52 protein-coding genes and 6 pseudogenes (1 of these 58 running past the window's edge) are annotated in these 56,108 nt (G+C 70.9%); 40 read left to right on the top strand and 18 right to left on the bottom strand.

All coding sequences use genetic code 11. The features are described from left to right. Together ACFXPX_RS16330 and ACFXPX_RS16325 are read left to right on the top strand one after the other, a co-directional pair. Positions 1–344, top strand: a pseudogene (locus tag ACFXPX_RS16330) (MFS transporter); its annotated part reaches 811 nt to the left of the window's first position; the annotation flags it as partial. Positions 345–872: 528 nt separating this feature from the next. Further along, on the top strand, positions 873–1,775 hold the full coding sequence (locus ACFXPX_RS16325; protein WP_380641768.1) for a UTP--glucose-1-phosphate uridylyltransferase: 903 nt from the start codon (positions 873–875) through the stop codon (positions 1,773–1,775). A gap of 27 nt (positions 1,776–1,802) precedes the next feature. Here the strand turns inward: ACFXPX_RS16325 and ACFXPX_RS16320 are convergent, their stop codons facing one another. The 7 genes and pseudogenes from ACFXPX_RS16320 to ACFXPX_RS16290 form a co-directional block, all read right to left on the bottom strand. Next, entirely contained in the window at positions 1,803–2,306 is a 504-nt protein-coding gene (locus ACFXPX_RS16320; RefSeq protein ID WP_360237055.1) for a DinB family protein, read from the bottom strand. 36 nt (positions 2,307–2,342) lie between these two features. Beyond that, positions 2,343–3,029: pseudogene (locus ACFXPX_RS16315) on the bottom strand (NAD(P)-dependent oxidoreductase); the annotation flags it as partial. Between the two features lie 186 nt (positions 3,030–3,215). Further along, positions 3,216–3,341, bottom strand: a complete 126-nt coding sequence (locus ACFXPX_RS16310; protein ID WP_380641760.1) for a hypothetical protein — start codon at positions 3,339–3,341, stop codon at positions 3,216–3,218. Between the two features lie 228 nt (positions 3,342–3,569). Next, positions 3,570–5,909, bottom strand: coding sequence for an FUSC family protein (locus ACFXPX_RS16305; protein WP_380641757.1), 2,340 nt, complete (start codon positions 5,907–5,909; stop codon positions 3,570–3,572). 39 nt (positions 5,910–5,948) lie between these two features. Continuing rightward, positions 5,949–6,578 (bottom strand): cysteine hydrolase family protein, encoded by a 630-nt coding sequence (locus ACFXPX_RS16300; RefSeq protein ID WP_380526061.1) that lies wholly within the window; start codon positions 6,576–6,578, stop codon positions 5,949–5,951. Between the two features lie 283 nt (positions 6,579–6,861). Next, on the bottom strand, positions 6,862–7,539 hold the full coding sequence (locus ACFXPX_RS16295) for a response regulator (protein WP_380641754.1): 678 nt from the start codon (positions 7,537–7,539) through the stop codon (positions 6,862–6,864). Between the two features lie 11 nt (positions 7,540–7,550). Continuing rightward, entirely contained in the window at positions 7,551–8,762 is a 1,212-nt protein-coding gene (locus ACFXPX_RS16290; protein ID WP_380641751.1) for a sensor histidine kinase, read from the bottom strand. A 153-nt stretch (positions 8,763–8,915) separates the two neighbouring features. Between ACFXPX_RS16290 and ACFXPX_RS16285 the strand changes: the two genes are divergently transcribed. From ACFXPX_RS16285 to pcaC, 10 genes are all read left to right on the top strand, one after another. After that, positions 8,916–9,698, top strand: a complete 783-nt coding sequence (locus ACFXPX_RS16285; RefSeq protein ID WP_380641748.1) for an ABC transporter ATP-binding protein — start codon at positions 8,916–8,918, stop codon at positions 9,696–9,698. Between the two features lie 68 nt (positions 9,699–9,766). After that, positions 9,767–12,307 (top strand): ABC transporter permease, encoded by a 2,541-nt coding sequence (locus tag ACFXPX_RS16280; RefSeq protein WP_380641745.1) that lies wholly within the window; start codon positions 9,767–9,769, stop codon positions 12,305–12,307. A gap of 457 nt (positions 12,308–12,764) precedes the next feature. Next, positions 12,765–13,274 (top strand): DUF4863 family protein, encoded by a 510-nt coding sequence (locus ACFXPX_RS16275; RefSeq protein ID WP_380641742.1) that lies wholly within the window; start codon positions 12,765–12,767, stop codon positions 13,272–13,274. Between the two features lie 277 nt (positions 13,275–13,551). Then, positions 13,552–14,307 carry a CoA transferase subunit A gene (locus ACFXPX_RS16270; protein WP_380526049.1) on the top strand — a complete coding sequence of 252 codons (756 nt, stop codon included), beginning with the start codon at positions 13,552–13,554 and terminating at the stop codon, positions 14,305–14,307. After that, positions 14,307–14,960 carry a CoA transferase subunit B gene (locus ACFXPX_RS16265; RefSeq protein WP_380526047.1) on the top strand — a complete coding sequence of 218 codons (654 nt, stop codon included), beginning with the start codon at positions 14,307–14,309 and terminating at the stop codon, positions 14,958–14,960. The genes ACFXPX_RS16270 and ACFXPX_RS16265 overlap by 1 nt, the downstream gene beginning before the upstream one ends. 98 nt (positions 14,961–15,058) lie before the next feature. Beyond that, the gene (locus tag ACFXPX_RS16260) at positions 15,059–16,249 is read left to right on the top strand and encodes a thiolase family protein (RefSeq protein WP_380526045.1); all 1,191 of its coding nucleotides are present in this window, start codon (positions 15,059–15,061) and stop codon (positions 16,247–16,249) included. 31 nt (positions 16,250–16,280) lie between these two features. After that, complete coding sequence (gene pcaH / locus ACFXPX_RS16255) at positions 16,281–17,075, top strand: protocatechuate 3,4-dioxygenase subunit beta (RefSeq protein WP_380526043.1); 795 nt, start codon at positions 16,281–16,283, stop codon at positions 17,073–17,075. Further along, positions 17,072–17,668, top strand: coding sequence for a protocatechuate 3,4-dioxygenase subunit alpha (pcaG, locus tag ACFXPX_RS16250; RefSeq protein ID WP_380641739.1), 597 nt, complete (start codon positions 17,072–17,074; stop codon positions 17,666–17,668). Before pcaH ends, pcaG begins: the two co-directional genes overlap by 4 nt. Then, positions 17,655–19,076, top strand: a complete 1,422-nt coding sequence (gene pcaB, locus ACFXPX_RS16245) for a 3-carboxy-cis,cis-muconate cycloisomerase (protein ID WP_380526039.1) — start codon at positions 17,655–17,657, stop codon at positions 19,074–19,076. Before pcaG ends, pcaB begins: the two co-directional genes overlap by 14 nt. Positions 19,077–19,118: 42 nt before the next feature. Further along, positions 19,119–20,309: a 4-carboxymuconolactone decarboxylase gene (gene pcaC, locus ACFXPX_RS16240; protein ID WP_380526037.1), complete on the top strand. Its 1,191-nt coding sequence runs from the start codon at positions 19,119–19,121 to the stop codon at positions 20,307–20,309. A 104-nt stretch (positions 20,310–20,413) separates the two neighbouring features. Here pcaC and ACFXPX_RS16235 read toward each other — a convergent pair whose 3' ends face one another. Both ACFXPX_RS16235 and ACFXPX_RS16230 read right to left on the bottom strand, forming a co-directional pair. Next, positions 20,414–21,313 carry a SigB/SigF/SigG family RNA polymerase sigma factor gene (locus ACFXPX_RS16235; RefSeq protein ID WP_380526035.1) on the bottom strand — a complete coding sequence of 300 codons (900 nt, stop codon included), beginning with the start codon at positions 21,311–21,313 and terminating at the stop codon, positions 20,414–20,416. A gap of 252 nt (positions 21,314–21,565) precedes the next feature. Further along, entirely contained in the window at positions 21,566–24,979 is a 3,414-nt protein-coding gene (locus ACFXPX_RS16230; RefSeq protein WP_380641736.1) for a BTAD domain-containing putative transcriptional regulator, read from the bottom strand. 470 nt (positions 24,980–25,449) lie between these two features. On the opposite strand from ACFXPX_RS16230, the gene ACFXPX_RS16225 reads away from it, so the two are divergent. Both ACFXPX_RS16225 and ACFXPX_RS16220 read left to right on the top strand, forming a co-directional pair. After that, on the top strand, positions 25,450–25,722 hold the full coding sequence (locus tag ACFXPX_RS16225; RefSeq protein WP_380526032.1) for a hypothetical protein: 273 nt from the start codon (positions 25,450–25,452) through the stop codon (positions 25,720–25,722). A 1-nt stretch (position 25,723) separates the two neighbouring features. Further along, the gene (locus tag ACFXPX_RS16220; RefSeq protein ID WP_380526030.1) at positions 25,724–26,452 is read left to right on the top strand and encodes an alpha/beta fold hydrolase; all 729 of its coding nucleotides are present in this window, start codon (positions 25,724–25,726) and stop codon (positions 26,450–26,452) included. Between the two features lie 123 nt (positions 26,453–26,575). Here the strand turns inward: ACFXPX_RS16220 and ACFXPX_RS16215 are convergent, their stop codons facing one another. Then, positions 26,576–27,271 (bottom strand): TetR/AcrR family transcriptional regulator, encoded by a 696-nt coding sequence (locus ACFXPX_RS16215; protein WP_380641733.1) that lies wholly within the window; start codon positions 27,269–27,271, stop codon positions 26,576–26,578. A 235-nt stretch (positions 27,272–27,506) separates the two neighbouring features. On the opposite strand from ACFXPX_RS16215, the gene ACFXPX_RS16210 reads away from it, so the two are divergent. The 11 genes from ACFXPX_RS16210 to ACFXPX_RS16160 all read left to right on the top strand — a co-directional run bounded on the left by ACFXPX_RS16210 (position 27,507) and on the right by ACFXPX_RS16160 (position 38,732). Then, the gene (locus ACFXPX_RS16210) at positions 27,507–28,337 is read left to right on the top strand and encodes an alpha/beta fold hydrolase (protein WP_380526026.1); all 831 of its coding nucleotides are present in this window, start codon (positions 27,507–27,509) and stop codon (positions 28,335–28,337) included. Between the two features lie 167 nt (positions 28,338–28,504). Next, positions 28,505–29,962, top strand: coding sequence for a benzaldehyde dehydrogenase (locus tag ACFXPX_RS16205; RefSeq protein WP_380526024.1), 1,458 nt, complete (start codon positions 28,505–28,507; stop codon positions 29,960–29,962). 136 nt (positions 29,963–30,098) lie between these two features. After that, the gene (locus tag ACFXPX_RS16200) at positions 30,099–30,674 is read left to right on the top strand and encodes an NADPH-dependent FMN reductase (RefSeq protein WP_380526022.1); all 576 of its coding nucleotides are present in this window, start codon (positions 30,099–30,101) and stop codon (positions 30,672–30,674) included. Positions 30,675–30,747: 73 nt separating this feature from the next. Further along, on the top strand, positions 30,748–31,539 hold the full coding sequence (locus ACFXPX_RS16195; protein WP_380526021.1) for an alpha/beta hydrolase family protein: 792 nt from the start codon (positions 30,748–30,750) through the stop codon (positions 31,537–31,539). Between the two features lie 51 nt (positions 31,540–31,590). Further along, the gene (locus ACFXPX_RS16190; protein ID WP_380526019.1) at positions 31,591–32,094 is read left to right on the top strand and encodes an OsmC family protein; all 504 of its coding nucleotides are present in this window, start codon (positions 31,591–31,593) and stop codon (positions 32,092–32,094) included. Further along, positions 32,091–33,071 carry an alpha/beta hydrolase gene (locus ACFXPX_RS16185; protein ID WP_380526017.1) on the top strand — a complete coding sequence of 327 codons (981 nt, stop codon included), beginning with the start codon at positions 32,091–32,093 and terminating at the stop codon, positions 33,069–33,071. Before ACFXPX_RS16190 ends, ACFXPX_RS16185 begins: the two co-directional genes overlap by 4 nt. Further along, positions 33,068–33,751 carry a DsbA family protein gene (locus ACFXPX_RS16180; RefSeq protein ID WP_380526016.1) on the top strand — a complete coding sequence of 228 codons (684 nt, stop codon included), beginning with the start codon at positions 33,068–33,070 and terminating at the stop codon, positions 33,749–33,751. Before ACFXPX_RS16185 ends, ACFXPX_RS16180 begins: the two co-directional genes overlap by 4 nt. Positions 33,752–33,920: 169 nt before the next feature. Beyond that, positions 33,921–35,069, top strand: a complete 1,149-nt coding sequence (gene tal, locus ACFXPX_RS16175) for a transaldolase (protein ID WP_380641730.1) — start codon at positions 33,921–33,923, stop codon at positions 35,067–35,069. Next, a complete protein-coding gene (locus ACFXPX_RS16170; protein WP_380526012.1) occupies positions 35,062–36,405 on the top strand; it encodes a hypothetical protein in 1,344 nt (447 codons plus the stop codon). Before tal ends, ACFXPX_RS16170 begins: the two co-directional genes overlap by 8 nt. Positions 36,406–36,602: 197 nt before the next feature. Beyond that, positions 36,603–37,487, top strand: a complete 885-nt coding sequence (locus ACFXPX_RS16165; RefSeq protein WP_380526010.1) for a universal stress protein — start codon at positions 36,603–36,605, stop codon at positions 37,485–37,487. A 138-nt stretch (positions 37,488–37,625) separates the two neighbouring features. Further along, positions 37,626–38,732: an acyltransferase family protein gene (locus ACFXPX_RS16160; protein WP_380526008.1), complete on the top strand. Its 1,107-nt coding sequence runs from the start codon at positions 37,626–37,628 to the stop codon at positions 38,730–38,732. Positions 38,733–39,540: 808 nt separating this feature from the next. On the opposite strand, the gene ACFXPX_RS16155 is transcribed toward ACFXPX_RS16160, so the two are convergent. Further along, a complete protein-coding gene (locus tag ACFXPX_RS16155) occupies positions 39,541–40,533 on the bottom strand; it encodes an IS481 family transposase (protein WP_380641727.1) in 993 nt (330 codons plus the stop codon). A gap of 545 nt (positions 40,534–41,078) precedes the next feature. After that, positions 41,079–41,401: pseudogene (locus tag ACFXPX_RS16150) on the bottom strand (plasmid stabilization protein). A gap of 530 nt (positions 41,402–41,931) precedes the next feature. Here ACFXPX_RS16150 and ACFXPX_RS16145 point away from each other — a divergent pair. The 3 genes and pseudogenes from ACFXPX_RS16145 (at position 41,932) to ACFXPX_RS16135 (ending at position 42,952) form a co-directional block, all read left to right on the top strand. Further along, the gene (locus ACFXPX_RS16145) at positions 41,932–42,216 is read left to right on the top strand and encodes a hypothetical protein (protein ID WP_380532038.1); all 285 of its coding nucleotides are present in this window, start codon (positions 41,932–41,934) and stop codon (positions 42,214–42,216) included. An 8-nt stretch (positions 42,217–42,224) separates the two neighbouring features. Continuing rightward, a pseudogene (locus tag ACFXPX_RS16140) lies at positions 42,225–42,650 on the top strand (methyltransferase); the annotation flags it as partial. A gap of 41 nt (positions 42,651–42,691) precedes the next feature. After that, positions 42,692–42,952 carry a hypothetical protein gene (locus ACFXPX_RS16135; protein ID WP_380532081.1) on the top strand — a complete coding sequence of 87 codons (261 nt, stop codon included), beginning with the start codon at positions 42,692–42,694 and terminating at the stop codon, positions 42,950–42,952. 64 nt (positions 42,953–43,016) lie between these two features. On the opposite strand, the gene ACFXPX_RS16130 is transcribed toward ACFXPX_RS16135, so the two are convergent. Together ACFXPX_RS16130 and ACFXPX_RS16125 are read right to left on the bottom strand one after the other, a co-directional pair. Further along, positions 43,017–43,973, bottom strand: a complete 957-nt coding sequence (locus ACFXPX_RS16130; protein ID WP_380532041.1) for a TIGR03557 family F420-dependent LLM class oxidoreductase — start codon at positions 43,971–43,973, stop codon at positions 43,017–43,019. Positions 43,974–44,111: 138 nt separating this feature from the next. Beyond that, positions 44,112–46,262, bottom strand: a complete 2,151-nt coding sequence (locus tag ACFXPX_RS16125) for a catalase (RefSeq protein ID WP_380641724.1) — start codon at positions 46,260–46,262, stop codon at positions 44,112–44,114. Positions 46,263–46,592: 330 nt separating this feature from the next. Here ACFXPX_RS16125 and ACFXPX_RS16120 point away from each other — a divergent pair. The 5 genes and pseudogenes from ACFXPX_RS16120 to ACFXPX_RS16100 all read left to right on the top strand — a co-directional run. Next, positions 46,593–46,853 (top strand): annotated as a pseudogene (locus ACFXPX_RS16120) (STAS domain-containing protein); the annotation flags it as partial. A gap of 22 nt (positions 46,854–46,875) precedes the next feature. Continuing rightward, on the top strand, positions 46,876–47,001 hold the full coding sequence (locus tag ACFXPX_RS16115) for a hypothetical protein (protein WP_380641770.1): 126 nt from the start codon (positions 46,876–46,878) through the stop codon (positions 46,999–47,001). Positions 47,002–47,009: 8 nt separating this feature from the next. After that, positions 47,010–47,243, top strand: coding sequence for a DUF6296 family protein (locus ACFXPX_RS16110; protein WP_380532050.1), 234 nt, complete (start codon positions 47,010–47,012; stop codon positions 47,241–47,243). A gap of 150 nt (positions 47,244–47,393) precedes the next feature. Next, on the top strand, positions 47,394–47,561 hold the full coding sequence (locus tag ACFXPX_RS16105; RefSeq protein WP_380532053.1) for a hydrophobic protein: 168 nt from the start codon (positions 47,394–47,396) through the stop codon (positions 47,559–47,561). A 239-nt stretch (positions 47,562–47,800) separates the two neighbouring features. Further along, complete coding sequence (locus ACFXPX_RS16100) at positions 47,801–48,379, top strand: MgtC/SapB family protein (RefSeq protein ID WP_380641721.1); 579 nt, start codon at positions 47,801–47,803, stop codon at positions 48,377–48,379. A 139-nt stretch (positions 48,380–48,518) separates the two neighbouring features. Here ACFXPX_RS16100 and ACFXPX_RS16095 read toward each other — a convergent pair whose 3' ends face one another. Next, positions 48,519–48,689: a hypothetical protein gene (locus ACFXPX_RS16095; protein WP_380532059.1), complete on the bottom strand. Its 171-nt coding sequence runs from the start codon at positions 48,687–48,689 to the stop codon at positions 48,519–48,521. A gap of 730 nt (positions 48,690–49,419) precedes the next feature. Between ACFXPX_RS16095 and ACFXPX_RS16090 the strand changes: the two genes are divergently transcribed. From ACFXPX_RS16090 to ACFXPX_RS16060, 7 genes are all read left to right on the top strand, one after another. After that, positions 49,420–49,854: an Hsp20/alpha crystallin family protein gene (locus ACFXPX_RS16090; protein WP_380532062.1), complete on the top strand. Its 435-nt coding sequence runs from the start codon at positions 49,420–49,422 to the stop codon at positions 49,852–49,854. Positions 49,855–49,987: 133 nt separating this feature from the next. Continuing rightward, positions 49,988–50,320, top strand: a complete 333-nt coding sequence (locus ACFXPX_RS16085) for an STAS domain-containing protein (protein WP_380532065.1) — start codon at positions 49,988–49,990, stop codon at positions 50,318–50,320. Beyond that, positions 50,317–50,718, top strand: a complete 402-nt coding sequence (locus ACFXPX_RS16080; RefSeq protein ID WP_380641718.1) for a DUF2267 domain-containing protein — start codon at positions 50,317–50,319, stop codon at positions 50,716–50,718. The genes ACFXPX_RS16085 and ACFXPX_RS16080 overlap by 4 nt, the downstream gene beginning before the upstream one ends. Continuing rightward, on the top strand, positions 50,715–51,155 hold the full coding sequence (locus ACFXPX_RS16075) for a DUF2267 domain-containing protein (protein ID WP_380641715.1): 441 nt from the start codon (positions 50,715–50,717) through the stop codon (positions 51,153–51,155). Before ACFXPX_RS16080 ends, ACFXPX_RS16075 begins: the two co-directional genes overlap by 4 nt. A 118-nt stretch (positions 51,156–51,273) precedes the next feature. Beyond that, positions 51,274–51,477 (top strand): CsbD family protein, encoded by a 204-nt coding sequence (locus ACFXPX_RS16070; RefSeq protein WP_380641713.1) that lies wholly within the window; start codon positions 51,274–51,276, stop codon positions 51,475–51,477. 17 nt (positions 51,478–51,494) lie between these two features. Next, positions 51,495–51,659: a hypothetical protein gene (locus ACFXPX_RS16065; RefSeq protein ID WP_380532076.1), complete on the top strand. Its 165-nt coding sequence runs from the start codon at positions 51,495–51,497 to the stop codon at positions 51,657–51,659. Between the two features lie 155 nt (positions 51,660–51,814). After that, positions 51,815–53,386 carry a PP2C family protein-serine/threonine phosphatase gene (locus ACFXPX_RS16060; RefSeq protein WP_380641711.1) on the top strand — a complete coding sequence of 524 codons (1,572 nt, stop codon included), beginning with the start codon at positions 51,815–51,817 and terminating at the stop codon, positions 53,384–53,386. A gap of 389 nt (positions 53,387–53,775) precedes the next feature. Here the strand turns inward: ACFXPX_RS16060 and ACFXPX_RS16055 are convergent, their stop codons facing one another. From ACFXPX_RS16055 to ACFXPX_RS16045, 3 genes and pseudogenes are all read right to left on the bottom strand, one after another. Beyond that, positions 53,776–54,468, bottom strand: a complete 693-nt coding sequence (locus ACFXPX_RS16055; protein WP_380533118.1) for a hypothetical protein — start codon at positions 54,466–54,468, stop codon at positions 53,776–53,778. A 319-nt stretch (positions 54,469–54,787) separates the two neighbouring features. Continuing rightward, a complete protein-coding gene (locus ACFXPX_RS16050) occupies positions 54,788–55,045 on the bottom strand; it encodes a hypothetical protein (protein ID WP_380641709.1) in 258 nt (85 codons plus the stop codon). Between the two features lie 217 nt (positions 55,046–55,262). Beyond that, positions 55,263–56,108: pseudogene (locus ACFXPX_RS16045) on the bottom strand (molecular chaperone HtpG); the annotation flags it as partial.

Below are 56,108 nucleotides of genomic sequence, written 5' to 3'. Positions count from 1 at the left end.
TGGCCGGGACGGCGATGGCCGGTACCGGACTGCTGGTCACCCAGTACCTCCAGAGCGTGCTGGGCCGCTCGCCGTTCGCCTCGGCCGTGCTGTTCGCGCCGATGGGCCTGGCGGTGGCGGCCGGCACCCTGGCCGCGCCGCGGCTGCTCGGCCGGGTGCGGCCGACCACCGCGATCGCCGGCGGCCTGGCGCTCTCGGCGCTGGGCGCCCTGCTGCTGGTCGCCGTGGACGGGGGTGCGGGCTCGCTGCCGCTGGTGATGACCGGCATCGCGGTGCTGGCGCTCGGCACCGGGCCGCTGTTCGCCCTGGGCACCGGGCTGGTCCTCGACTCGGTGCCGCCGGAGCGGGCGGGCTCGGCGGCGGCGATGTCGGAGACCGGCAACTACCTCGGCGGCTCGCTCGGCTTCGCGGTGCTCGGCACCGTCGCCGCGGCGGTCTACCGCGAGCGCACGGGCGGCGGCCCCGACTCGCCGGCCGCCGCGGTCGAGGCGGCCCGGCACCTGCCCGCCGAGCAGGGCGCCGCACTGCTGCGCGGCGCGCGCTCGGCGTTCACGGCCGGGCTGCAGGTGAACGGGCTGATCGCCGCCGCACTGTTCGCCGGGCTCGCGCTGCTGGCCCTGGCGGTGCGGCCGGCGGTACGGCCGGCGGGGGGGAGTGGCCGGGGAGACGGCAGGGGAGGGGGCCGTGGAGGAGGCCATGGAGGAGGCCGGGGAAACGGCCTCTACCCGGCCCGGGTGAACGGCCGGTGCGGGGGCGGCGGTGGTGTCCGCCGCTTCCCGGCGGGCGGTAATGATCATGGAGTGATCCTTGGTAGCGTCGGTCGCGGTGCCGCTCAACTGCGGCTCAGCACCATCGACATGAGAGAGCATCACATGGCCCCCAGGACCATCCGCCGTGCCGTCATCCCCGCCGCCGGGCTGGGCTCCCGCCTGCTGCCGCTGACCAAGGCCACCCCGAAGGAGATGCTGCCGGTCGGCGACAAGCCGGTGATCGAGCACACCGTGCGCGAGCTGATCGAGAGCGGCATCACCGACATCACCATCGTCGTCAACGGCGACAAGGGCCTGATCCAGGAGCACTTCCGCCCCAACCCGGTGCTGGTCGAGCAACTGCGCCGGGACGGCAAGGCGGCGTTCGCGGACGCGGTCGAGGAGGTCGGGGAGCTGTCCCGCAAGGGGCACATCAGCTACCTCTACCAGCACGGCCCGTACGGCAACGGCACCCCGGTGCTCAACGCCGCCCGGCACTTCGGGGACGAGCCCTGCCTGGTGCTCTGGCCGGACGACGTGTTCGTCGCCGAGGTGCCCCGGGCGCAGCAGCTGATCCGGGCGTTCGAGCAGACCAACGCGCCGGTGCTGGCGCTGATGCCGATGGCGCCCGAGGACTCCTACCGCTACGGCGTCCCGGTGGTGAAGGAGGACCTCGGCGGCGGGTCGCTGCGGATCACCGGCCTGGTCGAGAAGCCCAAGCCGGCCGACGCCCCCTCCGGGTACGCCGCCATCGGCGGGTACGTCATCACCCCCGGCATCGTCGACGAACTGCGCGAACTCACCCGCCGCTGGCACGAGAAGCCCGAGGACGAGGTCTACCTGACCGACGCCATCAACGCCTACGCGGCCCGCCGCGCCGTCTACGGGCAGGTCATCGCCGGCACCTGGTACGACACCGGCAACCCCGCCGCCTACCTGCGGGCGCAGTTCGCGGCGGCCCTCGCCAACCCGGAGTACGGGCACGAACTGCGGGAGCTGGCGGCGGAGTTGGCCCCGGCCGAGTAGGCGGGCCGGGGCCGGGGCCGCTGTCGGTCAGCTCCGGTCGTGGTCCCCGGTGGCGCCGTCGGTGAGTTCGCGCAGGATGTCCAGGTGCCCGGCGTGCCGGGCGGTCTCGGTGGCCATGTGGATGAGCACCCAGCGCAGCGAGACCGTCCGGCCCGACCAGGAGGTGCCGGTGGACTCCAGGTCGAGCTCCTCGATCACCTCGTCGGCGGCGGCCCGGGCGCGGGCGTAGAAGGCCAGCACCTCCGCCGTCGACTCGTGCGGCTCGATCCGCATGTCGGAGCTCTCGTCCGCGTCGAGGTCGAACGGCAGCGGCCCGGTCTCCCGGCCGAAGGTCTCCCGGAACCAGCCGAGTTCGGCGCCGGCCAGGTGCTTGACCAGGCCCAGCAGGCTCGTCCCCGACGGCGTCATCGGCCGCCGCAACTGCTCGTCGTCCAGGCCCTGGACCTTCCACACCACCACGTCCCGGTGCCGGTCCAGGGCCGTGTGCAGGCTTTCCTTCTCGCCGCCGGTGAACGGCACGGTCTTGATCATGCGCGGGACGCTAGCAGACCCCTCCGCTCCCTTCGGTCAGGGCCCGGGGACGAGGGTGTTCTCGTTGGTGCGGCCGGCGGCGTAGTCGTCGATGTTGCGGGCGGTGGCGTCGATGATCTGGCCGACGGCGGTGTGGGTGAAGTAGGCCTGGTGGCTGGTGACCAGGACCTGGGGGAAGGTGACGAGGCGGGCGAGGACGTCGTCGGTGATGCCTTGGACGGAGCGGTCGGTGAAGAAGACGCCGGTCTCCTCCTCGTAGACGTCCAGGCCGACGCCGGAGAGGCGGCCGGCGCGCAGGGTCTCGACCAGGGCGGCGCTGTCGATCAGGCCGCCGCGGCTGGAGTTGACGAGGATGGCGTCGTCCTTCATGCGGGCCAGGGCGGCGGTGTCGATCAGGTGGTGGGTGGCCGGGAGCAGGGGGACGTGCAGGCTGACCAGGTCGGCGCGGGTGAGGAGTTCGGGCAACTCGGTGTAGTGCATGCCGAGTTCGCGGCAGGCCGGGTTCTCGGCGATGTCCCAGCCGAGGAGTTCGGTGCCGAAGCCGGCCGCGATCCGGGTGAAGCACTCGCCGATCTTGCCGGTGCCGATCACGCCGACGGTCATGCCGTGGACGTCCCGGCCGAGGAGGCCGTCGAGGCGGAAGTCGAACTCCCGGGTGCGGGTGGCGGCGCGGGTGAGGCGGCGGTTGACGGCGAGGGCGAGGGCCCAGGCGTGTTCGGCGACGTCGAGCAATGCCGTCCTGGGGGAGGTTGGGCCGGACGGTGGCACCGGGGACCTCGTCGAACGCCTTGCGTTCCTCCGCGCAGCGCCAGCCCTCGGAGTTGGGCTTCTGGGAGGCGGCGGAGCTGGTCGGGTGGGTGCAGGTGCGCCACGTGGTCTCGGGCAGGTGGGTGAGCGTGCGAGCCGGACTCAGGAGAACGGAGCGTCGGCCGCGGCGGGGAGGCCGGCGATGCGGCTGGCGAGATCTCCCTCCCCCGTTCCCCAGGTCGCGATCAGCTCGTGCCGGGTGGGGTCGACGCCGTAGCGGGGAATCAAGCCGTACCTCAGGATCCTCTCTGCGCGCCGCCTGGCGCCTCACCATTATGACTTGCCGCCAGAGCTGCATGTTCTGAGCGGCTTCGGTGCCTGGTATGCACGGGCGGTGGGGAGCTCGGTGGCGCCGCCGGTGTCCCCGGGCGCTATGGGGCCGCGTCCGGAGCGGACTGGGTCAGCTCCCGCGCGACACGGGTAGGGGCACGGGGAGGAGGATCCCCGACCTGTGGATTACTCAGGACGACCGACTTGTCGGAAGTCCTTGGGCCCGGGCGTTCGTGCCTCAGTGGCGGTGCGGACAGGTATCTGCCGGTCTGGGCAGCGGCTTGGTTCCGGGGAGACGGGCAGGTGAAGTGTCCGGGCCAGGTTCTGGATGCTCTCGTCCACGCGTTGCAGGTGTCGCAGGACCCGTCGCGTCGCGTTGATGTCTTCCGCGCGCGCCCCGGGCTCGCTCACTGCGAGCTGGGTGGGGATCCCGGGACCGCGTGCGACCAGAGATTCGTCCCCGTCTCGGAGGGCTGCCCCGCCGATCAGGATCGCGAGGTTGTGGTCAATCCTGCGGGCCTCGTCCACGAGGCGCGGATCGGTGCCGAGGTGGAGGCCGGCCGGTACCAGTCCGGCGGTGGCGGCCAGGCTGCGGGTGTGGAAGGCCGCCGTCTCCAGTTGGCCCAGGACGGTGAGCGCGGCGCGCCGGCGGGACCGCAGCGGGCTGATCGGCATGGTCAGCGGCTGCACCGACAGGCGCAGGCCGTCCAGGGCCGTATCCAGTGCGCGGGCCGGGTCGAGCAGGTCCCCGCCGGGCTCGCCGCTCAACTGGGCCAGCGATCGGGAGAGCACCGCTCGCAGCTGCTCCAGCACGTCGCGCAGCAGCTGGTCCGTGCGTTCGCGGGTGTGCACCGGCAGCAGGAGCTGAGCGGCGGTCAGTCCGCACGCGATTCCCAGCGCGGTCTCCTCGATCCGCACCACCAGCACGCCCGGGGTGAGGGTGTGGAGCAGCGTGTAGAGCATGCCGAGCATGGTGGTGACGAAGAAGGACATCAGGGTGTAGGACACCGTGATCGTGTAGTACATCCCGAACACGCTGAGGCCCGCCAGCGCGAAGGCCGGCCAAGGTGCGCCGCTTATCAGGGCGGCGAGGGCGAGTCCGGCGGCGACACCCGTCACCGTGCCGATCAGGCGCCGGTATCCCCTGACGAGGATCTCGCCGGTGGAGCCGGTGCCGATGAACACCACCCAGCAGGTGAAAACCGCCCAGTACCAGCGCTGGGGTGACAGCAGTTCGCCGCCGACGATGGCCAGTGCCGATCCGGTCGCGACCTGGAGTGCGGTCCTGGTGGTGGGGCGGAGGCGAGGGCCGTGCTGATCCTGTACGGCGTCCTTCGCCAGGTCGGATCCCACCGCCCGGAGCTCCTCACGAACCCGTGCTGTCCCGGGGGTGTTCTGGGCCGCCAGGGTTTGACCGTCGATGGCCGGGCGATAGCGAAGCAGGGCGTGGGCGAGGTCTCCGGCGGAGCGGAAGACGTCCTGCATCGCCGGGGATGCGTCGGGCATGTGCTCGTCACGGCGGTAGCCGAACAGCCGGTCGCGGACCTCGTCGGCATCGGGGCCGGCCGGCCGCAGCGGACCCGGACCGATCGCCGTGCGCAGCGCACGCAGCTCCGAGTTCAGTACGGGCAGCGTCGCCAGGTCCTGGGCGTCGGCGGGGAAACCGGCGGGTCGTGCCTTCGTCAGGTGTCGGGCCAGGGTGTCGACGTCGGCGCCGGGCCGCAGGACTCGCAGCACGAGGACGGCCAGCCGTTCCACGGCCGTTTCGGCTTCCGCCACGTGGCGCTGGATCGCGGTGGCGGTGTGCTCGTCGGTCGTGCGGGCCGCCAGCTGCTTCTGGATCATCAGTGCGCCCGTGTGCAGGCGGGCAGCCTGTCGGCGTAGGTCGTCGACCGCCCGCTGGGTGCGTGGCGCCAGCGGTCCGCCCTCGGTCACATCGATCAGCGAGTCGAGCACCAGCACGAGACGCAGGTCGAAGGCTCGTTGCAGCCGTGTCAGCGTCCGCTGCGGCGACGAGCCCAGGACGGTGAACCGGACCAGCGCCGAGCCGAGGAAGGCCGTCAGTACGGCCACGGACAACTGTGGCAACTGCTCCACGCGGGTCCCGACGAACTGGGTCACAAAGAAGAGCTGGAAGGCGAAGACACCCAGTGTGGTCGCGCGCGGGCCCAGGTGCCGGATGTGGATGGCGGCGAAGATCAGGAGCACGAACACCACATCCGCAACGACCCGGTACGGGGCCAGCACGCTTCCGACCGTCATGACGGTCAGAGAGACCGGCACGCCCATTGCCAGGGTCAGCGCTTGGTCGCGCGGCCGGGGTTCGGTGACCGCGGCCGTGCTGACCATCGCCGTGAGGGCACCCGTCACCAGGATCGGCACCGGGGCGTCCAGTGCCGTGAGGGCACCGAGCGTCAGCAGCACCGCGCCGACCGTGCCGAGGGCGGAGAGCAGCCGAACCAGTCCGGGATCGGATGCCAGGAACCGATCGTAGGCATCCGCCGGTCCCGATTGCGTTCGCCGCATGCCCCAGCCGCCCTTCTCGCCGGATCGATCGTGGATGTCCTATGCCGCGGATTCGTCGAGCGAGGCCAGGAAGTCGTCCACGCCGACCACGTTGTGGGAGACCATGCTCAGGCCGCGCATCATCGCTTGGTAGGTGACCAGGCCACCGGGAGCGGCTATCGCGTCGGTGAACGCGGTGACGTGGTAGCCGCGCTCCATCGCGGTGCGGGCCGTCGATTCGACGGCCATGATCCCGGAGACCCCGGCGATCGCCAGGTATTCGACGCCACGCTGCCGGAGCTGGAATTCCAGGTCGGTGTGGTGGAAGACGTCGAGGCTCTTGTGCGGCGCGAGGACCACGTCGCCCGGCCGGGGAGCCAGGTCCTCGTGGAACTCGGTGTTCCAGGTGCCGGCCCCGAACATCCGGCTGTCGAACATCTGCCGGTGGATCCCGGAGACGTGCTTCCACGTCGAGTAGTCCTCATCGGTGAAGGACGTCGTCGAGTAGAAGACGGGAACGTCCTTGTGCCGCCGCACACCGGCGATGAGCTTCTTCAGGTTGTCGATCGTACCCAGCCGTTCGTATTCCGGCGCGTAGATGGAATAGGCCTTGCCGTCCTTCGAGAAGTTCTCGTTGACGAGGTCGACGAGCAGCAGTCCCACTCGACCGTGTTCGTAGGTGCTTGCCATGGCTGTCCTCCAGTGCAGTAGTAGTCGGCGGCCCCCGGACTGGGAACTACCGTTACAAGTAATGACTGTAACGCAACTTGCGTCCGAGTGCAGCCCCCTCGCGGATGCCGCACCGGCATGCAAGTGCCCATCAGTGAGTCGAGCCCAGTGGCCGGGACTTGACGGCGCGAGAGTCACGTCGCGGATGCCGAGGCGTGTGGGAGGCCTGCTGGGTCGGCGTGAGTTCGAACGAGGTTGCCGATGCGCGCCGAATCAACGGCCAACCCGGCCCTGGGTGTTGGCCTCAGGTCAGGCCGTGCTGCCAGGCGCGGGCGGCGACTTCGACGCGGTTGCGGGCGCCGAGTTTGCGCTGGGCGCTGCCGAGGTGGGTCTTCACCGTGGAGAGGGTGACGTAGAGGGCGGCGGCGACCTCGTCGTTGGTCAGGCCTCGGGCGACCATGGCGACGACGTCCTGTTCGCGAGGGGTGAGTGGCTCGTGCGGCGGGGGAGCGTCGGGTCCGGGGCGGGCCGGCTGCCGCGTGGGCTGGGCGGTCATGTGCCGCAGGAGTCGGACGGTGACGGAGGGGGAGATGAGCGAGCCGCCCACGGCGGCCGCGCGGACGGCTTCGATGAGCAAAGCGGGGGAGCAGTCCTTGAGGACGAAGCCGCACGCTCCGTGCCGCAGCGCGCTGTAGACGTATTCGTCGAGGTCGAAGGTGGTGGCGATGACCACCTTGAGCGGTTGTGCCGCGTCGGGTCCGGCGAGGAGGCGGGTGGCTTCGAGTCCGTCCATACCGGGCATGCGGATGTCGAGCAGGCAGACGTCGGGGCGCAGTCGGCGGGCTTCGGCGACGGCGGTGGTTCCGGTCGCGGCTTCGGCGACGACTTCGATGTCCGGTTGGGAGTCGAGGATCATCCGGTACGCGGCGCGCACGGTGACCTGGTCGTCGGCGAGGAGGACGCGGATGGTCATGGTGCCCATCGTGCCAGGCGTCAGGACGGGCCTGCGGAGGCGTTGCGGCTGAGGGGGATCTCGGCGCTCACCTGCCAGCCGTCGGCCGGTCCGGGTCCTGCGGCCAGGCGTCCGCCCAGGGCGTGGACGCGCTCACGCAGTCCGGTGATGCCGAACCCGTCGGGGCTTCGGCATGGCGGCGTGTCGGCCTGGGGCTCGGCGTTGTCGGTGACGCAGACGGTGAGCGCGACATCGTTCGAGGCCAGGCGGATGTCGATGGTGACCGTGTCGGCCTGGCCGGCGTGTTTGCGGATGTTGGTCAGGGCTTCCCGGACGATGTGGTGGACCGTTGAGGCGATGTGGTCGGCCGGGGGCGCCGCGAGCAGCCTGGGGTCGATGGTGAGGCGGACGGCGGGTCCGGCCGAGCGCAGGGATTCCGCGAGGTCCGGCAGGCCATGCAGTCCATCGGGGGCATCCAGCGGCGCAGAGCGGTCCGCTTGACGCAGGAAGGTGACCATGGCCCGCATGGAGTCCGTCGCCTGTGCGGCGGCGTCCTCGATGTTGGCCAAGGCCTGGTCCAGAACCTGGGATGTCGGCGGGCGGCCGTTTGCGGTGGTGAAGCGCACGGCTTTGACCTGCGCGGTGATGGCGGTGACGTGGTGACCGACGAAGTCGTGCAGTTCACGGGCGTATTCGAGGCGCTGGGCGTTCAGGCGGGCCTGGTGCTCACGTTCACGGGTGGCATCGAGCAGGCGCAGGTAGAGGCCGAGGAGGACCAGCACGGGGGCGGCGAGCAGCAAGACCGGGGCGCTGTACTTGGCCGCCTTGACGAACTCGGAGCCGGGCAGGCGCAGCAGAACCAGCGTGGCGGCGAGATAGGCGGCGGTGGCGAGCGGGATCATCCCTCGGACAGGCTCGTGGCGGATCGCGCGGATGGTGAGGAGCAGCAGCACGCCCATCTCCGTGGTGCCGGGAGAGTGCTCGGGTCGGTGCGCCAGGTGGGCGGTCACCAGGGACAGGCCGGTGGAGGCGGTGACCGCGGCCCATCCGGTGCGCGTCAGATGGTGGGGCGGCGCCAGGAGCGCCGCGACGCACAGCAGACCGACGGCGATCGTCGCGGCGGTTGTGGGCGCAAAGCCGGTGTCGAGGGCCTCGGCGGTCATCACGGCCAGGGCCGACGCGGCGGCGATGGCGTGGCCGCGGTGGCTTCGGAGCCAGGAGGCGAGCATGGCGCGCGCCGAGGTGGTGAACATGTCGGTCCACGCTACGCCCACGCGCATCCGCCGGCCCTCCACCGTTTGACCGAGGCTCCGGCATGGCAGTCGGCCATCCGGTCGATCCGCGCACCCGGCCCGTGCCGGGAGGATCGTCGATGTCGATCTGCCGTCTGCCCCTGAGGAGTTCGTATGAGCCGTGAACGCAGCGCCTTGACCGCGCCGACCGTATTGCCGAACGAGGCCGCCGCCTGCGCGCGGGGTCTGAGCAAGTCATACGGGAGCGGCGAGGCACGGGTCGTGGCGCTGGACAAGGTCGACGCGGACTTCGGTCGGGGCATGTTCACCGCGATCATGGGCCCGTCCGGGTCGGGCAAGTCGACGCTGATGCACTGCATGGCCGGCCTCGACTCCTTCACCAGCGGCTCGGTGCGCATCGGCACCGCGGAGCTGGGCGCCCTGAACGACAAGCAGCTCACCCGGCTGCGCCGGGACGAGATCGGTTTCATCTTCCAGGCGTTCAACCTGCTGCCGACGCTGAGCGCGTTGGAGAACATCACTCTGCCCCTCGACATCGCGGGCCGGACACCCGACAAGGAGTGGCTGGACACCGTCATCGCGACGGTGGGGCTGGCCTCTCGCCTCTCCCACCGGCCCTCCCAGCTGTCCGGCGGCCAGCAGCAGCGCGTGGCCATCGCCCGGGCGCTCGCGGCCAGGCCGGAGATCGTGTTCGCTGACGAGCCGACCGGCAACCTCGACTCGCGCTCCGGAGCGGAGGTGCTCGGCTTCCTGCGGCACTCGGTGCGTGAGCTCGGGCAGACGGTGGTCATGGTCACCCATGACCCGGGCGCCGCCGCCTACGCGGACCGGGTGGTGTTCCTCATGGACGGCCGGATCGTGGACGAGATGGACGGACCCACCGCGGATGCGGTGCTGGACCGGATGAAGGATCTCGATGCCCGGCGATCGCGCTGACTTCGTCCGCCCCTACCGCTGCGCGGCCGGCAAGGCTGCCCGCTGCCAAGTCAGGACTTCGCACTTTCATGTTTCGCACCGCCTGGCGCACCGTACGCGCCCACAAGTCCCGCATGGCGCTGACTGCGCTGGCCGTCACCGTCGGCGTCGCCTTCGTCACCGGGATCCTCCTGTTCACCGCCACCGTCTCCGATGCGCTCACCGGCTCCTACCAGCAGACGTACACCCACACCGATGTGGTGATCCGTCCGGACGGCCGGGGAGCCGCCGCGGCGCCGGATGACCGGCTGCCGTCCCTGACCCCGGCCGACCTGCGGCGGGTGCAGGGCCTTCCCGAGGCCGGCGGTGTCCTCGCCGTCGTCTCGGGCTCGACGGCCCTGGGCTGTCCGGACGGCCGCCCGGCCGGTCGCGGCGGCCCCGCCAGGGCGGGCAACTACGCAGACAGCGGCGAAGGCGACCCTCGATTCACCTTCATCGGCGGTCGCCCACCCGCCGGAGGCGGCGAGATCGCCGTCGACGAGGCCAGCGCCGCACGGTGCGGTTACCATGTGGGGGACACCGCCCGGATCTCGGTGGACGGGCCTGGTCTCACCGCGCGGATCAGCGGTGTCTTCACCACACAGGCCGAGCCCGCCGTCACCGCCGGTGGAAGCCTAGTGCTGTTCGACACCGCGACCGCGCAGCAGCACTTCACCAGCCCCGGCCACTACAGCGAGTTCCACGTCAAGGCCGCACCCGGCATTCCGGCCGAGCAGCTGCAGCAGGCAGCGGAGCGGACGCTCCCGGGCACGGTCACCATGACGGCGGCCTTCCTCACCCGGGACCAGCAGCTTGCCGCTCAGAGCACGGTCACCGGGCTGCGCACCACGTTGCTGTCCTTCGCCGCCGTCGCGCTGTTCGTCTCCTGCTTCCTGATCACGAACACCTTCGGCATGCTCGTCGCCCAACGGGCCAGGCAGATCGGCCTGTTGCGGGCGATCGGGGCCTCGCGTCGCCAGATCACCCGTCTGGTGCTGGCCGAGGCCTTTCTGGTCGCGCTCGTGGCGTCACTGGCCGGGATCGCGGTGGGCATCGGCGTCGCCCAGGGCCTGCGCCCCCTTGCCAGCGGTCTGGGCAAGGGCGGCCCACTCCCCACCGGTGGGTCTCTGAGCCTGCCCGCTTACGCGCTCGTCCTCCCCCTGCTGGCGGGGGTGCTGACCACGCTGGTCGCCGCATGGCTGCCCGCCCGCAGGGCTGCCCGAATCGCGCCGCTGGCCGCCCTGCGCACCGCTCTCGCCCCGGCACCGAAGAGCAGCGGCAGGGCCCGCGTGCTCGTTGGCATCCTGCTGGCCGGCAGCGGGGTGGCCTGTCTGCTGGCCGGACCGAGGACCGACAGCATCCAGAACGGCGCCCCGGTGGTGGCACTGGGTGCCGTCCTTGCCGCCGCCGGCCTGCTCGCACTCCTGCCGATGCTGGTCGCACCAGCCCTCGCCCCGGTCCGCCCCCTCCTCGGCAGGGCCGGGATCAGCGCGCGGCTGGCGATACGCAACAGCACCCGAAACCCCTGGCGGACCGCGGCGGCCGCCGCCTCGCTGGTCATCGGCGTGAGCCTGGTGACGGCCCTGACCATGATCGCGGCCGGTGGCCTCGCCGCCGCCAACGCCCAGAGCGCCCACGTCGTCAAGGCCGACTACGTCGTCTCGATGCAGGACCTCACTCCCCTGTCCGCCACCGTGGAACAGCGCCTGGCCGCCAGCTCCGACGTCACCGCCACCGCAGCGATCCGTGAAGCGGAACTGTCCATCAACCAGGGCCGGCAGTACGCACTGGCCGTTCCCACCACGGCCGTGCGCGACATGCTGCGCCTTCGTCTGGCCGGCGGGTCGGCGGATGCATTCGGTGGCCCGAGAGTCCTGGTGACCACCGACGACGCCCGCGCTTACGGCTGGACAGCGGGAAGCCGGTTCAACGCCCAGCTACCGGACGGACGGCCCGCGCAGTTGACGGTGGCGGGCGTGTACGAGTCCAACACTCTGCTGACCGGCATCCTCATCGACACCGCCGTCCTGTCCTCGGCCCCTGACACCGCCAAGAAGGTCCTTCTCACCACCCGGGACCACCCCAGCGCCGCGCTGCGGCTCGCCCTCACTCACGCCCTCGGCGACAGCCCTGCCCTGAGCATCGACAGCAGCGACGACCTGGCACGGGCGGCCGCAGACGGCACCAACCGCATGCTGAACCTGCTCTACGCCCTTCTCGCGCTGTCCGTCACGGTCGCGTTCCTGGGTATCGCGAACACCCTGGCGCTGTCCGTCGCCGAGCGCCGGCGCGAGATCGGCATGCTGCGGGCGATCGGCCTCACCCGGGCGGGAGTGCGCGCCATGGTGCGCGCCGAAGCCGTCGTCATCGCCGTCTTCGGCGGCGTGCTGGGCACCGCCCTGGGCGTCTTCCTCGGCTGGGCCGGCGGTGAACTGATCGCCGGCCACCTTTCCGGCTACCACCACGGCGTGCCCGTCGGGCGCCTGGTCGTCCTCCTGCTCCTGGCCGCACTCGCCGGTCTCCTGGCCTCGCTGTGGCCGGCGCGCCGCGCGGCCCGCACCCCGGTCCTGACGGCGATCGGAACGGAATAGCTTCACCAGCCCGCCACCGCCGACGGTCTGCCTCTCAAGTGTCCGACGCACGTTGTCGAACGCGGAACCGGGAGATGGTCGTCCGGCTGCCGGCAGCGAGCCCGGTCAGGTTCGCGGTGTCCTTCCCGGTCGCTCGGACTTCCCCGTCCGGAAAAGAAAAGTTACAGTCTCTATCTGTAAAGTAACTTGCCCCGAGGGGGACATCTGGTGGATGGAGAAGGCCGCGGGCAGGTCCTGAACCTTCCCCAGGGGACAGCCGTGGCGCCTGCCCCGCGCAGCACTCGGTCCCGCCGGGCAACGCTCCCGGGCGGCGCAAGGCCACCGGGCCCAGTCGCCTTCCAGGTGGGTCCGACAAGGCCGAATGATCACCGCATGTTTAGTTACGCCGATTCGGTGTAACTAGCCTGCGGCTCCACTCCACAAGCTCATTCCCCACACCACAGAGAAGGTGAACACCGTGGACAGCAGGCAGGCTCTCGTCGAGCGCAGTATCCCGTTCCTGCGGGAGATCAAGAACCGCACCGCAGGCAAGGAACTGGAAACCTGGCTCAACACCACCTACGGCCCCGACTCTGAGCTGCACACGGACCTGTCGAAGCTGGTCAAGCAGGGGCTGGAGGAGGGGTGGGCCGCGAACGTCGAGATCGACGGTCCTCACTACCGCCGCAGCGTCATCGAGCCGCCCTCCGAGCGGACCGAGTACTTCAGTATCACCGCGGTGTACATGAACAGCGTGCCGGTCTACCGGGGCCAGTTCCACCAGCACCCGTACGGCGAGATCAACATGGTCGTCCCGATCGACGCGGGCGCCGAGCTCCGCGGCCCGCACGGCTGGCAGGGGGCGGGCTGGACCGCCCCGGCGCCGGCGAGCAAGCACTACCCCGAGGGACGTGGTGGCGGGCTGATCGCCCTGTTCTACCTGCCGGCGGGCCGCATCTCCTACGACGCCAGGCCGTTCGCCAAGTAGGCGCCACCGATGCGCCGTTGGAGCCGGACGATGTCGCGCCTCGGTGGTCATGCGCGGGGGCGTGGCAGGGGCCACGGCCTTGCCGGGCCTGCCGGCGGCCCACTGTGGGTGCCCCGCGTTGCCGCCCTGACAGGCCTACGGGCTGGTGATCGGCAGGCGGGTTCCAGGCCCGGGTCGCGGGGCGGGTGGTGATTCGATCCAGGGGCTTCGAAGGCGGGGAACCGGCGGCGATATGCCGCACAAGTTTGATGAACGAACGGATTGGAGCGCTCTGCTGATGGACAAGGTGGTGGCCACTGCCGAGGAGGCAGTGGCGGACATGGCGGACGGCGCGTCGCTCGCCGTCGGCGGGTTCGGTCTGGTCGGCGTCCCGAATGTGCTGATCCACGCGCTCTTCGAGCGCGGTGTCACAGGACTGCGCGTGGTGTCGAACAACTGCGGCACGGACGGCGGGGGCCTGGGCATCCTGCTGGCCGCCGGAAAGATCGCGCGGGTGACCGCGTCCTACATCGGCGAGAACAAGGAGTTCGCCCGCCAGTACTTGGGCGGCGAACTGGAGTTGGAGCTGACCCCGCAGGGCACCCTGGCCGAGCGGATGCGGGCCGGCGGCTGTGGCATCCCCGCCTTTTTCACCCCGGCCGGTGTCGGCACCCTCGTCGCCGAGGGCGGCCTGCCCTGGCGCTACGCCGCCGACGGGTCGGTGGTCGTGACATCGCCGCACAAGGAGGTGCGTACCTTCGACGGCCGCCAGTACGTGATGGAGCGCGGTATCACAACTGACTACGCCCTGGTGCGCGCTGCCCGCGGCGACCGTCTCGGCAACCTGGTCTTCCACCGCTCCGCCCGCAACTTCAACCCGCTGGCCGCCATGGCCGGGCGGATCACCGTCGCCGAGGTCGAGGAACTGGTCGAGCCCGGCGTGTTGGACCCGGACGAGATCCACCTGCCGGGCGTGTTCGTCCAGCGCGTCGTCGAACTGACGCCCCAGCAGGCGGCGGACAAGGGAATAGAGAAGAGGACGGTGCACGCCTGATGGCCTGGACCAGGGACGAGATGGCGGCCCGCGCCGCCATGGAGCTCAACGACGGTGACTACGTCAACCTCGGAATCGGCCTGCCCACCCGGATCCCGGACCACGTGCCGGACGGGATCCGGGTGGTGCTCCAGTCGGAGAACGGGATCCTGGGGGTCGGTCCCTACCCGTCCGAGGAGGTGGTCGACCCCGATCTGATCAACGCGGGCAAGGAGACCGTCACCGTCCTGCCCGGCGCGGCGTTCTTCGACTCCGCGCTCTCCTTCGGCATGATCCGCGGCGGCCACATCCACACCGCCGTCCTGGGCGCCATGCAGGTCTCGGCCCGCGGGGACCTGGCCAACTGGGTGATCCCCGGCAAGATAGTCAAGGGCATGGGCGGGGCCATGGACCTGGTCCATGGCGCGCGCCAGGTCATCGTGCTGATGGAGCACACCGCCAAGGACGGCAGCCCGAAGATCGTCGCCGAATGCACCCTGCCGCTCACCGGCAAGGCGTGCGTGAACCGCATCATCACCGACCTCGGCGTCCTGGACGTCACCGACGACGGCCTGGTCCTCGTCGAGACGGCCCCCGGTGTCACCGCCGAGGAGATCGCCGCCCGCACCGCGGCCCCCATCCGCGTCGTGTCGGCCCTGGCGACATCGGTCTGACCGTCGGCCGGCCGCCCGCCAGCCCGGTACCCCGGACAGTCGCCGCGCCGGCGGGCCTCCTCGTACCATCCCGTACCCTTACCCCCAGGAGCCCCTTGATGATCGAGCGTCCGCGGGACGTCTACGTCGTCGATGCCGTCCGCACCCCGATCGGCCGCTACGGCGGCGCTCATTCCGGGACACGTCCCGACGATCTCGCCGCCGGAGTGCTTCGCGCCCTGGTCGGCCGCAGCCCCGACCTGGACCCGACCCGCATCGACGATGTGGTTCTCGGCAACGCCAACGGCGCCGGTGAGGAGAACCGCAACGTAGCCCGGATGGCGACGCTGCTCGCCGGACTTCCCGTCACCGTGCCCGGTGCCACCGTCAACCGGCTCTGCGGCTCCGGCATGGAGGCGGTCATCCAGGCCGCCCGCGCCGTCGCCCTGGGCGATGCCTCCGTCGTCATCGCCGGCGGCGTGGAGTCGATGAGCCGCGCTCCCTGGGTGCTCCCCAAGCCCGAGCGGGCCTTCCCGACAGGCCATGCGCAGCTTTCCTCCACCACCCTCGGATGGCGCCTGGTCAACCCCCGGATGCCCGACGAGTGGACGGTCGCACTCGGTGAGGGAGCCGAGCTGATCGCCGACAAGTACGGCATCAGCCGCGACGCACAGGACGCCTTCGCCCTGGCCAGCCATCAGAAGGCGGCCCGCGCCTGGCAGGACGGCCTCTACGACGACGAGATCGCGCCGGTCGACGGAGTGGTGCTCTCCCGCGACGAGGGCATCCGCGACAACACTTCCATGGAGGCACTGGCCCACCTCAAGCCGGCCTTCCGCACCGGCGGCACCGTGACCGCCGGCAACTCCTCCCCGCTCAACGACGGCGCGGCCGCCCTGCTGCTCGCTGACGAGGCAGGTCTTGCCGCGATCGGCCGCGAGCCGCTGGCCCGCATCCGCACCTCGGCGGTCTCCGCGATCGAGCCTCAGTACTTCGGCCTCGGCCCGGTCGACGCCATCACCAAGGCGATGGCGAAGGTCGGTGCCGGCTTCGGAGACCTGCAGACCGTGGAGCTGAATGAGGCGTTCGCCGCGCAGGCGCTCGGCTGCCTTGCCGCCCTGTCCGACCTCGACCCGGTCATCGTCAACCCGCGCGGCGGAGCCATTGCCATCGGTCACCCCCTCGGGGCGTCGGGCGCCCGCCTCACCGGTGCCGTTGCCCACCAGCTCGCCGCCGCCGGCTCCGGCAAGGGTCTCGCCTCGCTGTGCATCGGCGTCGGACAGGGACTCGCCATCGTCCTCGAACGCTGACCCGACCCCGCCCGCAGAAGGACCCAACCTCATGACCGCCGCACCCCCACCCGCGCGAGAGCCGGTCAGCCAGGCCGCCATCAACCGCGAGATTGCCGACCTGCGCGACTCCTACGCCAAAACCCGCGCCGCCGGAGCCCCCCACCGCCACCACCCCGACCGCGACTACCCGCCCTACCGCAGCAGCAGGCTTCGCCACCCGCTGGGCCCGTTGGTCGCCGTGCACGACCCCGAAGCCGTCGAACTGACCAGCCCCGCCTTCGGCGTCACCGACATCACCGACCTCGACTCCGACCTCACCCGCCAGCACACCGGCGAGCCGGTCGGCGAACGCATCACTGTCGCCGGCCGCGTCCTCGACCGCGACGGCCGACCCGTCACCGGCCAGCTGGTGGAGATCTGGCAGGCCAACGCCTCCGGCCGCTACACCCACCAGCGCGACCAGCACCCCGCCCCACTGGACCCCAACTTCACCGGCGCCGGCCGCTGCCTCACCGACGACCAGGGCCTGTACTGCTTCACCACCGTCAAGCCCGGCCCCTACCCCTGGCGCAACCACACCAACGCCTGGCGGCCCGCCCACATCCACTTCTCCCTCTTCGGCACCGCCTTCACCCAGCGCCTCGTCACCCAGATGTACTTCCCCGGCGACCCGCTCTTCCCCTACGACCCCATCCTCCACTCCGTCACCGACGCCGCCGCCCGCCGGCGCCTGGTCGCCACCTACGACCACAACCTGTCCGTCGCCGAATGCTCGCTCGGCTACCGCTGGGACATCGTCCTCGACGGCCCCGCCGCCACCTGGACCGAAGAAGGCCGCCAATGATCCATCTTCCCCCGACCCCCTCGCAGACCATCGGCCCCTTCTACGGCTACGCCCTGCCGTTCACCGGCGGCGAGACGATAGCCCCCACCGGCCACCCCGCCACCATCACCATCCGCGGACGCGTCCTCGACGGCGCCGGTGCCCCGGTACCCGACGCGCTCCTGGAGTTCTGGCAGGCCGCCCCGGACGGCAGCCTGACCGGCGTCCCCGGGTCGCTGCGCCGCGACCCGGGGACCGGCGCCGTCCTGGGCCGCACCGGTGTGGACTTCACCGGCTTCGGCCGTGTCGCCACAGGCAGCGACGGTGGCTGGACCCTGCGTACGCTCGCACCGGGTGCCCACCGCGACGGTGCGACGCCCTACCTGGCGGTGTGCGTCTTCGCCCGCGGCCTGCTGCAGCACCTGTACACGCGTATCTACCTGCCCGAGCAGGTGACGGCGCTGGCCGCGGACCCGGTGCTCGGCGAACTGCCCACCGAGCGCCGGGCAACCCTGGTCGCCACGGCCGAACGCGACGGGGTGTACCACTTCGACATCCGTCTCCAGGCGGGGGACGGACCGGACGAGGAGACGGTCTTCCTTGAGTTCGCCTGACAACCGCGCCGGCAACTCCTCACCGGGCGCCGTCCTCGGCCTGCTCTCCCCGGGATACGCCGGCTCGGCGGCCGAGACCGCCACCGGTGACGCCGCCTTTCTGCAGGCCATGCTGGACGCGGAGGCGGCCCTCACCCGCGCCCAGGTCACCGTCGGCCTAGCCCCCGCCCGGGCCGCCCGGGCGGTCGGCGCGGCCTGCACCGCCGACAGCTACGACCTGCCGGATCTCGCCCGGCGCGCCGGCTCCGGTGGCAATCCGGTGATCCCGCTCGTGGCCGACCTCACCACGACCGTCGCGATGCGGGATCCGGGCTCGGCCGCCTACGTCCACCGCGGTGCCACCAGCCAGGACATTCTCGACACCGCCGCCATGCTGGTCACCCACCGCACCCTCCCCCCGGTGCGTGCCGACCTGGAGCGCACCGCCGCCGCCCTGGCCCACATCGCCGCCGAGCACCGCGACACCCCGATGCCCGGCCGCACCCTCACCCAGCACGCCGTCCCCACCACCTTCGGCCTCAAGGTCGCCGGCTGGCGCTCCCTGGTCCTCGATGCCGATGCCCGCCTGCAGGCCGTCCGGCAATCGCTGCCCGTCCAACTCGGCGGCGCTGCAGGCACCTTGGCCGCCTTCCATGCCTACGCCGAAGCCGACCGGACTCCCGTTGCAGGCGGCGACATCGGACTGCGGCTCTTGGCCGAGTACGCCACCGAGACCGGGCTCGCCGAGCCCGCACTGCCCTGGCACACCCTGCGCGCCCCGATCGCCGATCTCGGCGCCGCGCTGGCCTTCACCGCCGGGGCACTCGGCAAGATCGCCGCCGACGTTCTTGTTCTCTCCCGCACCGAGATCGCCGAGGTCACCGAAGGCAGTGGCGGAGCATCCTCGGCCATGCCGCACAAGAACAACCCGGTCCACGCCACCTTGATCGCCTCAGCTGCCCGCCGGCTACCGGCGCTCGCCGCGATCCTGCTCGGATCGATGACTGCCGAGGACGAGCGACCCTCCGGCGCCTGGCACGCCGAATGGCAGACCCTGCGCGAGGCTCTCAGGCTGACCGGCGGCGCCGCCCGCGGCGCCGCCGAACTCGCCGAGCAACTCCGGGTCATGCCGCAGCGGATGCGCACCCACCTCGACCTCACCGAAGGGCTGATCGTCTCCGAGCGGATCGGCATCGCCCTGGCCCCACTGATCGGACGCGGACCGGCCAAGGACCTCCTCACCCGCGCCTCCCACCGCGCCGCCGAACAGGGCATCCCCCTCTACCAGGCACTACGCCAGGATCCAGCCCTTACCGGGCTTGCCCTGCCCGAAGGCCGACTGGCCGAACTCGCCGACCCCGCCCACTACCTCGGTTCCGCCACCGCCCTCGTCGACCGTTCCCTGCGTACCCCGCCCGCGCAGCACTGAGCCACCACCCGGCACCCCGACGTGCCGCAGAAGGAAACACCCGTGAGTCATCACCCGCGTCTGCTCCACCACCACCTCGACGGCCCCACCGACGCGCCGCCGCTGATCCTCGGCCCCTCGCTGGGTACCTCACTGGCCGTCTGGGCTCCCCAGCTGAACGCACTCGCCCGCACCCACCGGGTGCTCCGCTTCGACCTGCCCGGCCACGGCAGCACGCCCACCACCGTCCTGCCGAACCCGGCCCCCGGGGCCACCACCGTGGCCGATCTCGCACAACTCGTGCTCGACCTCGCCGATCACCACGGCTGGCCCGCCTTCCACTACGCCGGCATCTCACTCGGCGGCGCCATCGGCGCCCACCTCGCCATCCACCACCCCCACCGCATCTCCACCCTCGCCCTTATGTGCTCCTCCGCCCACTTCGGCGAACCCGCCGCCTGGCACGAGAGGGCCCGCCTGGTCCGCGAGCAAGGCACCGAACCGCTGCTCGCCACCACCCCCAGCCGCTGGTTCGCCGAACCGGCCACCGCCGCCACCCCGTACGGCGCGACCCTGCTCGCCGACCTGGCCGCCGCCGACCCTGCCGGCTACGCCGCCTGCTGCGACGCCCTCGCCGACTACGACCTGCGCGACGATCTCCTGCGGATCACCGCGCCCACGCTGGTCGTTGCGGGACGCCAGGACCCGGCCACCCCACCGGCCCACGCCCGACAACTCGCCGACAACATCCCCGACGCCGCACTCACCGAGGTGCGCGAGGCCGCCCACCTCGCCGGCGTCGAACAACCCGGCCCTGTCACCGCCGCCCTCCACGCCCACTTCGCCACGACTGCGGGCTCCGCCGACGGTGCAGCCGACCGGCACGCCGTAGGCATGCAGGTGCGCCGCGCCGTCCTAGGCGACTCCCACGTCGACCAGGCAGTGGCACGCACCACTGACTTCACCGCACAGTTCCAGGACTTCATCACCCGCTACGCCTGGGGAGAGATCTGGTCCCGGCCGGGCCTGGACCGACGCTCCCGCAGCTGCGTCACCCTCACCGCCATGGTCGCCGGAGGCCACCACGAGGAGCTGGCCCTGCACGTGCGCGCCGCTCTCACCAACGGCCTGACCTGTGAGGAGATCGGCGAGGTCCTGCTGCAGACCGCCGTCTACTGCGGTGTCCCCGCCGCCAACACGGCCTTTGCCATCGCCCGACACGTCCTCGACGAGCTCGACACCAGCGGCTCCTGACTGCAACACCGGACGAGGCGGTGGACGCTCAGTGAGCCGGGTCGCCGGCCAACCCCGGCTCCACGGGCACTCGGTTGCCGCTGCTCTCGAAGCCCGTGGACGGTTCAGGGGCGGGGCGTAGCCTGCTCGCCGATCAGGCCGGTGCGCAGGGTGGAAAGGATGCGGGAGAGCAGTCGGGAGACCTGCATCTGCGAGATGTCGAGGCGTTGGGCGATGGCGGTCTGGGGCAGTTCCTCGATGAAGCGCAAGTGAAGGATCAGGCGCTCGCGTCCGGTGAGGCCGGCGATCAACGGGCGCAGCGACAGAAGCTCGTCGACCAAAGGCAAGCGGGCATCGTCGAAGCCGAAACCGCGCTCGAGATCGGCCTGTCGGGACCCGGCGTCCAGGAGTGCGTCAAGCGAGGCGGCGGTGGAGGCGTTGGCGGCAGTGAGCGCATCAGAGACGTCTGCTGGACCGATCGAGAGGTGTTCGGCCAGTTCTGCCATGCTCGGGGTGCGTCCGAGGTTCTGCTCGAGGTGGGCCCGGGCGTCGGCCAGTGTGGAACGCAGGTCCTGGAGGCGTCGGGGCACGTGGACAGCCCACGTGGAGTCGCGGAAGAAGTGCTTGATCTCGCCGACGATGGTGGGCATCGCAAAGCTGGCGAACTCCACGCCTCGTGCCGGGTCGAAGCGGTCGACGGCGTTGATCAGGCCGATTGTTCCGACCTGCAGGACCTCCTCGTATGTCTCCGGTCGAGTGCCGAGGCGGCGGGCGGCGAACCTGACGAGGGAGAGGTTGAGTTCGATCAGTGCCCCGCGCACGTGGGAGTGGGCCGGGGTGTCCTTCTCCAGCTCCGTCAGCCGACCCAGCAGGGTCCGGGAGAGGTCGCGGGCGTCGCGATAGCGGACGGCGTACGGGTCGGGCATCTCCGGCAGGTCGGCCGGCTCGCCGGGGCGCTCGCATGCCATGGCGCTGGGGCCGTAGGCGGGCCTCGGCGTGCTGACGGCGGCGAGCGGGGTTTGCATGTGGAGAGCGGCGGAGCCCAGGGGGGCGGGCAGGAGGCCTGGCGCGGGGCAACTCACCGGCGTCCCAGGTTTCGGAGGACGGGCCTTCGTCCGCCCGCGCGAGGTGGTGGTGCGGGCGGACGATTCCATGGGCGCGTCGACACGCGGTTTGTGTGGGACAACCGAGCGCCTGGCCGCCGTTGTGAGGAGGTTCATGGATCCACCCTGTTCGGGCAGGCTGAATCCCGTCTCAACGTCGGTCCAACGCCGCCGTCAGGGTGTCGGTACCGCGTCGTCGGGCCGGGGGATCTCATCGAGTCGGGCGTCGATCTGGATGGTGAGCAGAGCCATGCCTCGGGGGTCGGCAAGGCCGCGTGCCTCCAGCAGGAGCTCGCGGGCACGCCGGGTGTCGCCGATCTTGACGCAGGTTCGGGCCAGGTCCAAGAGGGCGGGGACGAGTTCGATCAGAGTCTCGCTGCGGCGCAGGTGGCCGACGGCCTGCTCCAGCAGGGGCAGAGTGACGGCTTCGGGAGAGGTCAGTGCGACGGCCCGCCAGGCGCGTCCGATGGTCAAGGGGGTGTTCCAGCGCTGCGCGATGGCGAGTTCGGCCGCCGCGAGTTCGCGGGCGCGTTCGTGTTCGCCGATCTTGAGCAGTTCCATCGCGGCGGATGAGCGCCAGGCGATGTAGGCGGGGTTGTTCAGGCCCCAGGCGGCGTTGCGCCGGCCGCAGTCGAGGAAGTGTGCGGCGGCCTGGCGAGCCTGTCCGCGGGCCGAGCAGATCAGGGCGCGCACGTACTTCACGACCGTCCACTCCCATGCCTCGGGGTTCGCGTGTTCGGTCACACTGTCCAGCCACTGCTCGGCCTCGTCGACTCGGCCCAGGCCGAGCAGAGCATGGGCGTACTGGGCGACCAGCGCGGCGGGGCGCCGCGGGACCTGATCCAGCGGCAGGCCGGCCACCGGGGCGCACTCGTCCAGTGCCCTCTGGTAGTCGCCGCAGCGTATGAGGATCTCCGAAAGCAGGACGCGCCGGTAGATGTCGATGGTGCCGAAATATCGGTCATCGTTCTGGTCACTGAGCTGGGCGGCGAGGGTGAGGTCATCGGCCCACACGGCGATGTGGGTCAGGATGCCGACCACCTCCCGAGGCAGATTCCCCCACGCCCCGTCCTCGTTGCCCTCTGAGGGGAAGCGGGCCATCGCTTCCTGCGCGCTGCACCGGACGTTGAACGCGTCATCCCAGGTGAGGGCGGCGGCCGCGATGGGGTCGTGGGCGCCGGTGCCGGCCGTCTGCTCGGCACGCAGCCGCTGTACGTACGATGCCCAGCCTTCGTAGGTGAGCGCACCGACCATCCAGGCGGAGGCTCGGATGGCCTTCGCCGTCGTCGGGTACTGCCGCTCGGTCTCGGCGATCACTTCGTCCATGAGCGCGAGCGCGGCCTGGGCCTGGCGGTGCGAGGCCATGGTCCATGCGAGCGGGATCACTGCGGTGGGGGCCGTCTTCGCGGCCCGCTGCGTCTTGAGCGCCTCGTCGAGGTGGGCCAGTGACGCGGCCGGGTTCACCCACAGTTCCAGCTGCCCGAGCTTGACGAGGACGGTGTCGCGCTCCTCGGGGGCGGCGACCCGCAGGGCGGCCTGGAGGTGGCGCAGGGCTTCTTGAACCAGGTTGTCACGCAGGCACTCATCGGCGGCCTCCACCAGGACGGAGGTCCAGTGGGACCACTGCGGGCCGGCGAGGTCGTCCAGGTAGTGGGCGATCCGGCGGGCGCTGTGCCCGGAGAGTCGGGCGTGCTGGGCGGCCGCGACGCGAAAGCGCGTGGTCTCCTGCGGTGTGATGAGCCATCGCATGGCGTTGGCGACCACGGGGTGGCGGAACTGCGGGGGGTTGACCGAGGCCAGCATGCCGACCGTCACCATGCGCTCGAACTTGTCCCGGACAGACGCCACGGGCTCCTCGCACGCCGCGGCGATGACCTCAAGCGTCGGCCGGTCGTCGTGCAGCACGGCCAGAGCCCGCAGCAGCATCGCACGCTTGGCTTCGTAGTGCTCCAGTACCTGCGACAGCGCCCGCGTGAACCGGCCCTCCGGTGGAAACGCCGGAACGTTCTGCGGGTCGGGCAGATTCGACTGATCGGTGATCAGCGCGACGACGGTCAAGGGGATGCCCGCCGTAGCCTGGTGGATGCTCGTGGCGAGTTCCTCGGGGCGGTCCACGCCCGGACGGCCGGCCACGAGTTCGGTGATCGCGGACTCGTTGAGCTTGCCCAGGTGCAGGACCGCGGAGGCGGCCTTCTCCAGTGCGGCGTTCCACTGGACTGCCACCGGATCCCACGGCTGTTCCTCCAGAGCGAGCACCAGGAGGACCCGTGAGGTGCGCAAGTGCTGCGCCAGGATCTGGAGGAGCCGGAGCGACTGCTCGTCGACGAAGGTGACGTTGTCGACGAGCAGCACGAGTTGCTGGCCGGCAGCACTGCCGGCCAGGGATTGGAAGACCAGGTCCGCCAGTTCGTGGTTTGTTCTTCCGGCATGCAGGGTCTGGAGAGTTGCTCCGCCTTCGCCCGGACGCAGACCGAGGCTGCCGAGGATGTCGGCCAGCAGGCCGAGCGGTTCATTGTCTGCGGCGGTCGTCGGCGGGAGGTTGACCCGTCGTGTGCCGGGTATGCGGAATGCCGTTTCGTCGAGGAGCCGGGACTTGCCGTGTCCGTAGAGTCCGGAGACCGTGACCAGGCCGCCTTCGCCGGCCGCGGCACGTTCGGCCGACGCGAGGATGGTGGCCAGTTGCTCCTCACGGTCGGTCAGCGGGGGCTGGTCGGGGGAGGTCTTGCCAGGCGTGCTCGGAGTGGCGGTCGGCGCGGCTGCACTGACGGGGTCGGGGAGTGCTGTCAGGTCTGCCGCCGGAGCGCGGCCGGACAGGATCTGGCTGTGCAGAGTGCGCAGTTCGTGGCCCGGCTCGACGCCGAGCTCGTCCACGAGGAGCCGGCGGGTCCGGGCATAGACCTCCAGGGCGTCGGACTGACGCCCGCGAAGGTGCAGGGCGCGCATGAGCAGGGCGCGCGAGCGTTCGCGCAGCGGGTGTTCGGTGGTCAGCACCCGCAACTTGTCGATGACCGCGTCGCACCGGCCCAGGGTGAGGGCGACATCCAGGCTGTCTTCCAGGACGGCCAGGTGGCGTTCAGTCAGGGCCGTTTGCCACATGGCGGCGTAGGGGCCGGGTATGCCGGCCAGCGGTTCGCCGCTGTACAGCCGTAGCGCCCGGGCGTAGGCCTGTTCGGCGCCGGTGAAGTCGGATCGGTCGCGGGAGCGTTCGCCTTCGGCGACCAGGCGGTCGAACTCGCCCAGGTCGGTCTGCTCGCCGCCGATTTGCAGCTGATAGCCGCCGTGGCCGGACAACAGTACTGCGGGTGGGGTGCGCGGTTTGCGTTCGGGCTCGAGGACCCGGCGTAGTCCGGCCACGTGGGTCTGGATCACGCCGATGCCGCTGGCCGGGACGGATTCCTCGTACAAGGCGTCGAGGAGGCTCTGGGCCGACACCCACTGGCGGCGGCGGAAGACAAGCGCGCACAGCACCGCCTTGCGCTGCGGCGGCCCCAGGTGCAGCCGCTGGCCGCCGCGGTGCGCTTCGACTCCGCTGAGGAGCGTGAACCGAACCGCGTCGGGCGAGCACCGGGGTGCCTCGATGTGACCCACGGGTCCTCCGAACTTCGACATGTGTGTAGCGAAACTTCGTCAGCGTAGTGGTCGCGGTGATGATCTTGTGAAATTGCGCCGCCCCGGCCGAGGTCCAGGGGCGCGAACCGGGGGCGGGCTGTTGCCTGCGGTCGTCGTGCGACCGAGGCGTTCGGCGGGCATTCAGTCGGCGTTCAGTGGCGCGGGGAGAGTGTGATCACGGCTACGACGCACCGGTCATGAGGGGACGTCAGGCAAGCCGTGTGTGCATCGCTTTGCGTGACCGACGGCCAGGATCGCAGCCCTGTCGCCAGCCTCGCCCGTAGCGAGTGGCGGGGGCCTGTGATCGAGGACTCACCGGGCTCCCGGTAGTTCACCGGCGATCCGGAAGCGCTAGTCGAAGCGAATGCGGCCGGTCGAGTGTCCTCGTTGGGCACTGCCCATCAGGTGAATCAGCTGTCGGCGCTGCGAGCGGCAGGGAAGGAGCAGGCATGGCCCTCAGTGAGTGGGCGGGTACTTCGCGGAGTCCTTTGTCGGCATCGGTGAACGCGATGCTCGTCGCGACCGCGATGGGGCTTGCGGGCGTGATCATCGCGCCGGAAGTCGGCTCCGCGATCTTTTCTGTGCCGGATGATGCCGCCGCTTGCGTGGACGAACGTCGGCGAACACCGTCCCTGCGACTTCCAGGCGCGACATCGAAGCCCATTGACCAGGTGGCCGAGTCCGCTCGGATCTTCATCGACCGATCCCCAGAAAGGCAGTGACATGAACAGGACTGCGATCGTGCTGGTCCACGGCGCGTTCGCCGACGCTTCCAGTTGGGCTGGGGTCACGCGCATCCTGCAGGAGCGCGGCTATCCGGTGGTGGCCATCGCCAACCCATTGCGCGGGCTTCGCCATGACGCCCTCTATCTGCGGTGTCTGCTGACCAGCGTGCCGGGGCCGGTCGTCCTGGTCGGCCACTCCTATGGCGGCGCGGTGATCTCCGAGGCGGCCGCCGGCCTGGGCGACGTCACGGCGTTGGTGTTCGTCGCGGCGTTTGTTCCCGAGGAAGGGGAGAGTTGTTCGGACCTGGACGCGAGGTACGGCGGACCGGCCGCGAGGATCACCCAGCCGCTGCCGTTGCCGGTTCCGCCCGGCGAGATCCCCGGGTGCGACGGGCTGCCGAACATCGAACTGCTCATCGATCCAAGCCAGTTCGGCACCATGTTCGCGCCCGATGTCGACGCGGAGACCGCGAGCGGGCTGGCGGCATCTCAGCGGCCGGTGGCGCTGGCCGCCCTGACGGAGAAGGCGGGCCCGCCGGGCTGGAAGGCGGTGCGGTGCTATTTCGCCGTCGCCACGGGGGACCGGATGGTACCGGCGTGGGGGCAGCGGGAGATGGCGGCGCGGATCGGCGCCGTCTCGGTGGAGGTTGCGGCGGGCCACGCCGCGATGTTCGGGCGCAGTGAGGAGATCGCCCGCCTGATCACTGCGGCGGCCGAGGGCGACTGACTGCGGATGCCTGCGCGCGTCGTCGCACCGGGCGTGCGCAGGCCCCGCTTCGCGTCGCCGTCTCACGGCTGCCGCACGTGCCCGGCATCCAGGAGTCGGCACGGTCTTTCCGCCTGATGGAGGCTACTCATGCTCGTCCGTCCTGATCGTTGGCCACATGGTGGCCACCACGCGGTCGGCCAGGTCGCGGGGGGTCTTCTGGCCGGTGCGCAGGTAGTCACCGAAGTAGCTGCCCAGGCACAGGCTGACCAGCGTGTCGAGGTCGACGTCACGGCGCACCGCACCCTTGTCCTGGAGATGGCGCAGGGTCAGGAGCAGTTCCTCGCAGCGCGGTTTGTTGCCGTGCTCGATGAGATGCTCGAACAGGCCCGGTTCGCGCTCGGTCTCGCCCATGAAGTTGCCGATCAGAGCCATGGCGCGCTCATTGTTGGCCCGGGGGTCGAGGCGCCGGACGGCCTCGGTGAATGCCTCCAGGGGAGTCATCCGCTCCAGCTCCATCGGCGGGAAGGCGGCCTCCCGTTGCTGCAGGCCGTAGTGGAGCGCGTCCACGACCAGCTCGTACTTGTTCGGCCAGCGCCGGTAGAGGGTCGGGCGGGTGACGCCGGCGTCGGCGACGATGTCCCCGATCGTCATCCGCGAGTAGCCATCGGTGGCCAGGCGGTTGCGGGTGGCCTGGAGGATCGCCCCCTCGATCGCCGGGTCCCGTGGCCTGCCACCGGGGTGGGGTGTGCGCTCCTGCTCGGGCGCGGCCGCCTCCGTCCCCGCCTTGGGGCGCGGGCGGCGTGTGCGGCTCGCGGTCGTCTGGTCCTTGCTGCTCACGGCATGTCCCTTCCTGTCGGCATCAACACTAGCCAGTTTCGGGTCGCGCAGTAAGCAGTTTAGTTTCACTAATTGACTGTAACGAAACTTGTGGTGCATGGTTGTTCCACCGGGACAGCGCGCCACTGGGGCAGCAGATACAAGGCTGCCGCCCATCCCCATGCCGGGAGCGGAAGCAGACGCGGTCCGGCCATCCATTCGCGGCGTGCGCCGCATGAAACATGCAAGGAATCTCATGAGCACCGAGAAGCACACCGGTCGTGCCGCCGCAGTCGCCGCCACCGCGGCGGCGGTGGTCGCCTCCCTCACCTCCCTGTCGCCCGCCGTCGCGGAGGACCAGGGCACCTCGGCGCCCAAGCCCACCGTGGTGCTCGTCCACGGGGCGTTCGCCGACGCCTCAGGCTGGAACGACACCGCCGCCCAGCTGCGCCACCAGGGCTTCCCGGTCCAGGCGATCGCCAACCCGCTGCGCGGCCTGGACTACGACACCGCCTACCTGGAGGGTCTGCTCAAGGCCATCAAGGGCCCGAAGATCCTCGTCGGCCACTCCTACGGCGGCGCCGTCATCACCAACGCGGCAGCCGACATCCCCGACGTCAAGGCGCTGGTCTACGTCGCCGCCTTCGCACCTGACCAGGGCGAGACGCTTGGCGGGCTGCTGGAGAAGCACCCGGACGCGAGCGTGCCGCCGCTGCCGCAGCAGGTGTTCCAGTTCACCCGGCCCGACGGGATCACCGGCACCGAGGTCATGCTCGACCCTGCCAGGTTCGCCGACGCGTTCGCCGGTGACGTGCACGCGAAGACCGCGGCCCTCATGGCCGCCTCCCAGCGACCCATCGCCGCTGAGGCGTTCGGACAGCCGGCCGAGCACGCCGCGTGGAAGACGATCCCGTCCTGGGCCGTGGTCGCCACCAACGACCACGCCATCGCCCCGAGTCTGGAGCGCTTCATGGCCAAGCGCGCCGGCGCCCACGTCACCGAGGTCCGCAGCTCCCACGCCGTCATGGTCAGCCACCCCGCCGCGGTCACGGACGTGATCAAGCAGGCGTACCGCGCCACGCGCTGACCCTGTGACTCCGCGCGGCAGGACCGGCACCCCCGTAGCCGGGCCCGCCGCGCGGACCCGGCCCGCCCGGCCGCTACCCCCGAGCCACCGGGCGGGCCGTCCCCGGCCCGCTCAACCACCACGTGTCCCGCCCTATGAGCGGACTCACCACGATTTCGAGGAAAGCCATGAACCTGTTCGACCCCGTCCTGTGGTCCGGAAAGATCAACATCGACGGTTGGCACGACGCCGCCGGAGGCAAGACCGCCGTCATAAACCCCTCGACCGGAGAGACCCTGGAGCACATCGGCTCCGGCGACGCGAACGACATCGCCCGCGCCGCTTCCCGCGCCGCCGAGGTCCAGCGCGCCTGGGCCGCCATCTCGCACACCGAACGCGCCGCCATCCTGCGGCGCGCGGCCGAACTGTTCGCCGCCACCGCGCCCGAGATCCAGGACTGGCTGATCCGCGAGAGCGGCAGCACCCGCGCCCGGGCCGTCTTCGAGACCGACCAGGCCGAGCAGGAGTGCTACGAGGCCGCCGTGCTCTGCTCGCACCCGATCGGACAGGTCATGCCCTCCACGGAGCCGCGCCTGAGCATGACCCGCCGGATGCCCGCCGGCGTCGTCGGCGTCATCTCGCCCTTCAACGTGCCCCTCATCCTGGCGATTCGCTCCGTCGCCCCGGCCCTCGCGCTCGGCAACACCGTCGTCCTCAAGCCCGATCCCCGCACCGCCGTGTCCGGCGGCGTCATCATTATGCGGATCTTCGAAGAGGCAGGCCTGCCGCAGGGCGTCCTCACCATGGTCCCCGGCGACGGCGCCGCCGGCGCCGCGCTGGTCGACGACCCGCACGTGCGCGTCATCTCCTTCACCGGCTCCACCGGCGCCGGCCGCAAGGTCGGCGAAGCCGCCGCCCGCGGCGTCAAGCGCGCCCACCTCGAACTCGGCGGCAACAACGCGATGATCGTGCTCCCGGACGCCGACCTGGACCGCGCCGTGTCCACGGTCGCGTGGGGCTCCTTCTTCAACCAGGGCCAGGTCTGCATGGCCACCGGCCGCATCCTCGTCCACGCCGACATCGCCGAGGAGTTCACCGCCAGCCTCGCCGCGAAGGCCGAGCAGCTCACCGTCGGCGACCCCGCCGCCTCCGACGTCGACCTCGGCCCCCTCATCAACGCCCACCAGCGCGACCTCATCCACTCCCAGGTCACCGCCAGCATCGAAGCCGGCGCCCGCGTGCTGGCCGGCGGCACCTACGACAACCTCTTCTACCGCCCCACCGTCCTCGTCGACGTCCCCGACGACGCACCCGCCTACGCCGACGAGGTCTTCGGCCCCGTCGTCCCGATCCGCACCTTCACCACCGTGGACGAGGCCGCGCAGCTCGCCGCCGACGACCAGTACGGCCTCTCCCTCGCCATCCTCACCCGTGACGTCATGGCCGGCCTGGACCTGGCCGAGCGCATCCCGAGCGGCCTCGTGCACATCAACGACCAGACCATCAACGACGACGCCCTCATCCCCTTCGGCGGCGTCGGCTGGTCCGGCACCGGCGCCCGCTTCGGCGGCGAGGCCAACATCGAGGCCTTCACCGAGACCCGCTGGATCACCGTCCGCGCCCACCAGCCCGTCTACCCGATGTGACCTAGCCGTCCACGGGCCCACGTCGTCGCCCTGCAAGGCGCACGCCACCGCGGACCACAGGCCGGCCCCGCACCGACCGCGGTGCCGGGCCGGCCCCACCCCGCCCTCCCGCAGCCACCGAAAGAGCACCCCCGCGATGTCCGACCTGACCTTCCTCGCCATCTCCGGCAGCCTGCGCCGCACCTCCCACAACACCGGCCTGCTGCGCACCGTCCAGACCCTCGCCCCGGCCGACGTCACCATCGACCTCTACGACGGACTCGGCACCCTGCCCTACTTCGACCAGGACCTCGAAAGCGGCCCCGAACCCGCCGCGGTCGCCGACCTGCGCCGCCGCGTGCGGGAGGCCGACGGCGTCATCATCGCCACCCCCGAGTACAACTCCGCCATCCCCGGCGTCCTGATGAACGCCCTCGACTGGCTCTCCCGCCCCGCCGGCCAGCACGCGCTGCGCGGCAAGCCCACCGCCATCCTCGGCGCCTCCCCCTCCCAGTTCGGCACCGCCCGCGGCCAGCTCGTCCTGCGCCAGATCCTCCACCGCGTCCAGACCCCGGTGGTCTCCCACCCGGAGGTCACCGTCTTCCAGTCCCACCACCGCTTCGACGCAGACGGCAACTTCACCGGCGACGACATCACCGAGAGCCTGCTGCGCGCCCTGCTGGCCGAACTCGTCGTCCTGGCCGAGGTCAACGCCCCGGCCCACGCCTTCTGACAGCCCACCCGCGCCGCCCGCCGCACAGGCAGGCCGGCGTCCAGGGCCGAGACCACGAAGAAGGAGGACGGCGGTGACCAGGCCCAGCAGCAACCTCACGTTCCCGGGCTCCCAGGGAGCGCCACTGGCGGCGACCCTCGAACTGCCCGCGGGCACCCCGACGGCGTACGCGGTGTTCGCGCACTGCTTCACCTGCAGCAAGGACAGCCACGCCGCGGCCCGCATCTCCAAAGCCCTCACCGCGTACGGCCTCGCGGTGCTGCGCTTCGACTTCACCGGCCTCGGCCACTCCGGCGGCGACTTCGCCGACAGCACCTTCAGCTCCGACGTCGCCGATGTCGTCCGCGCCGCCGACCACCTCCGCGAGAACCACCGGGCCCCGTCCCTGCTCATCGGGCACTCGCTGGGCGGCGCCGCCGTGATCGCCGCCACCCACTGCATCCCCGAGGTGAGGGCGGTCGCGACGATCGGAACCCCGGCCGAACCCCGCCACGTGGTCCGCCAATTCGCACCCCAGCAGGCGGAGATCACCCGGCACGGCGAAGCGGACGTCGGCCTGGCGGGCCGGCTCTTCCGTATCCGCCGGCAGTTCATCGACGACCTCCTCGCCCAGCCCCAGGCCATGCGCATCCGCACCCTGAACGCGGCCCTGCTCGTCATGCACTCACCGATCGACCGGACCGTCAGCGTCGACAACGCACGGCAGATTTTCCAGACCGCCCGCCACCCCAAGTCCTACGTCACCCTGCCAGGGGCCGACCACCTGCTCAGTGAGCGTGCGGACGCTGAGTACATCGCCGCAGTCCTCGCCGCCTGGGCCACCCGCTACACCCGACCCGGTCCGGCCGCGTCCGCCAAGGCGTGACGGCGACCAGGTGACACCCCGCCACCCCGACGAACCCATGGAGACACCGTCATGACCGAACACGCCACCACCCCACCGGTGACCACTTTGTCCGCCGGCCTCGGAAGACTGGAGCGCGGACTCGTCGTCGTGGCCGAGAACGGAGTCCGGCCCTACGGCCAGTCGGTCAGAGCCGGCCGGCACCTCCTGGCCGCCGACGAGCCCCAACCCGACGGCCAGGACACCGGACCCGGCCCCTACGACCTGCTCCTCGCCGCCCTCGGCAGCTGCACCTCCATGACGGTGCGCATGTACGCCGACCGCAAAGGCTGGCCCCTCGACCAGGTGACCGTCTCCCTGCGCCACGAGCGTGTCCACGCCGCAGACCGCGCCGAGTGCGACAACGGCAACCCGGGCGCCCTCGTCTCCCGGATCACCCGGAGAATTCGCCTCGACGGCGACCTCGACGCCGACCAGCGCAGGCGCCTGATGGAGATCGCCGAGCACTGCCCCGTGCACCGAACCCTGACCGCCGGTGCGGTCATCAGCACCACCGAAGCCCCGGACCAGCCGTGACCGCCGAGCCCGCGGTGCCGGACTACACGGCGGACACCCGCGCCGCGCTCGCCGTCATCGCCGCGCACGGCAACAGCGGTCACCCGCCCACCAGCGCGGCACAGGCGCGGGCCGGTTCCGCCCTCACCGCGGTGATCGGACCGCCGCCACCCGTGGCCGAGGTGACGACCACCACGATGCCCGGGCCCGGCGGCCCGATCCCGTTGACGGTCTACCGGCCGGTCCTCGACACGGGGCCGCAGCCGGGGCTGGTGTACTTCCACGGCGGCGGGTTCGTCATCCACGGCGACCACAGCCACGACGGCTTCCTGCGAGCCCTGGCCACCGGCACCGGGCATGTGGTGGTGTCGGTCGACTACCGCCTCGCCCCCGAGCACCCGTTCCCGGCCGCCGTCGACGACGCGGAGGCCGCGGCCTGCTACGTCGCTGCCCACGCATCGCAGTTCGGCATCGATCCGGAGAAGCTGTCGGTCGCCGGGGACAGCGCGGGAGCCACCCTGGCCGCCGTCACGGCCCGGCTGACCCGCACCGGCGGAGCGGCCCTCGCCACTCAGGTGTTGATCGTCCCGCATACCCTGTACCCGCCACAGGCCGACACCGTGAGCCGCCGTCAATTCGACGACGGCCCCTACCTCACCACCGAGCTGCTCGCCTGGTTCGCCGACCAGTACGTGCCCGACCCGCAGGACCGCAGCGACCCCCGCGCCGCCCCGGCGCTGGCCCCGGACCTCACCGGCCTTCCCCCGGCACTCGTGGTGACCGCCGGACTCGACCCTCTGCGCGACGAGGGCGAGCAGTACGCCCAAGCCATGGCCACCGCCGGGGTTCCCGTCCGGCAGCGGCGCCTCGAAGGAGCCTTCCACCTCCTGTGGCTGGCCACGAAGACCAACCCGGCGGTCCAGGCCAACCTCATCGGCCTCGTCGCCGAGCACCTCAATAACCCACAGCAGCAGAGACAAGGGAGGACAAGCACATGAAGGTCGAGATCTTCAGCGACATCGCCTGCCCGTGGTGCTACATCGGACAGGTCCGGTTCGAACGAGCCCTGGAGGAGTTCCCGGGCAAGGCCGATGTCGAAGTGTCCTACCGCCCCTACCAGCTCAACCCGGACATGCCGTACGAGCCGCAGCCGCTCCTCGACTACTACCTCGCCCGTGGCGGCGCCGCCTTCCGCGACGATCACGCGCAGACCGCCGACGTGGCCACCGAGGAAGGGCTCCACTTCGACCTGGAGCGGGCACTCGCGGTCAACACCCTGCCCGCACACCGACTCGTGTGGCTCGCCGAACGCGACTACGACGCGAGCGTCCAGCACGTGGTCAAGCACGCGCTCATGCGAACCTACCTCGCAGACGGCGGCAATGTGGCCGACCTGGACACCCTCGTCGCACTCGCCCAGCAGGCGGGGATGGACCCCGACAAGGTGAGGTCCGCCCTCGCCGGCGACACCGGCACCGAAGAGGTCAAGGCCGAGATGCGCCACGCGGACCGGATCGGCGTCCGGGCAGTGCCGTCCTTCGTGTTCGACGGCCGCCTCGCCGTGCGTGGTGCGCAGTCCACCGCCACCTTCCGCAAGGTTCTCGAAGACGTCGCGGCCCAGGGCACACCTCCCACTCCCGACACCGGCGCCTGCACGGCCGACGGCTGCGCGATCTGACCCAGCCGGCGCCCGAGCACCTCACCACCAAGCCCCCGCAGGGCCTTGGCCTGCTCCGCGCGAACCTCCCCGGGGTAGCGCCCCGTCTTCCCCGCCGCCCCGGGGTCCGCCCAACCGCCCAAACGCCCCGGCTCGGCCGACCGGGACCCCCACCAGGAGATGCAGCCTCATGACCGACAACCTCAAACGCCTGGCCGACGAATCCGTCGCGATCTGGCTGGACGACCTGTCCCGCGCCCGCATCACCTCCGGCAACCTCGCCGACCTCGTGCACCGCCGCCACGTCACGGGTGTCACCACCAACCCGTCCATCTTCCAGACGGCCATCGCCCACGGCGACCAATACGACAACGAGCTCGCCGAACTCGCCGCCCTCAACCTCGATGTCACCGCCGAAGAGGCCATCCGCCTTGTCACCACGGCGGATGTCCGCGACGCCGCCGACATCCTTCGCCCCGTCTTCGACACCACCGGCGGCCGCGACGGCCACGTCTCCATCGAGGTCGACCCGCGCCTGGCCCACAACGCCCGGGCCACCATCGCCGAAGCCAGGCAACTGGCCCACCTCGTGGCGCGCCCGAACGTCCTCATCAAGATCCCGGCCACCAAGGCGGGCCTGCCCGCGATCACCGAGGTGATCGCATCCGGCATCAGCGTCAACGTCACCCTGATCTTCTCCATCAGCCGTTACCGCGAGGTCCTGAACGCCTACTGCGCCGGTATCGAGAAGGCCAGGGCCGCCGGCCTGAACGTGTCCGGGATCCACTCGGTGGCATCGTTCTTCGTCTCCCGTATGGACACCGAAGTCGACATGCGCCTGAAGGCCCTGGGCACCCCTGCCGCTCGACAGGCCCGAGGAAAGGCCGCCGTGGCCAATACGCGTCTCGCCTACCAGGCCTACCGGGAATTCGTCGCCGGCGAACGGTGGACGCAGCTGGAGAAGGCCGGCGCCAACCGGCAGCGACCCCTCTGGGCCTCCACCAGCGTCAAGGACCCCGCCTACAAGGACACCATGTACGTCGACGAACTCGTCGCACCGGGAATCGTCAACACCATGCGGGAGGACACCCTGCAGGCGGTCGCCGACCACGGACACATCACCGGCGACACCATCAGCGCCACCTACGAACAGGCCCGTGCCGACCTCGACACTCTCGGCCGGCTCGGCATCTCCTACGAAGACGTCGTCCAACTCCTCGAAGACGAAGGCGTCGAGAAGTTCGCCCGGTCCTGGAACGACCTGCTCGACTCCACCACCGCCGCACTCATACGCCTCACCACCGCCGGCACCCGCCAGGCAGGAGGCCACCGTGACTGAGTGGCAGCACGTGTCCACGGCCGCCCAACTCGCCGCCGCCATCCACGAATGCGCACCGGCCATCCACGTCGACACCGTGATCTGCGGCATGCCGATGCTCACACTGCCACCTGGCACCCGGCTGCGCGGCGGCACCATCGAGTTCGGCGCCAAGGGCGTACGCCTGACCCAGGGCAACACCCTGGAAGACGTGACGATCCGCACCCCCGAGCACGAGACGGCCATCCTCAACGACACCACGGTTACCACCCTCGGCACCCTCACACTGCGACGCGTGCGCACCAGCGGACAGGTACTGCTCCTCGCCCGCGACGCCGTCCGCTCCGGCCACGTTCACGTCGAAGACCTGACCGTCGAGGCCGCCGACCTGCGCGGCCGAACCGACAGCCCGCACGGCTTCGGCGTCGACACCCTCCAAGGGGCGTTCACCCTCTGGAACCAGCAACCCGACCCTGGCACCGAGATCACCGCCGAACTGCTCGACATCAGCGCCGGCAGCGCCACTCACCCGGTCCGCGGCAGCGGCATCTTCCTCGGCGGACACGCCGACCAGGACGCCGCCGTCCCCGGCGGCACCACCCGAGTCACGACCCTGCGCACCGGGCAGATCCACACCGACGGCGGCATCCGGCCCGGCACGCCCGACCTGATCAGCGGCGCCGTCTTCCTCTCCTTCGGCGCCGTGGTCGACGAGGTGCTCAACACCGGCACCATCACCACCCACGGCGCCAACGACATGGCACTCGACAACTGGGGACGGGCACGGTCCTGGACCGCCACCGCCACGATCACCACCTACGGGCCGAGCGGCATCGGCTTCGTAAACTTCGGTGACCTGGACCGGCTCGACGTCCGGGCCCCGATCACCACCCACGGCACCGGCGCACGTGGCTTCAACTTCTACGACGGCACTCTGCGGCACGCCTCCTTCGACAGCATCGCCACCACCGGCGATGGAGCCATCGGCATCCAGGTCAGCCGCGACCTGCCGCAGCTGGACGTCCGCGGCGACCTGACGACCTCGGGTGGCACCGGCACCAGCCTTGTGCGCGGCGAACAGGTCCAGCTCCAGGCCACCGCCCTCAGCATCAAGCAAGGCGGACGGATCGGCCGCGTCACGGTCGGCGGACGGATCGCAACCTCCGGCGATGACCTCACCACGGTGACGGTCGACGGCGAGTTGGACGCCATCAGGGCCGGCGGCGGCATCCGAGCAACGGGCCGCCGCGCGGACGCCGTCCACACGCGCGGCGAGGGCACGGAGCTGGCCGATGTCGTGCTCACCGCAGCCGACGGAAGGGCAATGGTCTGCGACCTCGGACGAGGGCGTTCCTAGTCCGATCGGGGCGAACCGCAGCGACTTCGCCGCAGACAGAATCCCACCCGCACCAACCGACCGGACCACCGGTCGCCGACCGGTCCGCTTCAGCAGGGCCTGGCATCCCGTCACCGAAGCTGGCTCGAAGGCCATTTCCGCGTAGCTCGGTATCGGAGCTACGCCTCACCGGACCCACCACGCAGGGAGACCTGACCATGGCACGTCCCGTTCTCGCCGCAGTCGACGGCTCGTTCCGCAGCCGCTCCGCAGCACTCTGGGCGGCGGATGAGGCCGTCAGACGAGGCACGCCGTTGCGGCTGATTCACGTCGGGCCCGCGCTCGACAAAGCTCCAGAGGCCAAGGACGAGCAGACCACCCCCCACGCCGCAGTCCAGCGCATGCTGGCCGAGCTGACCGTCTTCGCCCACGGTCGTCACCCGGACCTGGACATCAAATCCGCCCTGATCCCCGGTGAAGCCGTCGCCGACGAACTCGCCACCGCCGCGGCGGAGGGCGACCTGCTGGTTCTCGGCACCCGTGGACTCGGTGGCTTCCGCGGACTGCTCGTCGGCTCGGTCGGCCTCGGGACCGTGGCACGCACGGAGATCCCGACGATCCTGATCCGCGCGGAAGAGACGGACGAGGTCGTCTGGCCGGACAGCACGCCCGTGCGCGAGATCGTCGTCGGACTCGACACCCACACCCCGGCTGACGCCGTACTCGAATTCGCCTTCCGCGAGGCCGCGCTGACCGGTGCCCGACTACGGGTCCTGCACGGTTGGGACCTGCCGTCGAGCTACGGCTACGCGGGCTGGCTACCTCCGGAGACCGAGCTGCTGAAGGAGTTCGGCGCCCTGGAGACCGAGCTGCTGGGCAATGCCGTCGCCGACTGGCGGGAGCGGTTCCCCGAGATCGACGTCACCGAGGACATTCAGACCGGCGGAGCGGCCCACACTCTGATCACCGCTTCCGCCCACGCCTCACTCCTGGTCATCGGGCGACGCGCCCGCCGGACCCGGCTGGGCCTGCACATCGGCCCCGTGGCCCACGCCGTGATTCACCACTCGAAGGTCCCCACCGCCGTCATCCCACACCCCTGAACCCCGCCCGCACACGCAACGCGAGGTCGGCTCCACCTACATGTCCAACGCAGCATCCCGCAACCCCCTTGCCAGTCGTCCCCTCCGCACGGAGGCGGTTGGCGGGGCCACCCGTGTCCCCAGGAGTCGAGATACGACATGCCTGACCAGCCTTTATCCAGCCGCCTGCCGTCATTGACGGGACTGAGGTTCGTCCTCGCCATTGCCGTGGTCTGGTACCACGTGACATACGTGTCGGGATTTTTCAGCGGCTCCCTGCAGAAGGCACTCGGCGCGGGCGAGCCTCTCGCCACCGGCGCAGTGAGCGGCTTCTTCGTTCTGTCCGGATTCCTGCTGACGTGGGTCCACCGGCCCGGCGAACGGGCACGGGCGTTCTGGCGTCGCCGGTGGTGGAAGATCATCCCCAACCACCTGCTCGGATGGGGCGCGACCGCCGCGTTCTTCGCTCTCACCTCAGCGCCGGTACCGATGACCGTGCCACCGTCGCACGGGCCGGGCACGGCCGTGGCGAACCTGCTCCTCATCCAGGACTGGGTACCGGACGCCGACCTCTACACCGGCTTCAACACCCCCGCCTGGTCGATCTCGTGCGAAGCGTTCTTCTACGCACTCTTCCCGGTCCTCATCGTTGCCGCCCGGAGGATCCCGGTGCGTCAGCTGCAGATCGTGTGGCCGCTCCTGGCAGCGGCGATCCTGGTGATGCCACTGGCGTCCACGCTCGTCCCCGGGCCCGTGCTGTTCGACTGGCTTCCGGTCAACGAGAACAGCCTGTGGTTCATCTACGTCTTCCCACCCGTGAGGCTGCTGGAATTTCTCCTCGGCATCCTCACCGCCCGCATGATCCAGACGGGCACCTGGCGGAACATCGGTCGGCTACCGATCGGCACCTTCCTCGTGGCCTTCTTCGCAGCCCTCCCGTTCCTGCCCGCGCAGTACGCGCTGGCCACGGCGACGGCACCCGCCATGGCCGCTGTCATCGCCAGGATTGCCCAGGCCGACCTCGCCGGCCGCGCCGGCCGCCTGCCCAGTCCGACGCTGCTCGCCCTGGGCGAGGCGTCCTATGCGCTGTACATCACCCACTGGCCCCTGATGATGACCGTCCGCCACCTCATCGGCATCCGACCAGGCCTTCCGCCATGGGTGGGCTTCGCCATCGCCCTGTCCCTGATCGCCGCGGCCGTGACGATGTCGCTGGCCGTCTACCGGTACGTCGAGAGACCCCTCGTGCGTCGCTTCGCCTCGTAGGCTTTCGCGGCCAGTGGCACCGACCCAGCTCTACAGCAAAGCGGCGGCATAGGCCTCCAGCTCGGCGCTTCGAAGGCGTCCGCGGTTGATGGTCGGACGAGCCGGTCACGGTCCGCGACGTTCGTCATCGCTGCCTTTCGCCGGGCGCGCAGTGCACACCGCGCCCCTTCACCTTCTCCACCACAGTTCGCGATTGGCCTGGTACCCCCGCGAGCGGCCGCGCCCGTGGTCAGAAGAGCACGTCCTGTCGCGGGGCGGTGAGGGTGGCGCGGGTCGGGTTGAATACGCCGAGGAGCATGAACGTCCTGGGGCGGGCGGCGACCCGCCCCCACCACGCCCGCACCCTCGGCGAGCCCGATCCGGCCCGGGATCTTTGACGACACCCCGGTCCACGGGCGCCGGCTCGGCGCCCGGCCCGCTGCCATCCGAGCCCTGGTCCAGGAGGGGCCACCCGCCGCCCAGGCGTCGGGCTTCACCCCATGTGCCGGGACAGGTTAGGTCTGCGCAAGTGCGCCGGGGGCGGGAATCGGCTGCGTGTGCTGTCAGGATCCGAGGATTCCGCCGATCAGCTCTCCCAGGAGCCGGGCGGCGATCCGCGCACATTTCACCCTGCGGTGTTCGCGCGCAAGGCGGCGTCGCCGCACGGGCGCTGGGCGGCGGACTCGCGGGCGTCCGGTTCGGTGCGCGATCCTGGCTCGTACTGCTCTGTTCATCGTGTCCGGCCCTTCCACCATGGCCGCCGGCGGCGGCGAGGACTGAACTGTGCCCGGTGATAGGCATCGTCGCGTGTGCATCTGCCGGAGCTCGGTTACACGTGACTCTCGGTCTTCTGCTTGAGGCGTTCATAGGGGGTCTGGCCGCCGAGAGCGCCGTGTGGGCGGTGGAAGTTGTAGTAGTCCTCCCATTCTCGGAGCTTCTCGTTGAGGGCGCCGGTGTCGTCGATGACGACACCGGCGAGCATGCGGTAGAACTCCTCGGCGTCGATGCGGTGTGAGCGTTCGACCTTGCCGTTGAGGTGCGGGGAGGCCGGCTTGATGTAGGTGTGGGCGATGCCCTTGTCGAGCACGTGCCAGTGGAAGGCGGACTGGAACTCGGCGCCGTTGTCGGTCTGGATGACCTCGACGCGGAACGGCAGCCGCTCCAGGACGTAGTCCAGAAACTGGACGGCGGTCTTCTGGTCGCACCGCGGGTAGATCCGCAGAACGCGCAGACGGGTGCAGTCGTCGATCGCGGTGAACTGGTAGTACTTGGCCCGGCGGCGGACCTTGGGGGCCTTGCCGGTGACCGGGACAGGTTCCGGTGATGCCGTCTGCGTCGGGACGCCGATCGGCTCGATGAACTTGACGTCGATCTGGACCCGGTTGCCGGGCAGCTGCTTCTCGTACCGCGTGTGACGCTGGTCGTGGCGCTTGTAGCGCTGGGACGCCGGCAGGCGGTTCAGGCCCAGCCGCTTGAGGATGCGGTAGACGGCGGAGCAGGCGATGTCGATGTCGTGGTACCGCTTGAGGTACATCTGGATCTTCATCGGACCGAAGTGGTAGTTCTGCCGCAGATAGACGATCTTGTTCACGATGTCGGCGTCGGTGGCGTTCGGGCTGTGGTGCGGCGCGCTGGAGCGGTCGCGCAGGCCCTCGATGCCTTCCTCCTGGTAGCGCCGCTGCCATTTGTAGAAGCAGTTGCGGCTGATTCCGTAGTACCGGCAGGTCAGCGAGACGTTCCCGGTGACTTCCTCGGCGTGTCTCAGGACCGCCAGGCGCCGCTGGGCCTGGCGGTCCTGCTGCTGTTGCGGCGAAGGGGGCATGGCAATCTCCGTCATGGTCGGAGACCCATGTGTAACCAACGTCCGGCAGTTTTGTACCACACCGCTCGGCTTCTTGCTTGGTGCAGATATTTCTGCGCGTGCCGCTGAGGAGCAGGCTCTGTCCGACATGCCCGACATCCGCAACCAGTAGCCGCCCTTGACCCGGCAGATGACGGCCCTGGTGAGTAGCACAAACGCAGGTCTGGACGCCGAGGGCCCGGTCACTGCTCGGCGTCTTCGCCGCCCCGGTCAGTCAGGGGCTCTGGTGTGCGGGGCCGTGAAAGCTCCGGCGCGGCGGGCTCAGGGGCGGGTTCAGCTGGACCGGGTGGGGCCAACGGTTCGGGGGGTGGCTGCGGCGAGCCGGGCGGCGTGGGCGAGTCCGGTGGCGTGGGCGGGTCGGGTGGCACCGGGGGTTCGACCGGCTAGGGCGGGGCGGGCGGCTCCACCGGTTGGGGCGGGGCGGGCGGTTGCGGCGGTTCGGGCGGCGGAACCGGGATGACGTCGGGGTCGGATGGAACGGGCACGGTGCCCATGGTCGTCACCTCTTAACGGCCCAAGGCGTGTTCGAGCTGCTTCTTGTTCATCTTCGAGCGGCCGTGGATGCCTCGCTGCTTGGCTTCGTTGTACAGCTGCTCCTTCGTGGGGCCCGTGGAGCCGCTGTACGAGTGCAGCCCGCCGCGCCGGGCGGAGGACATGTCCTTGACCGAGCTGCGGCTGGCGGTCTTCGACTCGCCGTGCCGGGCGCGTTCCTTGTTCACCGTGCGGGCGGCGATCTCCTCGGCGCGCTTGTTGCTCTCACCGCGCTCCAGTGCGCTTCCTTGATGTGCTCGTACTGCCGCTCCCGCTTCGGGCTTGAACCGCGAGGCATGGTCACACACTCCTGTCCGATCGCTGCGGGGCGCCTGCTTCCCGCATCTGTGAGAGGAATCCGAGGTGCTGGCGGCGAGCCGACCGGCTTGCGCCCGTGCGGCCGCGTGTCCGCAGGACCAGTGACGGGCTCGCGCGGCCTGCTGCTGCCGACCGCGTCCGCGGCCCGGGCGCGGCGCTGCTGCAGGCGTTCCGCAGCCGGATCTCGTGCAGGCGCTCGCCGCGTGCGGACCTGACGGCCACTTCGCTGGTGTGGGGCAGCTGGCGCGCCAGGGCGGCCCGGACGGCGTCACGGGGTCGAGGCAGACGACCTTGGTGGCGTTGCGGAGATCGTCGGGGCCGATTTCGGTGAAGGTGGCGAACTACCGTGCGGGAGGGTCCCGCGTCCGCTCCGGCCTCGGTGATCACGACGGTGGGGGAAGCAGGTTCCACAGGTTCCATGGTGCTCCGGGTTTCCCGGATTCGGCGTGGCAAACAGACGGGGGGCGGGTGCTGGGCCGTAGCGTCGGAGCGCGGGTCCAGCGTGAGGAGGTGGTGTGGTTGATGCCGGCGGCGGAACTGTTCGACGTTGATGGCACGCAGCTCGACACCGGCGCCGACAAGGCGGTCGGACGGACCGAGGAGCTCGCGTGGGTCGGCCACGCCGCGCCGCGGGCCCGCATCCGCAAGGCGATCGGCACAAGCGGCGGTCGGCTCCTGGACCACCACCTTCTGGGTGGGACCGCGATCACGCTGAGAACGCTGGCCTGTTCGTCTGCCTCGGCGACAGCGCGCGCGGTGGCCTGGCCGGGTTCGCGGCCGGCGGCCGGTAGGTAGCGCCGAAGGTGGACGACAGCGGCAGCTACGCGGTCTCCGCGGAGTTCTACGACCTGCTGCAGGCCGAGACCGACCGGCGTCTGGCCGAGCGGCGTTTCACCGGGGCAGCCGGCCGCGCCCGGTACGCGATCGTGGATGTCGGGGCGGGCACCGGCATCGTCACCGAAGTCCTGCTGCGGGCTTCCAGCGTGCCTGTTCACGCCGTCGAACCGGCCCCGGCCATGCGCGCCGCCCTGCTGTCCCGTCTGGCCCACCTCGGCGCGGACCAGCGCGCCCGGGTCACCGTGCATCCCGACCCCCTCGCACAGGCGGGTCTGGCCGCTGTGGCGGATGTGGCGGTCGCCTCGAACGTGATCGCCAGCTTGGACCCCGCCACCAGACGCGCCGTCTGGAAGGCGATCTCAACAGCCCTGGTGCCCGGGGGCCTGCTCCTGTTCGACCCGCCCCCGGCCGGCCGCCCGACGGGTGCGAGTCGGTGGCCCGGCTCGGGCCGGTGCGGGTGGGCCCGGACCTGTACAGCGCCGACGTCACCCGTCGGCCGGACTGCGGCATCGTGCGCACGGTCTTCACCTACCGCGTCGAACGCGACGGCGACGTGCTGCGCCAGGTACGGGAGGCGTTCGACCTGTGGCCCACCCCGCCCGAACAACTGGCCGAGGAACTGCACGCCGTAGGACTGCACCTTGTGCAGGCCCCCAGCGCGGACCTGATGGCCGCACGCTGCGCCGCCGAGTAACACCGACCCGCACGTGTCGACCTGCAGACGCGGGTGCCCTGCATACCGGACCCCGGCGCGTGGCTCAGCGGCGGAGGGCGGGCAGGACCAGCTCGCGATAGGCGTCGAAGAAGATCGCCTGGTCCGGGCCGATCTGTCCGACGTACACCTCGTCGAACCCGGCCCTCACATAGGCGCGCACCGTCTCCACGTGCTCCTCCGCCTCGTCGCCGCAGGTGACCGTCTCGGCGACCATCTCGGGGGTGACCAGCTCGCTGGCCTGCTCGAAGTGCGCCGGTGTTGGCAGCACCTGGGCGAGCTCGCCGGGCAGCAGCTCGGTCGGCCACAGCCGGTGCACCGCCTCGACCGCCGCCTCCCGGTTGCTGTTCCAACACACCTTCACCCCGCCGACCACCTTCTTGCCCGCGCCCCCGTTCTCCCGGAAGGCCCCCACCAGGTCCGCGTCCGAGGTCATGGTGACGAAGCCGTCCCCGATCCGGCCGGCCAGCTCGGCGGCCTTCGTCCCGAACGCGGACACGTAGATGGGCAGAGGCTGCGTGGGGGCGGTGTAGAGGCGGGCGTTGTTGACCGTGTAGTGCCGGCCCCGATGGCTGGTCACCTCGCGGGTGAACAGCCGACGCATCACCTCGACCGCCTCTTCCAGCATCTCGGCCCGCACGTCGAACGAGGGCCACGCGTCGCCGTGGATGTGCTCGTTCAGCGCCTTCCCGGTGCCGACGCCGAGCGCGAACCGCCCACCGAGCAGGACGCTGGACGTGGCGGCGGCCTGCGCGGTCACCGCCGGGTGCAGCCGCACCGTCGGGCAGGTGACCAGCGTGGTGACCGGCAGGCCGACGGTCTGCGACAGCGCGCCGATCATCGACCACACGAAGGCGCTGTTGCCTTGCGCGTCGTTCCACGGGTGGAAGTGGTCGGAGATCGCCAACCTCGTGAACCCCGCCTCCTGCGCCCGGCGGGCCTGGTCGATCAGCTCCGTTGGGGTGAACTCCTCGCACGCCAGGAAGTAGCCGTACTCCGTCATCGACATCCGCTCCTTTCGAACGGTGCGCGTTGCGGGTTTGAGTAGTCCGATCACCACGCCAGGCCGGACGGCGCCGGGCGACAGCCACCCCGGCCGGAGACCAGGGGGTGGCGCACGGGGGTGCGAAGCTCGCGGGCGTCAGCGGTCGGGGAAGCGGTGCTGTTCGGTCAAGGCGACGAACTCGTCCCAGAACGCGGTGTCGGCTTCCTGGCCGTTGCCGCGGACCGCGACCCCGGCCACCTGCTCCGGTCGGCCACTTGCTGCGGCCTCGAACAGTGCCGCCCCCGAGCCCAGCACGGCAAGCGGTTTGCCATGCCGCAAGGCTTCACCGACGAACCGCACGGCGTCGGTATCGGCGGCGAGCACCACTGTGCCGTCCGGCAGCACCAGGGTGTCGTACAGCACCGAGGCGGTCGTCGCCAGCGCCCGGTCGACCGCCACGTCCTGGCCGTCGCGGCCGGACACTGTGCCGCCGTGGCCGGCGAGAGTCTCCACCGTCGCGCCCTCGGCGCCGAGGCGGTTCCGCGCCGCCTGGACCTGCTCGGCGTCCACGCCGTCCGCCACCAGGACGGCGATCTTGCGGGTGCGGATGCCGGTTGCGCGCTGGTTCTCCAGGCTCAGCGCAGGCGAGACCGGCACGCCGGCCGCGTTCGCCTCGCCGTCCGCGGGGGACGGCTGGGGCGCGGGTTCGCCGATGCGTCGGGCGACCTCCTCGGCCAGGCTCTGGTCCACCCGGGTCAGATTGGCCACCATCCGCTGCCGCACCGCCCGGTCGCCGACCTTGCCGAGCTCGAAGGAGAACGCGGCGGTGATGTGCTCGCGCTCCCAGTCGGCCATGCTGCGCCAGAACAGCGCGGCCTGGCTGTAGTGGTCGGCGAAGCTGGGGCTGCGGCGCCGGATCGCGGCGCCGTCGATGCGCTGCTGGTAGTGCTCGAAGACGCCCTCGGGCAGGCGTCCGCCGCCTGGGGTGAACGGGCAGCCGCCGCCCACCGAGTTCGGCGCGTAGCCGGTACCGGAGTGGATGGTGTGCTGGCCGTAGCCGTCGCGGTGGTTGGTGCGCACCTCGGCCAGTGGGCGGTTGACCGGCAGTTGGGAGAAGTTCGGGCCGCCCAGGCGGATCAGCTGGGTGTCCAGGTAGGAGAAGTTGCGGCCCTGCAGCAGCGGATCGTTGGTGAAGTCGATGCCCGGCACGATGTTGGCGGTGTGGAAGGCGACCTGTTCGGTCTCGGCGAAGAAGTTCTCCGGGTTGCGGTCCAGCACCATCCGGCCGACCGGCCGAACCGGCACCAGTTCTTCGGGGACGATCTTGGTCGGGTCGAGCAAGTCGAAGGGGTAGGCGAACTCGTCCTGTTCGGGGATCAGTTGTACGCCGAGTTCCCACTCCGGGAAGTCGCCGGCCTCGATGGCCGCCCACAGGTCGCGGCGGTGGAAGTCGGGGTCGCGTCCTGCGGTGATCTGCGCCTCGTCCCAGACCTGGGAGTAGGTGCCGAGCTTCGGCGTCCAGTGGAACTTGACGAAGGAGCCCTGGCCCTGGGCGTTCACCAGGCGGAAGGTGTGCACGCCGAAGCCCTGCATCATCCGGTAGCTGCGCGGGATCGCCCGGTCCGACATCACCCACATCAGCATGTGGGTGGACTCGGGCTGCAGCGAGCAGAAGTCCCAGAACGTGTCGTGCGCGGATGCGCCGGTGGGGATCTCGTTGTGCGGCTCCATCTTCACCGCGTGCACGAAGTCCGGGAATTTGACCGCGTCCTGGATGAAGAAGACCGGCATGTTGTTGCCGACCAGGTCGTAGTTGCCGTGCCGGGTGTAGAACTTCGTGGCGAAGCCGCGCACGTCGCGCACTGTGTCGGCCGAGCCGCGCGGGCCCTGGACGGTGGAGAAGCGCACGAACACCGGCGTGCGGCGCCCCGGCTCCTGGAGGAAGTCGGCGCAGGTGTACTCGGCCAGCGACTCGTACGGCTCGAAGAAGCCGTAGGCGCCGGCACCCCGGGCGTGCACCACCCGCTCGGGGATCCGCTCGTGGTCGAAGTGCGTGAGCTTCTCGCGCAGCTGGAAGTCCTCCAGAAGCGTCGGGCCGCGCTCGCCCACCGTCAGGGAGTTGTCGGTCTCGTCGACGCGCACACCCTGGTCGGTGGTGAGCGGCCCGTCCGCATCCACAGCCCGGGCGGCATCGAGCGCGGCGTCCTTGGCGTCCCGCCCGCCGCGCGCGGGCGGGCCGGGGTTGGGGGTCTCGGTGACCAGGGGCGCGTGAGGGCGCCCTTCGGGCGGTCCGGGATTGACGGTCATGCCGTGTGCTCCTTCCGAGTGGCCAGCCAGGGCTTGTCTGTGCATCACCTGGCGTTGGTCGGCTGCCCGACCATCTGAGTATCAAACCGAACAAATCCCTCCAGACAGGACTTTAGGTCGGTACGGGTTGTGGCGCCGTCGCAGGCAGCGCCGGCCGGCCGAACCCGGTCTGTCTTGTGGCGCCCGCCGGTCGCGGCAACTCGGGCGTGCGGACGGTGCGGCTTGCCGGGGCAGGCCGAGCGGTCGCCTCGGGGCTCCGGGCGGTGGACGGTCACCGATCCGTAGAGGAGGATCGTAGGCGGACAGCTTCCCGCGCGAGGAGGCCCTCTCATGTGCGCCCACCGCCAGACCCATCCGGCGGATACGTCGGCACCCGATGATCCGGTCCTGCGGAACACGACCGCGGGCCTGCCGGGAACGGCCATCCTCGTCCGCCTGGACGGCGAGGTCGATCAGGAAGAGCGCCACCGCCTGGAAGGCGCGCTCGCCGGCGCACTCGACGACGGCCCGCCACTCTTGGTCGTCGACCTGTCACGCCTCGTCCTCTGCGACTCCACCGGCCGCAACGTCCTGCTCGAGACGCCTGGACGCCCGCACCATCGGAACCGAGCTGGTGCTGGCCGCACCGCTCCCGCAGCCCCGGCGGCTGCTGGAGGTCACCGGCACCGCCGAGGTCCTCACCATCCGTGACACCCTGCGCGCCGCTCTCAGCGGCGACCGCTGCCCGCCCGCCGGATGAGGCCCGCCGTGGACATCGCCGAACGCTACGCCGTCACCCTGCCGGGCCCGCCCGGTGCGCACCGGCCTCCCGAGGTCGTCGTCGTCCACGCCACCGGCGAGCTCAGCGCCGCCGGAGCCCCGATCTATGCCGACGACACCGGCACGTTCCGGGTGGAGGTCCAAGCCGGAGTGGCCAAGCCGTTGGCCGCGGCCCCAGGTCCGAGCCGGCACACCTGCCTGCACGCCACCGCGCTGCCCTGACCGCGCCGTCCAGCGCCCGGGATCCCGTGCGGCCCAGCAACGCAGCAGCGTTCCTCCGTCACCAGCTGTCGTCCCCGCAGGCCCAGCCGCTCGGGCGGCGGAATCATGCGGGCCGGGCGGGGCAGACTCACAGTGAGAAGGTGATCGTCCATGGTTGCTCTGCTTCTGGTCCTGCTCGTCATCCTGCTGCTCTTCGGCGTCGGGTTCGCCGTCCATGTGCTCTGGTGGGTGGCGCTAGCCGTCCTGGTGCTGTGGATCCTCGGATTCTTCGTCCGCGGAACCTCCGGATCCGGCCGCTCCCGCTGGTACCGCTGGTGACCAACAGCGCACTTCCAACACAGCCCCCCTGCGGCGGACCATCTGGCAGGCCGGACTCACCAGGCCGGCTCGGCCGGCCAGGCCCCCTGGCCCTCACCAGGCGGGCGGTGCCGTCGGCCGCCCCGACGGGAAGGGCACGGGCAAGGAGGGCGCAGGCGGGCGGGGACGTAACGCGGGGACGTCGTTGAGTTACGGGCACACCCGCCCGCCCGGCCGGCCGGCCGAAGTGGCCGGGCGGCGTGAACAAGCCGATCAGAGGCCGGACACTGCACGGGATCATCGAACCGTCCGTCCAGGGCTGGGCACAGCTGGCCGACGGCTTCGGCATCGCCCTGATGCTCTCGGGTGTCATCGGTCCGGGACGCGAGATCCGCCAGAAGGCCGCAGGGCTGCGCACCTACACGGTTGTCGGCCTGGGTGCAGCCCCGTTCACGCTCATCAGCAAGTACGGGTTCACCGACGTGCTGCACTCCGGCACGGTGAGCGTGGATCCCTCGCGGATGGCAGCCCAGATCGTTTCCTGGCTCGGCTTCATCGGCGCGGGCGTGATCTTCGTCCAGCGCGGGTCGGTGTGCGGCCTGACGACCGCCGCGACCATCTGGCTCACCGCCGCCGTCGGCTCAGCGGCCGCCGCCGGCCTACCAGTGCTCGCCTGCCTTGCCACCGCCGCCTACTTCCTGCTTTCCTACGGCCTGCGGCCTATGGTGCTCCGGCTGCCCCAGCTCGTCGGGCACGGCGACCTGGATGCCCTCACTGAGCGGCTGGTGCACATCTTCGGCGTCCTGGCCTGCAGCTGCACGAGCCAGGCGGACGAATGACCTCGTACTCATGGCAGGTGCAAACGTCACGCACCCCCGGGGCGCCGGGAACCGGGGCCAGAGCCCCTGAGCGGGGTAACCGCCGCAAGATTGCCACCGGCGTCCGGGGCCGCGGATCGTGCTCGCCGCGGCCCGGTACTCACGGAGCCTGGGGGTCGGCTGCCGGCGGCTCGTCGTCCGTTCCGTCCTTCTCGTCATCGGCCTTGGCCCGGACGTCCTCGGGAGTCGGGGCCGTGATGTTGCGCTGCTCCGCGGACCGCTTCCGTGTCGCGTCGTCGGTCGGGGCGTCGTTCTCGTCCGAAGTGCTCATGGCCCCATGGTCTCCCGGCGGGGAGCGGATTCCTGGATCGACACCACGTGCAGGACCATCAGCCCCCTGGGCACAGCCAGGACGCCGGGCGCACACCGCCCTGCCGAAGGCGTCCCGCTCGCCGAGCCGGCCACCCGCCCGGGCAGGGCGTGATGCGGGTCCTTCCGTCGGACAGCGGCGGCCACCTACATCGGTCCGTCGCGAGCGGGGCAGCTCAGCTCACGCGGCGCGAAAAACCGGCCCGCACCGGACCCGGGCGAGTACGCCCACGAGGAACCGACGCCGTGCCCACCGACCTGACACCCGTGGTAGCCGCCTCCACCCGTTGGCTCCTGGCCGCCTACCGCCGCCGGCCCGCGCGCTCAACCAGGCACTCGCCCGGGCCCGGACCCGGCAAGCCTCCGCCGCCGCCCTGCGCTGCCCCGCCACCTGCGCCCAGCGGCCCCCACCGGCTGGAACTGGCTCACCGGCTGCGACCCGCTGCCCGACGACACCGCCCGGCGGACCTGGGCGGAGGAGACCGTCGTTCAGCTGGGCCGCCTGTCTGCCGGCCGATCCTGCCTGGCCGTGCGTGCCCAGCAAGTCCGACGTCGTGTCGCCAGGGGCGTGTTGCCTCCCAGCTGATGTCACTTCTTTGACGACTCAGTATTTGTCATCGAGTGGATGACGTGCTAGAAAGGTGTCAGGTGAAGCGCACTGGCACCCAACAATCAAGTGGAGGCGTTTCGCGATGCTGATGCGCACTGACCCGTTCCGCGAGTTGGACCGGCTGACTCAGCAGTTCCTGAACACGACCGGCACCTGGTCGCGTCCCACGCCGATGCCGCTGGACGCCTACCGCGCCGGCGACGAGTACGTGATCTGCTTCGATCTGCCCGGGGTGGATCCGGAGGCGATCGACATCGACGTGGAACGGAACATGCTGACGGTCAAGGCCGAGCGCCGCCCGCGCCGCGATGGTGAGGGCGTGAAGTGGGAGCTCGCCGAGCGCCCGCTCGGCGTGTTCTCCCGCCAGGTCATGCTCTCCGACACCCTCGATCCGGAAGGGATCACCGCCGACTACGAGTCCGGCGTGCTGACCCTGAAGATCCCGGTCGCGGAGAAGGCCAAGCCCCGCAAGATCTCCATCAGCCACAGCGGGGACCGCAAGCAGATCCAGGCCTGACCGGCAGCACCCGGGCCGGGTTGCGTCGCGCGGTTCCCCCCGGCCGCGCGACGCAGCCCACGGCACCACCCCACAGGACATCCGCCCCGAGCCCGCCGGGCGTTGTGCAGGCCGAGCTGACAGCGAGGGCGCCATGCACGCTCCTCACACGGCTGATGCCGCCACCGTGACCGCCTGTGGCGACATCGACCTTGCCACTGCCCCCGAACTTCGCCGAAGCCTCGTCGCCGCGCTGCACGCGCACCGGGACGTGGTGCTCGACCTGTCCCAGGTCACGTTCATGAACTGCGCGGGGCTGGCAGCCCTGGTCCACGCCCGCAACCTGGCCGACCGCCTGGGCGCGCACCTGGTCCTGCGCGGGGTCGGGCGAGACCTCAAGAGGCTGTTCCGACTCACCAGCCTGCACCGGCACCTGCTCCCCGGGTCCTGCCCCCCGGTGCCGCCGCGGAAGGGAGACACGACGTGACCCTGCGATGGGAAGCCTTCCTCGAAGCCGTCCGCGAGCGCGGCAAGTACGACACCGCGGTGGAGGCCGAACGGGCGGCGCGCGTCGTGCTCGCCCTGCTCGGCGCCCACCTCGTGGGCCAGATCCGTGCCCAGCTCGCCGCCCGTCTGCCCGAACACCTGGCCCTGATCCTGCTCAACCCGCTGCAGGCCACCGAACCGCTGGCCCCTGAACGGTTCGTGCGCGCCACCGCCGCCTGGATCGATGGCGCCAGCGAGACCACGGCCCTGTGGGACATCGGCGCCGTCCTGTCCACGGTCGCCGACGCCGCCGGCGAGGACCTCCTGCGGCGCATCCTGTTCCAACTGCCCCCCGGCTACGACATCCTCTTCGGCCGCCCCCAGGACCACACCCCTTGACCGACCGCTCCCGCACCGCACCCGGAAGGCCCGCCGTGAACCGGCACCACCGCCTCCTTGCGCAGCTGCGCGAACTCGGCGGCTACACCACCGACCAGGAAGCCGAGCACGTTCTGGACACCGTCGTGGCCATACTCGGCGCCCAGCTCGCGGGCGAGGAACGCTGCGCCCTCGCCGCCGCCCTGCCCGAACGCGCCCGTGCCGTGTTCGTGGCCCCGATCCCGCTCGACCGACCGGTCGGCGCCCCGGCGTTCGTCGAGGCCGTGGCCGGCAACCTCAACACCACCCTGGCGGGCGCTCGGTGGGACGCTTCCTGCGTCCTGACCGCCCTCACCGACCTGGCCGGCGAGGGCCTCACCGCCCACCTGCTGGCCTGCCTGCCCCGCGGCTACGCGCTCCTGTTCGGCCGCGCTGACCTCACTCCGGCCGCCGCCTGACCCGGGGCGGTCCGAGGCCGCAGGTGTGCTCGGCGAGCGAAAATGCAGAGGAATCGGTAGAAATAGTGACGAACAGGCGGTGCCGGTGGCACCGCTCGCCGGACGACTGGAGGATCCGATGGGCGACCTGTCGAACAAGGCGCAGGAAATGGCCGGCAAGGCGAAGGAGAAGGCCGGCGACCTGACCGGGGATCAGGAACTCAAGGGCGAGGGCCAGGCCGACCAGGTGGAGTCGAAGGCCAAGCAGGTCGTCGACGACGTGAAGGAGGCCGCGCAGGGCGCCGTCGACCGGTTGAAGGGCGCCCTGGGGCACAAGGACTGACCGAGGGAGGCGCCGTCATGGCCCTGTTCCTGTTCATCGTCCTCATCGCCGTGGTGTGCGGCTTCGTCGGCGCCCTGGTGAAGGGCCTGCTGTGGCTGCTGGTCATCGGCGCCGTGCTGTTCGTCGCCGCACTCGTGTTCGGTGGCATGCGCCTGGGGCGTCGGCGCGAAGCACGCAGGTAGGAACACGCGAGGACCACCCCCGTGGTGCGCATGCGACTCGGCCGCCGACCGGATGCGCACCATGCGTCCGAGCCGATTGCGGCGCTTTGCCCGACGAACGCGGCGGCGCGGCAGACACGGTCGGCATCGCGGCTGATGCGTGGCATGCTCGGTGCATGGCGGAGTACGAGGAAGCGGCAGCACGACCCGTGCACAGCAGCACGGTGAACGAAGCCTCGCTGGAGGTGGTCCGTCGTGTGCTGGCCGGGCTTCCCGGTTCGGTCGCCTTCCTCGTGCCTGAATTCGGTCCCAGCGGCGAGGTGGAGGACCTCCGCTTCGCCGCTGCTTCGCCCCGCGCGGTCGACATCGGCGGCCGACGCGGCTCGGACCTGGTGGGGCTGACCGTCCTCCAGACCTATCCCGCCGTGGCGGGTACCGACCTGTGGCGCGGGTACCTGCGCGCGCTGGCGACGGAGACAGCCTGGGAGGGGGACCTGGAGTACGAGGAGGCCGCTGCCGGCATCCCCCACCGCTCCCGGTACCGGGTGTGTGCCACGCCGTGCGAAGGGGGACTGGTCGTCTCGTGGAACCGGCTGGATCGGCGCGAGCGCGAACAGCGCCGCCTGGACGTGATGCAGCGTCTGGGCAACATGGGGTGGGTGGACCGGGACCTCGTCCGCGGCGCGATCGCCTGGTCCGACGAGGTGTACTCGATCTTCGACCGTGACCGGTCCCTGGGCCCCCTGGCGTTGGAGGAGCTGTCCGCCTACGCCGACATTGAGGACCGCCCCGCCCTGGTCGAGGCGGTCCAGCGGCTGCTGAAGTCGGGCGAGTCCGCCGACTGCACCTTTGGCGTCCACCTGCCGCACGGGCGGACGCGGCACGTGCGGGTCGTCATGGAGGCCGAGACCGACGCTCAGGGCCAGCCGGTCCAGCTGTACGGCTTCTTCCAGGACCTCAGCGAAGCCAAACAGACTGAGCAGCAGCTGCTGGAACACGAACAGAACGCCCTCGCCCAGCAGGCGCTGCTGGCCGCTGAGCGCGATCTGGCCGCCCGCCTCCAGAACACCCTGTTGCCCGTGCCCGAGCAGACCCTGCAGGTCGCCGGACTCACCGTGGACATCGCCTACCAGCCACTCCAAGAAGGACTCAACCTCGGCGGCGACTGGTACAGCGCGATCGAACTCCCCGACGAAAGCGCCCTGTTTGTCGTCGGCGACGTCGCCGGCCACGGACTCGACGCAGTCGCCACGATGGCCCTGCTTCGCTTCACCGCCAAGGGCATGGCCATGACCGGCACCCCGCTGCCCGTCGTCCTCGCCCGCCTCAACGCTCTCTTGCTTCATGCCACCGGACGGGAGAGCCGCACAGCCACCATGATCATGGCCCGCTACGAGCCCGCTGCCTGCCGTCTCAGCTGGGTCGGCGCCGGCCACCTCCCGCCCTTGCTCCTGCGCGACGGCGAAGCCCGCTTCCTGCCCGCGCCCGGTGGCATCCTCCTGGGCGCCACCCCCACGGCAGGCTACGAGGTGGCCTCGCTCGACCTGACGGAGGGTGACCATGTACTCCTCTACACCGATGGCTTGGTCGAGCGGGCGGGCGAGCCCATCGACGAGGGCCTGGCGCGTCTGGCTCGTGCCGCACTGCTCTGCGCCGGCGAGCCCGGTCTCCTTGCCGCCCTCGTGACTGAGCTGGTGGCTCGTGACAGCCGGCACGACGATGTCTGCGCGCTGCACATCCGTCGGTGAGGACGCAGCTGACCCGTAACCCTTGGCATTCGACTTCGATGTTCCGCTGACGCAGGTCAACGCCGACCCATGGCCGTTGCGACTGGTCGCCCGGGTGGTCAGCATCCGAGGGGGTCGGTAAGTTCCTTCCTGTTCATCTGCGAGCGGCAGTGGACGTTGCTGCTAGGCCTCGTTGTACGGCGCTCCTTCGTCGGGCCCTGGGAACCGGAGCGGGAACGCTGACCGCCGGCATGGGAGAGCGAGTTGGTTCTCGTGGGGGAGCGGTTGGTGGTCGCGGACTCGCCGGGACCGGCCCGTGCCTGGTCGACGGTTCGGGCCCCGACTTCCTTGGCCCGCGGCGTGGACGGGGGCAGTGGTCGCAGACGGGGAGCAGCGGCGCGAAGCCGAGGTCAGCCGGCTGTGAAACCGGCGGCGGTCTGGCGCCGCCGCCACAGTTCCAGGGTGTGCTGCTGGCGTTCGGCCCGTTGCAGCAGTTCGTCGAGCGGCGCCGGGTCGAGGAGCTGGTGGGATTCGGCCAGACGGCGCAGAGTCTGCCATCCCGCTGTCTTGCCTTCGACGGCGGTGCGCAGCAGCTCCAGTTCGAGGTACGTGGTCAGCGGGGAGCGGCGCAGCAGGCGGCCGTTGGTCTTGAGTCGCCCGAAACTCTCGCCCAGCCAACCGGCCCACGCCTTGTAGCGGCGTACCGGCAGGTCGAGCTGGCGCATGATGGCCAGCAGGCTGGCGCGGTCCTGCGCGATCTCGGCCGCGATCGGGCTCATGGCCCGGCCCAGTGGCGTTCCACTGGTCGCGTCGGCGAGGTGGCGGGCGCGCTGGACCCCGGCGCAGGCGCCGGCCAGGTGATCGTTGAGGTAGATGCCCAGAAGGCACGAATCGATGTTGCCGCCGGGGCCGCGTGCGTTGTCACCCATGGTGTGGACCGCCTTCGATCGATCGTGGCCGTGCCGGTTCGCTCTGGCCGGAGGGTCCATGAATACGCCTGCCCGTCCTGTGCCCAGCGACACGGACGCGGTCGGATTCGTGTTGGCACGTGTGGCCTTGGAGGTGGCGAGGTGGGTGGCAGCGCGGGCATGAGACTCGACCATCTGCGGATCTTGGATATTCCGCCTGCGAGGCGCGAGGTGTCTGCCCCTGGCCGAACGGGCGTCTTCGGGCGATGGGCACCGACGGCTGCGGGGCGCCGGCTGTACGTGCACCCACGAGGTCTTCCCCGAGCAGCACGGAGCCGTCGAGAATGAGCACCCCCTCAACGCACGGTCGGTGCGTCCTTGCCGGCCGCCGGTCTGGAGCTGTAGGGGCTGTGCCGCGAGCTGGTGCGGGTCAGTGGGGACCGCGGCCCAGCGCGGCCGGTGCGCAGACGTCGGCCGCGCGGGGAAGACGGCCGGCTGGGCTCGGACGTCGTGTTCAGCTGGCCGTGGCCCACTGGGCGGCCTGTGCCCGCGGGGGTGAGACGACGGCGGCATAGCAGTTTCCGGGCAGGTCGGCGACCCAGTCGAAGGTGTCGAGGGTGATGCCGTGCTTGGCTGCGGCCTGGAGCAGGTCGGCCAGCAGGGCGGTCGCGGCGGCCTTGTCCTGCTCGGTGCCCCGGTCCGGGCGGCGCTCGGCGGCAGCGTTGACGCGGTCGGCCAGGCTGCGGTCCCTGCGGTCGGTGTACTCGTACATGTGCGGATGTCCTGGTCGGTCGGCTGATGATCGGCGGGAGCGGCGGCCGTTTCCGGCCGCCGAAGCGGTAGGAGCGGTGCTGCGGGCTGCATTCCTGCTGGGGGTGCTCCGCCCGCGTGCGCGCCTGTCGACCCGGGCGGTCCTGGCCGCCATGGCCTGGGTGTGGTCGGCCGGGCGGGTCGGGCAGTGGCGGTGGGCCGGCCGCACCCGGGGGCGGTTACAGGGTGTGGGTGAGGCGGTCGGTCAGCAGGCGGGTGAAGCGGGCCGGGTCGGGCAGGTCGCCGCCTTCGGCGAGCAGCGCGGAGCCGTGGAGGAGTTCGGCGACCTCGGCCAGTGCCGGGTCGTCGGGGTTCGTGTCATGGGCTTGGCGCAGGGCGGTGACGAGAGGGTGGGTGGGGTTGAGTTCGAGGATGCGCTTGACCTGGGGGAGGTCCTGGCCCATGGCCCGGTACATCTTCTCCAGGGTGGGGGTCAGGTCGCGGGTGTCGCCGACCAGGCAGGCGGCGGAGGTGGTGAGGCGGGTGGAGAGGCGGACCTGCTTGACGTGGTCGGCCAGCGTGCTCTGGAGCCAGGAGACCATCAGGGCGAAGTCCTGCTCGCGCCGGGCCTTCTCGGCCTTCGCCTCCTCACCACCCTCCTCGTCGGCGTCGTTGTCGAGGTCGACCTGGCCCTTGGCGATGGACTGGAAGCGGTGGCCGTCGAAGGCGGGGACCTGGTCGGTCCAGACCTCGTCGACGGGGTCGGTGAGGATGAGGACCTCGTAGCCCTTGGCGGTGAAGGCCTCCATGTGCGGGGAGTTCTCCACCATGGCCCGGTTCTCGCCGGTCAGGTAGTAGATGGCGTCCTGACCGTCCTTCATCCGCTCCACGTACTCGCGCAGCGTGGTCGGCTCCTGCGGGTCGTGGGTGGAGGCGGCGCTGACCAGTTCCAGCAGGGCGTCGGTGTTGTCGCGGTCCTCGATGAGCCCTTCCTTGAGGACCCGGCCGAACTGCTCCCACAGCCCGGTGTAGGTGTCCGTCCGGTTGGTCTGCATGTCCTTGAGGGCGCCGAGGACCTTCTTGAC

The sequence above is a fragment of the Kitasatospora sp. NPDC059146 genome (assembly GCF_042786665.1).
GTDB lineage: Bacteria > Actinomycetota > Actinomycetes > Streptomycetales > Streptomycetaceae > Kitasatospora.
This window is presented reverse-complemented; position numbering and strand designations above follow the sequence as displayed.

Coding starts and splice junctions, on each gene's coding strand:
- ACFXPX_RS16280 (WP_380641745.1), top strand. CDS start 9,767: ATGTTTCGCACCGCCTGGCGCACCGTACGCGCCCACAAGTCCCGCATG.
- ACFXPX_RS16320 (WP_360237055.1), bottom strand. CDS start 2,306: ATGATCAAGACCGTGCCGTTCACCGGCGGCGAGAAGGAAAGCCTGCAC.
- ACFXPX_RS16300 (WP_380526061.1), bottom strand. CDS start 6,578: ATGGCAAGCACCTACGAACACGGTCGAGTGGGACTGCTGCTCGTCGAC.
- ACFXPX_RS16325 (WP_380641768.1), top strand. CDS start 873: ATGGCCCCCAGGACCATCCGCCGTGCCGTCATCCCCGCCGCCGGGCTG.
- ACFXPX_RS16205 (WP_380526024.1), top strand. CDS start 28,505: ATGAACCTGTTCGACCCCGTCCTGTGGTCCGGAAAGATCAACATCGAC.
- ACFXPX_RS16070 (WP_380641713.1), top strand. CDS start 51,274: ATGGGCGACCTGTCGAACAAGGCGCAGGAAATGGCCGGCAAGGCGAAG.
- ACFXPX_RS16285 (WP_380641748.1), top strand. CDS start 8,916: ATGAGCCGTGAACGCAGCGCCTTGACCGCGCCGACCGTATTGCCGAAC.
- ACFXPX_RS16050 (WP_380641709.1), bottom strand. CDS start 55,045: ATGTACGAGTACACCGACCGCAGGGACCGCAGCCTGGCCGACCGCGTC.
- ACFXPX_RS16155 (WP_380641727.1), bottom strand. CDS start 40,533: ATGCCCCCTTCGCCGCAACAGCAGCAGGACCGCCAGGCCCAGCGGCGC.
- ACFXPX_RS16260 (WP_380526045.1), top strand. CDS start 15,059: ATGATCGAGCGTCCGCGGGACGTCTACGTCGTCGATGCCGTCCGCACC.
- ACFXPX_RS16235 (WP_380526035.1), bottom strand. CDS start 21,313: ATGCAAACCCCGCTCGCCGCCGTCAGCACGCCGAGGCCCGCCTACGGC.
- ACFXPX_RS16085 (WP_380532065.1), top strand. CDS start 49,988: ATGCACGCTCCTCACACGGCTGATGCCGCCACCGTGACCGCCTGTGGC.
- ACFXPX_RS16305 (WP_380641757.1), bottom strand. CDS start 5,909: ATGCGGCGAACGCAATCGGGACCGGCGGATGCCTACGATCGGTTCCTG.
- ACFXPX_RS16125 (WP_380641724.1), bottom strand. CDS start 46,262: ATGACCGTCAATCCCGGACCGCCCGAAGGGCGCCCTCACGCGCCCCTG.
- ACFXPX_RS16265 (WP_380526047.1), top strand. CDS start 14,307: ATGGCCTGGACCAGGGACGAGATGGCGGCCCGCGCCGCCATGGAGCTC.
- ACFXPX_RS16060 (WP_380641711.1), top strand. CDS start 51,815: ATGGCGGAGTACGAGGAAGCGGCAGCACGACCCGTGCACAGCAGCACG.
- ACFXPX_RS16225 (WP_380526032.1), top strand. CDS start 25,450: ATGGCCCTCAGTGAGTGGGCGGGTACTTCGCGGAGTCCTTTGTCGGCA.
- ACFXPX_RS16065 (WP_380532076.1), top strand. CDS start 51,495: ATGGCCCTGTTCCTGTTCATCGTCCTCATCGCCGTGGTGTGCGGCTTC.
- ACFXPX_RS16200 (WP_380526022.1), top strand. CDS start 30,099: ATGTCCGACCTGACCTTCCTCGCCATCTCCGGCAGCCTGCGCCGCACC.
- ACFXPX_RS16270 (WP_380526049.1), top strand. CDS start 13,552: ATGGACAAGGTGGTGGCCACTGCCGAGGAGGCAGTGGCGGACATGGCG.
- ACFXPX_RS16290 (WP_380641751.1), bottom strand. CDS start 8,762: ATGTTCACCACCTCGGCGCGCGCCATGCTCGCCTCCTGGCTCCGAAGC.
- ACFXPX_RS16295 (WP_380641754.1), bottom strand. CDS start 7,539: ATGGGCACCATGACCATCCGCGTCCTCCTCGCCGACGACCAGGTCACC.
- ACFXPX_RS16055 (WP_380533118.1), bottom strand. CDS start 54,468: ATGGTCGAGTCTCATGCCCGCGCTGCCACCCACCTCGCCACCTCCAAG.
- ACFXPX_RS16180 (WP_380526016.1), top strand. CDS start 33,068: ATGAAGGTCGAGATCTTCAGCGACATCGCCTGCCCGTGGTGCTACATC.
- ACFXPX_RS16105 (WP_380532053.1), top strand. CDS start 47,394: ATGGTTGCTCTGCTTCTGGTCCTGCTCGTCATCCTGCTGCTCTTCGGC.
- ACFXPX_RS16165 (WP_380526010.1), top strand. CDS start 36,603: ATGGCACGTCCCGTTCTCGCCGCAGTCGACGGCTCGTTCCGCAGCCGC.
- pcaH (WP_380526043.1), top strand. CDS start 16,281: ATGACCGCCGCACCCCCACCCGCGCGAGAGCCGGTCAGCCAGGCCGCC.
- ACFXPX_RS16130 (WP_380532041.1), bottom strand. CDS start 43,973: ATGACGGAGTACGGCTACTTCCTGGCGTGCGAGGAGTTCACCCCAACG.
- ACFXPX_RS16090 (WP_380532062.1), top strand. CDS start 49,420: ATGCTGATGCGCACTGACCCGTTCCGCGAGTTGGACCGGCTGACTCAG.
- tal (WP_380641730.1), top strand. CDS start 33,921: ATGACCGACAACCTCAAACGCCTGGCCGACGAATCCGTCGCGATCTGG.
- pcaG (WP_380641739.1), top strand. CDS start 17,072: ATGATCCATCTTCCCCCGACCCCCTCGCAGACCATCGGCCCCTTCTAC.
- ACFXPX_RS16160 (WP_380526008.1), top strand. CDS start 37,626: ATGCCTGACCAGCCTTTATCCAGCCGCCTGCCGTCATTGACGGGACTG.
- ACFXPX_RS16220 (WP_380526030.1), top strand. CDS start 25,724: ATGAACAGGACTGCGATCGTGCTGGTCCACGGCGCGTTCGCCGACGCT.
- ACFXPX_RS16210 (WP_380526026.1), top strand. CDS start 27,507: ATGAGCACCGAGAAGCACACCGGTCGTGCCGCCGCAGTCGCCGCCACC.
- ACFXPX_RS16190 (WP_380526019.1), top strand. CDS start 31,591: ATGACCGAACACGCCACCACCCCACCGGTGACCACTTTGTCCGCCGGC.
- ACFXPX_RS16095 (WP_380532059.1), bottom strand. CDS start 48,689: ATGAGCACTTCGGACGAGAACGACGCCCCGACCGACGACGCGACACGG.